The 55,837-nt window shown below is 44.5% G+C and carries 61 protein-coding genes and 1 riboswitch (1 of these 62 running past the window's edge); of the genes, 38 read left to right on the forward strand and 23 right to left on the reverse strand.

Annotation, left to right across the window (positions count from 1 at the left end):
* Both AYW75_RS13405 and AYW75_RS13410 read right to left on the reverse strand, forming a co-directional pair.
* Positions 1–1,065: the 5' portion of a L,D-transpeptidase family protein gene (locus AYW75_RS13405; protein ID WP_067100282.1), read on the reverse strand. The gene continues 621 nt to the left of window position 1, outside the view; the window shows 1,065 of its 1,686 coding nt (coding positions 1–1,065); its start codon is at positions 1,063–1,065; the stop codon falls past the left edge of the window.
* Positions 1,062–1,340, reverse strand: coding sequence for a YkgJ family cysteine cluster protein (locus AYW75_RS13410; RefSeq protein ID WP_067037493.1), 279 nt, complete (start codon positions 1,338–1,340; stop codon positions 1,062–1,064). The genes AYW75_RS13405 and AYW75_RS13410 overlap by 4 nt, the downstream gene beginning before the upstream one ends.
* 102 nt (positions 1,341–1,442) lie before the next feature.
* Between AYW75_RS13410 and AYW75_RS13415 the strand changes: the two genes are divergently transcribed.
* A complete protein-coding gene (locus AYW75_RS13415) occupies positions 1,443–2,687 on the forward strand; it encodes a diguanylate cyclase (RefSeq protein WP_067100284.1) in 1,245 nt (414 codons plus the stop codon).
* 83 nt (positions 2,688–2,770) lie between these two features.
* Here AYW75_RS13415 and gatB read toward each other — a convergent pair whose 3' ends face one another.
* Genes gatB through gatC form a run of 3 tightly spaced genes read right to left on the reverse strand, consistent with a single transcriptional unit; the run spans position 2,771 to position 5,979 of the window.
* Positions 2,771–4,216: an Asp-tRNA(Asn)/Glu-tRNA(Gln) amidotransferase subunit GatB gene (gene gatB, locus AYW75_RS13420; protein WP_067100285.1), complete on the reverse strand. Its 1,446-nt coding sequence runs from the start codon at positions 4,214–4,216 to the stop codon at positions 2,771–2,773.
* A 2-nt stretch (positions 4,217–4,218) separates the two neighbouring features.
* Positions 4,219–5,679 (reverse strand): Asp-tRNA(Asn)/Glu-tRNA(Gln) amidotransferase subunit GatA, encoded by a 1,461-nt coding sequence (gene gatA / locus AYW75_RS13425; RefSeq protein WP_067100287.1) that lies wholly within the window; start codon positions 5,677–5,679, stop codon positions 4,219–4,221.
* 12 nt (positions 5,680–5,691) lie between these two features.
* The gene (gene gatC / locus AYW75_RS13430; protein ID WP_067100290.1) at positions 5,692–5,979 is read right to left on the reverse strand and encodes an Asp-tRNA(Asn)/Glu-tRNA(Gln) amidotransferase subunit GatC; all 288 of its coding nucleotides are present in this window, start codon (positions 5,977–5,979) and stop codon (positions 5,692–5,694) included.
* 239 nt (positions 5,980–6,218) lie between these two features.
* Between gatC and AYW75_RS13435 the strand changes: the two genes are divergently transcribed.
* The 7 genes from AYW75_RS13435 to AYW75_RS13465 all read left to right on the forward strand — a co-directional run bounded on the left by AYW75_RS13435 (position 6,219) and on the right by AYW75_RS13465 (position 15,338).
* Positions 6,219–7,262 (forward strand): rod shape-determining protein, encoded by a 1,044-nt coding sequence (locus AYW75_RS13435; protein WP_067100292.1) that lies wholly within the window; start codon positions 6,219–6,221, stop codon positions 7,260–7,262.
* A gap of 69 nt (positions 7,263–7,331) precedes the next feature.
* Positions 7,332–8,117 carry a rod shape-determining protein MreC gene (mreC, locus tag AYW75_RS13440; protein WP_231886215.1) on the forward strand — a complete coding sequence of 262 codons (786 nt, stop codon included), beginning with the start codon at positions 7,332–7,334 and terminating at the stop codon, positions 8,115–8,117.
* Complete coding sequence (gene mreD / locus AYW75_RS13445; protein WP_067100297.1) at positions 8,114–8,587, forward strand: rod shape-determining protein MreD; 474 nt, start codon at positions 8,114–8,116, stop codon at positions 8,585–8,587. Before mreC ends, mreD begins: the two co-directional genes overlap by 4 nt.
* Before the next feature lie 11 nt (positions 8,588–8,598).
* Positions 8,599–9,195, forward strand: coding sequence for a Maf family protein (locus AYW75_RS13450; protein WP_067100300.1), 597 nt, complete (start codon positions 8,599–8,601; stop codon positions 9,193–9,195).
* On the forward strand, positions 9,188–10,642 hold the full coding sequence (rng, locus tag AYW75_RS13455) for a ribonuclease G (protein ID WP_067100303.1): 1,455 nt from the start codon (positions 9,188–9,190) through the stop codon (positions 10,640–10,642). The genes AYW75_RS13450 and rng overlap by 8 nt, the downstream gene beginning before the upstream one ends.
* A gap of 14 nt (positions 10,643–10,656) precedes the next feature.
* Positions 10,657–14,490, forward strand: coding sequence for a YhdP family phospholipid transporter (locus tag AYW75_RS13460; RefSeq protein ID WP_067100306.1), 3,834 nt, complete (start codon positions 10,657–10,659; stop codon positions 14,488–14,490).
* A 17-nt stretch (positions 14,491–14,507) separates the two neighbouring features.
* Positions 14,508–15,338, forward strand: a complete 831-nt coding sequence (locus AYW75_RS13465; protein WP_067100309.1) for a carbon-nitrogen hydrolase family protein — start codon at positions 14,508–14,510, stop codon at positions 15,336–15,338.
* A 3-nt stretch (positions 15,339–15,341) separates the two neighbouring features.
* Here the strand turns inward: AYW75_RS13465 and yjgA are convergent, their stop codons facing one another.
* The 9 genes from yjgA to AYW75_RS13510 all read right to left on the reverse strand — a co-directional run bounded on the left by yjgA (position 15,342) and on the right by AYW75_RS13510 (position 22,320).
* Positions 15,342–15,872: a ribosome biogenesis factor YjgA gene (yjgA, locus tag AYW75_RS13470; RefSeq protein ID WP_067100312.1), complete on the reverse strand. Its 531-nt coding sequence runs from the start codon at positions 15,870–15,872 to the stop codon at positions 15,342–15,344.
* Positions 15,873–15,884: 12 nt separating this feature from the next.
* Positions 15,885–17,237 (reverse strand): magnesium transporter, encoded by a 1,353-nt coding sequence (gene mgtE / locus AYW75_RS13475; protein ID WP_067100315.1) that lies wholly within the window; start codon positions 17,235–17,237, stop codon positions 15,885–15,887.
* 5 nt (positions 17,238–17,242) lie between these two features.
* Positions 17,243–17,512: an HPr family phosphocarrier protein gene (locus tag AYW75_RS13480; RefSeq protein ID WP_067100317.1), complete on the reverse strand. Its 270-nt coding sequence runs from the start codon at positions 17,510–17,512 to the stop codon at positions 17,243–17,245.
* 10 nt (positions 17,513–17,522) lie between these two features.
* The gene (locus AYW75_RS13485) at positions 17,523–17,972 is read right to left on the reverse strand and encodes a PTS sugar transporter subunit IIA (protein WP_067100320.1); all 450 of its coding nucleotides are present in this window, start codon (positions 17,970–17,972) and stop codon (positions 17,523–17,525) included.
* 11 nt (positions 17,973–17,983) lie between these two features.
* Entirely contained in the window at positions 17,984–19,474 is a 1,491-nt protein-coding gene (locus AYW75_RS13490; RefSeq protein ID WP_067100322.1) for an RNA polymerase factor sigma-54, read from the reverse strand.
* Between the two features lie 77 nt (positions 19,475–19,551).
* A complete protein-coding gene (gene lptB / locus AYW75_RS13495; protein ID WP_067100325.1) occupies positions 19,552–20,277 on the reverse strand; it encodes an LPS export ABC transporter ATP-binding protein in 726 nt (241 codons plus the stop codon).
* A 5-nt stretch (positions 20,278–20,282) separates the two neighbouring features.
* Positions 20,283–20,798, reverse strand: a complete 516-nt coding sequence (lptA, locus tag AYW75_RS13500; protein WP_067100328.1) for a lipopolysaccharide transport periplasmic protein LptA — start codon at positions 20,796–20,798, stop codon at positions 20,283–20,285.
* Positions 20,779–21,360 carry an LPS export ABC transporter periplasmic protein LptC gene (gene lptC, locus AYW75_RS13505; RefSeq protein ID WP_067100331.1) on the reverse strand — a complete coding sequence of 194 codons (582 nt, stop codon included), beginning with the start codon at positions 21,358–21,360 and terminating at the stop codon, positions 20,779–20,781. Before lptC ends, lptA begins: the two co-directional genes overlap by 20 nt.
* A gap of 3 nt (positions 21,361–21,363) precedes the next feature.
* Positions 21,364–22,320: a calcium/sodium antiporter gene (locus tag AYW75_RS13510; protein WP_067100334.1), complete on the reverse strand. Its 957-nt coding sequence runs from the start codon at positions 22,318–22,320 to the stop codon at positions 21,364–21,366.
* Between the two features lie 163 nt (positions 22,321–22,483).
* Here AYW75_RS13510 and AYW75_RS13515 point away from each other — a divergent pair, with 163 nt between their 5' ends.
* From AYW75_RS13515 to AYW75_RS13560, 10 genes are all read left to right on the forward strand, one after another.
* A complete protein-coding gene (locus AYW75_RS13515) occupies positions 22,484–23,281 on the forward strand; it encodes an ABC transporter ATP-binding protein (RefSeq protein WP_231886216.1) in 798 nt (265 codons plus the stop codon).
* Positions 23,281–24,063 (forward strand): lipid asymmetry maintenance ABC transporter permease subunit MlaE, encoded by a 783-nt coding sequence (mlaE, locus tag AYW75_RS13520; protein ID WP_067100336.1) that lies wholly within the window; start codon positions 23,281–23,283, stop codon positions 24,061–24,063. The genes AYW75_RS13515 and mlaE overlap by 1 nt, the downstream gene beginning before the upstream one ends.
* A gap of 2 nt (positions 24,064–24,065) precedes the next feature.
* Positions 24,066–24,527 (forward strand): outer membrane lipid asymmetry maintenance protein MlaD, encoded by a 462-nt coding sequence (gene mlaD / locus AYW75_RS13525; RefSeq protein WP_067100337.1) that lies wholly within the window; start codon positions 24,066–24,068, stop codon positions 24,525–24,527.
* Entirely contained in the window at positions 24,527–25,153 is a 627-nt protein-coding gene (locus AYW75_RS13530; RefSeq protein ID WP_067100340.1) for an MlaC/ttg2D family ABC transporter substrate-binding protein, read from the forward strand. The genes mlaD and AYW75_RS13530 overlap by 1 nt, the downstream gene beginning before the upstream one ends.
* Before the next feature lies 1 nt (position 25,154).
* The gene (locus tag AYW75_RS13535; protein ID WP_067100342.1) at positions 25,155–25,427 is read left to right on the forward strand and encodes an STAS domain-containing protein; all 273 of its coding nucleotides are present in this window, start codon (positions 25,155–25,157) and stop codon (positions 25,425–25,427) included.
* A gap of 109 nt (positions 25,428–25,536) precedes the next feature.
* Complete coding sequence (locus AYW75_RS13540) at positions 25,537–25,773, forward strand: BolA family protein (protein WP_067100345.1); 237 nt, start codon at positions 25,537–25,539, stop codon at positions 25,771–25,773.
* Positions 25,774–25,791: 18 nt separating this feature from the next.
* Positions 25,792–27,054 (forward strand): UDP-N-acetylglucosamine 1-carboxyvinyltransferase, encoded by a 1,263-nt coding sequence (murA, locus tag AYW75_RS13545; RefSeq protein ID WP_067100348.1) that lies wholly within the window; start codon positions 25,792–25,794, stop codon positions 27,052–27,054.
* A gap of 1 nt (position 27,055) precedes the next feature.
* The gene (gene hisG / locus AYW75_RS13550) at positions 27,056–27,694 is read left to right on the forward strand and encodes an ATP phosphoribosyltransferase (RefSeq protein WP_067037548.1); all 639 of its coding nucleotides are present in this window, start codon (positions 27,056–27,058) and stop codon (positions 27,692–27,694) included.
* Between the two features lie 3 nt (positions 27,695–27,697).
* A complete protein-coding gene (gene hisD, locus AYW75_RS13555) occupies positions 27,698–29,008 on the forward strand; it encodes a histidinol dehydrogenase (RefSeq protein ID WP_067100352.1) in 1,311 nt (436 codons plus the stop codon).
* Between the two features lie 12 nt (positions 29,009–29,020).
* Complete coding sequence (locus AYW75_RS13560; protein WP_067100354.1) at positions 29,021–29,557, forward strand: SRPBCC family protein; 537 nt, start codon at positions 29,021–29,023, stop codon at positions 29,555–29,557.
* 4 nt (positions 29,558–29,561) lie between these two features.
* On the opposite strand, the gene AYW75_RS13565 is transcribed toward AYW75_RS13560, so the two are convergent.
* Positions 29,562–30,623 carry a S1C family serine protease gene (locus AYW75_RS13565; RefSeq protein ID WP_067100357.1) on the reverse strand — a complete coding sequence of 354 codons (1,062 nt, stop codon included), beginning with the start codon at positions 30,621–30,623 and terminating at the stop codon, positions 29,562–29,564.
* Here AYW75_RS13565 and AYW75_RS13570 point away from each other — a divergent pair.
* Entirely contained in the window at positions 30,622–31,383 is a 762-nt protein-coding gene (locus AYW75_RS13570) for a Nif3-like dinuclear metal center hexameric protein (protein ID WP_067100359.1), read from the forward strand. The genes AYW75_RS13565 and AYW75_RS13570 overlap by 2 nt on opposite strands.
* Before the next feature lie 69 nt (positions 31,384–31,452).
* On the opposite strand, the gene AYW75_RS13575 is transcribed toward AYW75_RS13570, so the two are convergent.
* Positions 31,453–31,896 (reverse strand): DUF1043 family protein, encoded by a 444-nt coding sequence (locus AYW75_RS13575; RefSeq protein WP_067037559.1) that lies wholly within the window; start codon positions 31,894–31,896, stop codon positions 31,453–31,455.
* A 130-nt stretch (positions 31,897–32,026) separates the two neighbouring features.
* Here AYW75_RS13575 and zapE point away from each other — a divergent pair, with 130 nt between their 5' ends.
* From zapE to AYW75_RS13615, 8 genes are all read left to right on the forward strand, one after another.
* Entirely contained in the window at positions 32,027–33,136 is a 1,110-nt protein-coding gene (gene zapE, locus AYW75_RS13580; RefSeq protein WP_067100362.1) for a cell division protein ZapE, read from the forward strand.
* A gap of 160 nt (positions 33,137–33,296) precedes the next feature.
* Complete coding sequence (gene rplM, locus AYW75_RS13585) at positions 33,297–33,725, forward strand: 50S ribosomal protein L13 (protein WP_067037564.1); 429 nt, start codon at positions 33,297–33,299, stop codon at positions 33,723–33,725.
* A gap of 15 nt (positions 33,726–33,740) precedes the next feature.
* Positions 33,741–34,133 carry a 30S ribosomal protein S9 gene (gene rpsI / locus AYW75_RS13590; RefSeq protein WP_067037566.1) on the forward strand — a complete coding sequence of 131 codons (393 nt, stop codon included), beginning with the start codon at positions 33,741–33,743 and terminating at the stop codon, positions 34,131–34,133.
* 198 nt (positions 34,134–34,331) lie between these two features.
* The gene (gene petA / locus AYW75_RS13595; protein WP_067100364.1) at positions 34,332–34,928 is read left to right on the forward strand and encodes a ubiquinol-cytochrome c reductase iron-sulfur subunit; all 597 of its coding nucleotides are present in this window, start codon (positions 34,332–34,334) and stop codon (positions 34,926–34,928) included.
* A complete protein-coding gene (locus AYW75_RS13600; protein ID WP_231886217.1) occupies positions 34,928–36,163 on the forward strand; it encodes a cytochrome b in 1,236 nt (411 codons plus the stop codon). The genes petA and AYW75_RS13600 overlap by 1 nt, the downstream gene beginning before the upstream one ends.
* Positions 36,164–36,165: 2 nt before the next feature.
* A complete protein-coding gene (locus tag AYW75_RS13605; RefSeq protein WP_067100367.1) occupies positions 36,166–36,948 on the forward strand; it encodes a cytochrome c1 in 783 nt (260 codons plus the stop codon).
* A gap of 113 nt (positions 36,949–37,061) precedes the next feature.
* Positions 37,062–37,694 carry a glutathione S-transferase N-terminal domain-containing protein gene (locus AYW75_RS13610; protein WP_067100370.1) on the forward strand — a complete coding sequence of 211 codons (633 nt, stop codon included), beginning with the start codon at positions 37,062–37,064 and terminating at the stop codon, positions 37,692–37,694.
* Positions 37,695–37,755: 61 nt separating this feature from the next.
* On the forward strand, positions 37,756–38,145 hold the full coding sequence (locus AYW75_RS13615; RefSeq protein WP_067100373.1) for a ClpXP protease specificity-enhancing factor: 390 nt from the start codon (positions 37,756–37,758) through the stop codon (positions 38,143–38,145).
* A 4-nt stretch (positions 38,146–38,149) separates the two neighbouring features.
* On the opposite strand, the gene AYW75_RS13620 is transcribed toward AYW75_RS13615, so the two are convergent.
* The 3 genes from AYW75_RS13620 to AYW75_RS13630 are packed head-to-tail and all read right to left on the reverse strand — an operon-like array spanning position 38,150 to position 40,819.
* Positions 38,150–38,743 carry an SIS domain-containing protein gene (locus AYW75_RS13620; RefSeq protein WP_067100375.1) on the reverse strand — a complete coding sequence of 198 codons (594 nt, stop codon included), beginning with the start codon at positions 38,741–38,743 and terminating at the stop codon, positions 38,150–38,152.
* A 14-nt stretch (positions 38,744–38,757) separates the two neighbouring features.
* Positions 38,758–39,129, reverse strand: coding sequence for a YraN family protein (locus AYW75_RS13625; protein ID WP_067100377.1), 372 nt, complete (start codon positions 39,127–39,129; stop codon positions 38,758–38,760).
* On the reverse strand, positions 39,089–40,819 hold the full coding sequence (locus AYW75_RS13630) for a penicillin-binding protein activator (RefSeq protein ID WP_197478957.1): 1,731 nt from the start codon (positions 40,817–40,819) through the stop codon (positions 39,089–39,091). Before AYW75_RS13630 ends, AYW75_RS13625 begins: the two co-directional genes overlap by 41 nt.
* A gap of 134 nt (positions 40,820–40,953) precedes the next feature.
* Between AYW75_RS13630 and rsmI the strand changes: the two genes are divergently transcribed.
* From rsmI to thiH, 6 genes are all read left to right on the forward strand, one after another.
* Positions 40,954–41,808 carry a 16S rRNA (cytidine(1402)-2'-O)-methyltransferase gene (gene rsmI, locus AYW75_RS13635; protein WP_067100383.1) on the forward strand — a complete coding sequence of 285 codons (855 nt, stop codon included), beginning with the start codon at positions 40,954–40,956 and terminating at the stop codon, positions 41,806–41,808.
* Between the two features lie 62 nt (positions 41,809–41,870).
* Positions 41,871–41,975, forward strand: a riboswitch (TPP riboswitch).
* Between the two features lie 130 nt (positions 41,976–42,105).
* On the forward strand, positions 42,106–44,067 hold the full coding sequence (gene thiC, locus AYW75_RS13640) for a phosphomethylpyrimidine synthase ThiC (protein ID WP_067100385.1): 1,962 nt from the start codon (positions 42,106–42,108) through the stop codon (positions 44,065–44,067).
* Positions 44,068–45,204 carry a thiamine phosphate synthase gene (gene thiE / locus AYW75_RS13645; RefSeq protein WP_067100388.1) on the forward strand — a complete coding sequence of 379 codons (1,137 nt, stop codon included), beginning with the start codon at positions 44,068–44,070 and terminating at the stop codon, positions 45,202–45,204. It abuts the gene before it with no gap.
* Positions 45,185–45,382: a sulfur carrier protein ThiS gene (gene thiS / locus AYW75_RS13650; RefSeq protein WP_067100390.1), complete on the forward strand. Its 198-nt coding sequence runs from the start codon at positions 45,185–45,187 to the stop codon at positions 45,380–45,382. Before thiE ends, thiS begins: the two co-directional genes overlap by 20 nt.
* Positions 45,300–46,157, forward strand: a complete 858-nt coding sequence (locus tag AYW75_RS13655; RefSeq protein WP_269447789.1) for a thiazole synthase — start codon at positions 45,300–45,302, stop codon at positions 46,155–46,157. Before thiS ends, AYW75_RS13655 begins: the two co-directional genes overlap by 83 nt.
* Positions 46,154–47,314: a 2-iminoacetate synthase ThiH gene (gene thiH, locus AYW75_RS13660; RefSeq protein ID WP_067100395.1), complete on the forward strand. Its 1,161-nt coding sequence runs from the start codon at positions 46,154–46,156 to the stop codon at positions 47,312–47,314. The genes AYW75_RS13655 and thiH overlap by 4 nt, the downstream gene beginning before the upstream one ends.
* A gap of 238 nt (positions 47,315–47,552) precedes the next feature.
* Here the strand turns inward: thiH and AYW75_RS13665 are convergent, their stop codons facing one another.
* On the reverse strand, positions 47,553–48,428 hold the full coding sequence (locus tag AYW75_RS13665) for an MYG1 family protein (protein ID WP_067100397.1): 876 nt from the start codon (positions 48,426–48,428) through the stop codon (positions 47,553–47,555).
* Between the two features lie 359 nt (positions 48,429–48,787).
* Here AYW75_RS13665 and AYW75_RS18910 point away from each other — a divergent pair, with 359 nt between their 5' ends.
* Positions 48,788–48,940, forward strand: a complete 153-nt coding sequence (locus AYW75_RS18910) for a hypothetical protein (RefSeq protein WP_170756318.1) — start codon at positions 48,788–48,790, stop codon at positions 48,938–48,940.
* 43 nt (positions 48,941–48,983) lie between these two features.
* On the opposite strand, the gene AYW75_RS13670 is transcribed toward AYW75_RS18910, so the two are convergent.
* Both AYW75_RS13670 and AYW75_RS13675 read right to left on the reverse strand, forming a co-directional pair.
* Positions 48,984–49,535, reverse strand: a complete 552-nt coding sequence (locus tag AYW75_RS13670) for a uracil-DNA glycosylase family protein (protein WP_331709531.1) — start codon at positions 49,533–49,535, stop codon at positions 48,984–48,986.
* Positions 49,536–49,631: 96 nt separating this feature from the next.
* Complete coding sequence (locus AYW75_RS13675; RefSeq protein ID WP_231886219.1) at positions 49,632–50,993, reverse strand: cation:proton antiporter; 1,362 nt, start codon at positions 50,991–50,993, stop codon at positions 49,632–49,634.
* 144 nt (positions 50,994–51,137) lie between these two features.
* Between AYW75_RS13675 and AYW75_RS13680 the strand changes: the two genes are divergently transcribed.
* Positions 51,138–53,318 (forward strand): OsmC domain/YcaO domain-containing protein, encoded by a 2,181-nt coding sequence (locus AYW75_RS13680; RefSeq protein WP_067100405.1) that lies wholly within the window; start codon positions 51,138–51,140, stop codon positions 53,316–53,318.
* 199 nt (positions 53,319–53,517) lie between these two features.
* Here AYW75_RS13680 and AYW75_RS13685 read toward each other — a convergent pair whose 3' ends face one another.
* Positions 53,518–53,913 (reverse strand): hypothetical protein, encoded by a 396-nt coding sequence (locus tag AYW75_RS13685; protein WP_067100407.1) that lies wholly within the window; start codon positions 53,911–53,913, stop codon positions 53,518–53,520.
* Between the two features lie 460 nt (positions 53,914–54,373).
* Here AYW75_RS13685 and AYW75_RS13690 point away from each other — a divergent pair, with 460 nt between their 5' ends.
* From AYW75_RS13690 to AYW75_RS13700, 3 genes are all read left to right on the forward strand, one after another.
* On the forward strand, positions 54,374–54,754 hold the full coding sequence (locus AYW75_RS13690) for a Gfo/Idh/MocA family oxidoreductase (protein ID WP_082856536.1): 381 nt from the start codon (positions 54,374–54,376) through the stop codon (positions 54,752–54,754).
* Positions 54,755–54,923: 169 nt separating this feature from the next.
* Positions 54,924–55,253: a hypothetical protein gene (locus tag AYW75_RS13695; RefSeq protein ID WP_067100412.1), complete on the forward strand. Its 330-nt coding sequence runs from the start codon at positions 54,924–54,926 to the stop codon at positions 55,251–55,253.
* A 109-nt stretch (positions 55,254–55,362) separates the two neighbouring features.
* Positions 55,363–55,779, forward strand: coding sequence for a universal stress protein (locus tag AYW75_RS13700; RefSeq protein WP_067100415.1), 417 nt, complete (start codon positions 55,363–55,365; stop codon positions 55,777–55,779).
* Positions 55,780–55,837: the final 58 nt, after the last annotated feature.

Below are 55,837 nucleotides of genomic sequence, written 5' to 3' on the forward strand. Positions count from 1 at the left end.
ATTAGTTTTTCGCTCTGGTTTACCGATTACCACCTTCATGCTTTCATTTTGGCCGTTCAAGAAAATATGAGCTGTATAGTCAGTTAAATCAACCCAAACGCGATTGTCTTCAAGTTGTGAAGGTAGCCAGCGCCAGCGCTCTAGATTATAAGCAATTTGTTTGGCACGCTCTTCCAAAGGAACATTGAGCATTTGTATTGTTCGAGTGCCGGCGGCACCATCAGATGCTAAATGGTGGCGCTTTTGAAAGCGTTTTAACGCCTCACGAATGTCATTATCAAAATAGTCTTCATTCACTTTGCGACTAGAGAATCTGATGTCTCCTAATTGAACCAATCGCGCACGCAGCTGAGCCACTCGCGGTCCTTCATCGCCAAATCGTAAAGGTACGCCTACCTCAATACGGATATCGCCTTCTTTTTGAGCGGTTTCCTGATAAAAAACCAGCCAATTTTGAAGTACTTGATAATCAGGTTGCCGAGGTGCAAGGGTCGGTAGGTAATTCACCATATTGGTTGGCGAGTCTAAGAACAATAGGTTTTGCCAGTCTTTACTGGGTGCATCAAGGCGCCAATTGGGGTCAATTAACTGCGGCTCATAACGGCCATTAGAAAGATCGTGAGCATAGCTTGAAAGGGCAATGGTTGCGATCACGTCGAGCTCAGCAAGCTGTTGTGAACTTGGCTTCTTGATTGCTAGGTATTCTTTAAGTGTTTCAAGATGGTAATGGACAGGGTTAAGGCCATGGCTTCGCGCGCTTTCGAGTGTATTAACGAGCTTATAGACGGCCATGTCTAATTGTGTTTCTTTGATCCAGATAGGATCAAAATCCCGGAACTCATAGGCCTCTAAGACGTTCTTGTTTGGTAGCGCTTGACCCGCGATGGGTGTAAATGCTTCCAGCATCCAAGACACTTGTTGTCGAACGCTACTTTCAATTTGAGTGTCGGAAGGGGATGTTTCAATGAAGTTTTTAGTCTGAGTACTGGGTGTATTGGAGGAGCAGCCGGCTAACATGGCGCAGGTGACAAGCGCTGTACCGAAATGACGTGTAAACGATTTCATGTAAGATCCTTTAGGCGGATGTTCGGTTGTGTTGTGGACTCCATATCGTCAAGGATTGCTAGCGCCTGGTCTCGGTGTTTACCACAAACATATTCCACTGCTTTAAAATTTGCGCAGACAGCAGGGCGTTCGGGTTGTCCAAATATTTTACAGCCAAATTGCTCGTCAAGCTGAATACAGGGTACACCCGCAGGTTTGCCCTTCGGCATGCCGGGAATGGGGCTGGAAATAGAGGGGGCAATGCAGCACGCGCCGCAGTGAGATCGACAATTCATGGGACTCTTTTTACAAATATTCACTGATTTACTACTAAGAACCAGACGTTAAATTTTCAAATCGCTGTTACATTCAATTAGAGTAATCTTAAAGGTAGCAGAATGTATAACATATTAGTGGTTGAAGATACCGCTGTTGTTAGAAAAATCCTCGCGAAGTTAATAGGTGCAAATCCTTTCTTTCGTTGTGTGATGTGTAAGGATCTAGCGACAGCTAGGGAAGCTATGAAGCAAGATGTGGTATTTCTTGCAGCAGTGGTGGACCTTAATCTGCCTGATGCCCCAAATGGAGAGGTGGTCAATGAGGTACTGGAGCAAGGTATACCAACGGTTGTATTAACAGGCAATTTTAGTGAAACCCTGCGTGGGCGTTTGTTGGCAGAAGGTGTTCTAGATTACATTACGAAAGACTGTCGTTTTGCCTACAATCAAGTGGTTAAAGTGCTCGATCGTTTGCGTAAAAACATGCATACAAAGGTATTGGTTGTGGATGACAGTTCCGTTAGTAGGAATATCATTTGCAGCTTATTAACTAAAGCCAAATTTGAAGTGGAAAGCGTCTGCGATGGTCTTGAAGCATTGCAAAAATTAAAAGAAAAACCTGATATTAAGCTGGTTATTTCAGATCATCATATGCCGAATATGGATGGCTGTGAATTAGTGAAAGCTTTGCGTGAGCAGCCTCGCTATCAGAATTTGGTGTTCATTGGGGTGTCTTCCGAGGGGGATGGCTTGATGTCGGCAAAGTTTATAAAAGGTGGAGCAAATGACTTTCTAAAGAAGCCATTTCACCATGAAGAATTTTATTGGCGAGTTTTTAGTAGCTTGGATTCTATGGAAATGCTGGAGAAAATTCAGTTGTCGGCGAAGTTAGACTCTTTAACTGGACTATTCAATCGAGGTTGTTTGTTCGAGCAGGGAGAGACGCTTTTTGCAAGCCGAGAGAGTTTGGATTGTCTAAGTGTTTGTATGTTTGATTTAGATGAATTTAAACAGGTAAATGATTCACTGGGGCATCGTGTCGGTGACGAGCTGATCGTACAATTCGCTAAATTACTACAAGAGAGCTTTCCGAATGATGTAGTAGGGCGCTATGGCGGTGAGGAGTTTGCCGTGATTTCAGTTAGGCCGGAGAGAGAAATGCGATTAAGCATACAACGGTTTATGAAATCGGTTCGCTGTATGTTATTCACCGAGAAGCGATTGGCAGTGACATGCAGTATTGGAATTTGCATAAGTCCTGAGGATAGCTTGATGGCTGCGTTCGAGTCTGCAGATTTTCAACTGTATCGTGCTAAAAATGCCGGACGAAATCGTATCGAGCCATTTGATAGCGAAGTAGCATAAAGGGTGGTGCTTACTGGGTTTTGCTATATGTGTCTTATAAAAAAAGCCCGCAGCGTGCGGGCTTTTCTGCTACTGAAAGACGATTAGCCTTTTAATAGTTTGTTTAGAATGGGTGTCACCATGCCTGGATTGGCTTTACCTTGAGAGGCTTTCATGACTTGCCCCATAAAGAAGCCAATCATTTTTTTCTGTTTGTCTTCATCAGACGCACGGAACTGCTCAACTTGAGCTGGATTGGCATCAATAACACTTTGAATTACGGCTTCGATGGCGCCAGTGTCTGTTACTTGCTTGAGGCCTTTCGCTTCAATGATGTCATCGGCTGAGCCTTCACCATCCCACATGGCTTGAAGAACGCTTTTAGCTGTTTTGCCATTGATAGTGTTGTCTTCAATGCGAACCAGTAGGCCGCCTAAATGTCCGGCAGATACCGGTGATTCAGAGATGTCTTTCGACTCTGAGTTAAGGTATTTGCTTAACTCACCCATGACCCAGTTTGCGGCAAGCTTGGCATTGCCTGCTACGTTTGCAGTTTCTTCAAAATAGTCAGCCATAGCGCGTGTAGCAGATAAAACGCCCGCGTCGTACTCACTTAGCTTGTACTCAGACATAAAGCGATCTGCTTTTTGCTTGGGTAACTCAGGGAGGTTGGCTGCGATTTGGTCTACGTATTCTTGCGTTAACTCGATAGGCAGTAAGTCTGGGCAAGGGAAGTAACGGTAATCGTTGGCTTCTTCTTTGGAGCGCATGCTGCGAGTTTCATCTTTGTCTGGATCGTATAAGCGAGTTTCTTGAGTGATCTTACCGCCATCTTCAAGGATGTCTGCTTGACGTTCTATCTCAGTGTAAATGGCACGCTCAATAAAGCGAAACGAGTTTACGTTTTTGATTTCCGTACGAGTACCATAGGCCTCTTGACCGTTAGGGCGTAGAGAAATGTTGACGTCACAGCGCATGTTGCCTTCGGCCATATTGCCATCACAAATGCCTAGGTAAGTGACAATTGAGTGGATCATTTTTACGTAGGCAACCGCTTCTTTTGCTGATCGGATATCTGGTTCAGAGACGATTTCAAGAAGAGGTGTGCTAGAGCGATTAAGGTCAATGCCCGTCATACCGTGGAAATCTTCATGTAAAGATTTGCCTGCATCTTCTTCTAGATGGGCGCGCGTGATTCCTACGCGTTTCATAGTGCCATCATCTAATGTGATATCTAGATGTCCCTTGCCTACAATAGGGTCGTCCATCTGACTGGTTTGGTAGCCCTTGGGTAGGTCTGGGTAAAAGTAATTCTTGCGCGCAAAAATCGATGTCATGCCAATTTCAGCATTAACAGCGTGGCCGAACATGACGGCCATTCGTAGGGCTTCTTTGTTGAACACAGGCAAAGCGCCAGGCATGCCAAGATCAACAAGTGTTGTGTTTGTATTAGGCTCTGCACCAAAGCTCGTGGCGGCACCAGAGAATAATTTAGAGTTGGTTGATAGTTGGGCGTGGATTTCCAGGCCGATGACAACTTCCCAATTCATATTTAAGCTCCTTCTGCCAAGCTAGGGTTTTTAGTGTGCCAATCCGTTGCTTGTTGGAACTTATGTGCAACATTTAAAAGCTTGGCCTCAGAAAAGTAGTTGCCCATGATTTGCAGGCCGACTGGCATACCATCGGCGAACCCAGCTGGAATGGACATTGCAGGAACACCTGCTAAGTTAACCGATAGGGTATATATGTCTTCTAGGTACATGGCAATTGGGTCGTCAGTTTTGGCGCCGATACCGAATGCAGTGGTCGGTGCAACAGGGCCCATAATGACATCTACTTGCTCGAACGCCTTGACAAAATCCTCTTTAATCAGGCGGCGAATGCGTTGCGCTTTCAAATAATAAGCGTCGTAGTAGCCTTCCGATAAAGCGTATGTGCCAACCATGATGCGCTTCTGAACTTCTTTGCCGAAGCCTTCGCCACGTGAACGCTTGTACATGTCCATTAAATCTTTTGGATCTTCACAGCGGTAGCCGTAACGAACGCCGTCAAAGCGAGATAGGTTAGAAGATGCTTCGGAAGGTGCGATGACGTAATAAGATGGAATGCTTAGGTTTAGGTTCGGTAAAGAGATCTCTTTTACCGTTGCGCCCAACTTTTCAAATTCTTTGACTGCATCTTGGATTGCTTTGGCAACGTCATTATTCAGTCCATCACCAAAATACTCTTTTGGAAGGCCGATGCTTAAACCATTTAGTGGTGCATCCAGGTTTGCAGTATAGTCTTCTGTCGCTATTTCAGAGCAGGTTGAATCGTTTGTGTCAAAGCCTGCAATCGATTGCAGGATGAACGCACAGTCTTCTGCAGAACGAGCCATAGGGCCGGCTTGGTCAAGGCTAGAAGCGTAAGCGATCATGCCGAAACGGGAAACACGACCGTAGGTAGGTTTTAGGCCTGTAATACCGCAAAAAGAAGCGGGCTGACGAATCGAGCCGCCTGTGTCAGTGCCTGTCGCAGCGACGCATAGGCCTGCTGCTACCGCGGCAGCAGAGCCACCGGAAGAGCCGCCAGGTACTTTGTCTATGTTCCAAGGGTTTTTGACGGCGCCGTAATGACTGTTCTCATTTGAAGAACCCATGGCGAATTCGTCCATATTGGTTTTGCCCAATGTGACGGCACCAGAAGCTTGCATGCGGCCTGTTACGGTTGATTCGTATGGTGGTATGAAGTTATGCAGCATTTTTGATGCGCATGTCGTTAAAATGCCGTCTGTACAAAATAAATCTTTGTGGGCAATCGGGATTCCAGCTAGTGCACTTGTTGAGCCACTGGCGATCAACTTGTCAGCGGCTTCTGCTTGGGCAAGGGCGATTTCATCGCTCACGGTAATGTAGCTGTTCAATTGTCCGTCTAGGTGCTTGATGCGTGCTAGATAGTCTTGCGTCAGCTCAACGCTGGAAATGTCTTTTGCTCGCAATTTTTTGGCGAGCGAAGTAATGCTTTGATCAACCATTTAATTAAGCTCTTATTCAATAACTTGAGGAACCAAGAAAAGGCCCGCTTCGGTTTGAGGTGCGTTTGCAAGGAAGGCATTACGACGATTGCCTTCCGTCACGACATCATCACGTAAACGCTGTTTTGCTTCGAGCGGATTAGATAGCGGCTCAACTCCATTAGTATCGACGGATTGCATTTGTTCAACCAAGTCAAGAATACTTGTTAAGGAATTTTGGTATTGCTCGGCATCGTTATCATCTAACGATAAACGAGCAAGGTGCGCGATTTTGAGCACGTCTTGCTTTTCTAGAGACATGTTTCACCTAATTTTATCGGTTTTCAAAAAATAGGTTCATTGTAGCGCCATTAAGAAAAGGTAGAAAGGTCATGGCGTAAAAAGATCGTTTATTCCTATGCCAAGTGAAAAACCACCAATAAACAAAGATATATGCGTAAAGAAATTACATATTTATGCCCTTACGGCTTGCCCAAAGAACCTCGGGTTGTTACATTTTCTGACTATTCGTAATGGATCTTTTCAGGGTGTAGAAATTCATGTTTAAAAAAATTAGGGGAATGTTCTCAAGCGACCTATCCATTGACTTGGGAACAGCCAATACCCTTATTTACGTGCGCGATCGTGGAATCGTTTTGGATGAACCGTCTGTTGTAGCAATTCGCCACAATGGTAATCAAAAAACTGTAGCGTCTGTTGGAGTTGACGCGAAGCGCATGTTAGGACGTACGCCTGGAAACATTACGGCTATCCGCCCGATGAAGGACGGTGTAATAGCTGACTTCCATGTAACCGAAAAAATGCTTCAATACTTTATTTCTAAGGTACATGAAAACAGCATGCTAAAACCGAGTCCCAGAGTCTTGGTGTGTGTGCCTTGTAAGTCAACACAAGTTGAGCGTCGTGCAATTAAAGAATCTGCATTGGGAGCGGGCGCTCGAGAAGTTTTCATTATCGAAGAGCCAATGGCTGCAGCCATTGGTGCAGGCCTTCCGGTCGCTGAAGCATCTGGATCAATGGTAATTGATATCGGTGGTGGTACCACTGAAATCGCGATCATTTCCTTGAATGGCATCGTAACATCCGAATCTATTCGTATTGGTGGCGACCGCTTTGATGAAGCGATTACTACATATGTGCGTCGTCAGTACGGTAGCTTAATTGGTGATGCAACAGCAGAGCGTATTAAAACAGAGATTGGTATGGCATATCATACTGGCGAAGAGCTACAAATTGATGTGCGTGGCCGTAATTTAGCTGAGGGCGTGCCACGTGCATTTACGCTTAAGAGTTCTGAAATCTTAGAAGCTCTACAGGAACCCTTGGCGCAAATAGTGCACGCTATTAAAGGCGTTCTTGAACAGTCGCCTCCTGAGCTTGCTGCTGATATTGCTGAGTCTGGCCTTGTGTTAACGGGCGGTGGCGCGTTGTTGCGTGAAATTGATCGATTAATCAGCGATGAGACAGGGTTACCAGTAATCGTTGCCGATGATCCGCTTACGTGTGTTGCGCGTGGTGGTGGAATGGCATTAGAAATGATGGATAAACACGCTTCTGAACTTTTCTCTCCTGAGAGTGACTAATTAATAGGAGTTTTTCCCATTAGTAGTTCTGCGTTTTTATCAGGTAAAGTATCCAGCGCACGTTTTGTTGTGCTGGTATTGCTTTCACTCGCTATGATTGTGGGTGAATTACAATATAAAATTTTTAGTCCTATCCGACCATACCTTACTTGGCTAGTCACGCCGATACAGATTGTGGTCAGTGCACCTCAAAAAATGATCAGTTGGTCGGAAATGCACCTTGATAGTCGTGAGGATCTCGTCGCCCATAACCAATCTCTTAATCAAGAATTGCTTATGTTGCGTGGTCAGTTGCAGCGATTAGATTCGTTAAAAGCTGAAAATGTGCGCTTACGTGAGCTACTTGACGCATCTCAAAGAGTTGAAGAAAAAGTAGTGATGGGTGAGGTGATTGGCTTTGATCAAAATGCATATAGCCATAAGGTTTTAATTGATAAAGGCTTTTCTAACGGCGCCTATGTTGGTCAGCCAGTATTAGATGCCACAGGAGTGCTTGGTCAAGTTGTTGAAACGTCAGCCTATACTAGTCGAGTTTTGTTGATTGCAGATGCGAGTCACTTTGTGCCTGTCCAATTAGCAAGAACAGGTCTTAGAAGTGTTTTACGTGGTACAGGTGACATGCGTCGACTAGAGCTGATGAGTGTTCCTCATACCGCTGATATAAAGAAAGGTGATATTTTGACCACAAATGGTCTAGCAAATCGATTTCCTATTGGTTATCCGGTTGGGGTCGTGCGAAATGTTAGGCACGTATCTGGTAAACCTTATGCTGACGTGGATGTGGTTCCACTTGCTCAATTAGGTCGAAGTCGACATGTTATGCTAATTGAACGAGCTGAAGAGGTAGGACAATGAAATCTACCATTATCTTCGTGCTGACTTTTATTGCCGCTTTGATGTTAGAGGGGTTGGTTTTTCCCTCAGATTTAGTCTGGTATAAACCAGAATGGACTCTACTTGTTATTCTTTATTGGGTGATTGCATTGCCTTTTAAAGTCGGGGTGGGTATTGCTTGGTTTTTAGGATTGTTGGTCGATTTGTTGCAAGGAGGTGTCATTGGTCAGCATTCTTTAACTTATGTGATTGTTACAGCAGCCTGTGCAAGTCTATATAAGCGACTTCGAATGTATCGTCGTTGGCAGCAAAGTATTTTTATCTTTTTACTTATTTCAATTAATCAGTTGGTCGGCTTTTGGGTTGATCACTATACCGGTGATGCCGACCCAACACTGATGATATTCATGCCTGCCTTGGTGTCTGCCATTTTATGGCCATGGTTATTTGTGTTGTTGCGCAGTATTCGCAGGCTATATTCGATTCAATAATAGGCAATTAAATGATTATCCTTGCTTCCTCGTCACCTAGAAGAAAAGAGTTGCTGTCCCATTTAGTGAATGACTTTCAAATCATTCCTGCAGACATTGATGAAACCCCTTATGCTTTAGAAAAGCCCGAAGAGTACGTGCTGCGAATGGCTAGAGAGAAAGCTGAGGCTGTTGCCAATCAATATGAATTGTCTCATCGTGCCATTGTGATTGCTTCGGATACCAGTGTGGTATTAGGAGGTACTATTTTAGGTAAGCCGGCAGATTTCGAGCATGCAAAAAGTATGTTGCGAGCTCTATCTGGACAAAAACATCAAGTAATGACTTCTCTGTGCGTTTGTAATAGTGGGTTAAACCGTGTTGCAACCTGTAATGTGATTTCTGATGTTGAGTTTCGTGAGATCTCTGATCTAGAAATTGAACATTACTGGAACACTGGAGAGCCTGCTGACAAAGCAGGGGCTTATGCTATTCAAGGGTTGGCTGGGATGTTTGTAAAGCATATTTCCGGTTCCTTTTCTGCTGTAGTTGGGCTACCTGTATATGAGGTGACACAACTTTTGGCTGAATTTGGTGTTAGCCCTTTAAAGGAGAAAACTCGTGAGTGAAGATGTATTAATTAATGTTACACCCATGGAGATTAGGGTAGCGCTTGTTGAAAATGGTGTGCTGCAAGAAGTCTATATCGAACGTTCCACTCGAAAAGGCATCGTAGGTAATATTTATTTAGGTAAGGTAGTTCGTGTTTTACCTGGTATGCAGGCAGCTTTTGTAGATATTGGCTTGGAGCGCGCCGCGTTTATTCATGTTTCAGAGGTCGCTGATCGAGACGCTATAAACCCAAGTGATCAAATAGGAGATTATTTGCGTGAAGGGCAGTCTTTAGTTGTCCAGGTTACAAAAGATCCTATTAGTACCAAAGGGGCACGTCTAACCACACATTTATCCATTCCTTCCCGTTATTTGGTGTACATGCCAGATCAGGCACACGTTGGCGTAAGTCAACGTATCGAGGATGAAGTGGAACGTGATCGATTGAAATCGCTGGTTTCCAAAGCACTGGAAGATCGTGACGAAACCAGTGGTTATATTCTTAGGACGGCAGCTGAGCGTGCTGGAGAAGAAGAGATCCTGTCCGACATTAATTTCTTAACTCGACTATGGCAATCCGTTAAAAAGCGAATTACCAATGTAAAAGCTCCTTCCGTAATTTATGAGGATTTACCTTTACATCTGCGCACAATGCGAGATCTAGTTAGCCTTTCAACTGAAAAAATTCGTATTGATTCTAAAGAAAATTACGCCAAGCTACGTGGTTTTGCTGAAGACTTTATTCCTGACTTACTAGGTCGTATTGAATACTACCCAGGTGAGCGCCCAATCTTCGATTTATACAGTGTAGAAGATGAAATTCAACGTGCACTTGACCGTAAAGTTCAGCTTAAATCAGGTGGCTACCTGCTAATTGAGCAGACCGAGTCAATGACGACCATCGATGTAAATACCGGTGCGTTTGTTGGAAGTCGGAATTTAGAGGAAACAATCTATAAAACTAACTTAGAAGCCGCAACAGCAATTGGTCGACAGCTTCGCCTTCGAAATCTCGGTGGTATCATCATTATCGATTTTATTGATATGGAAGATGAAGAGCATAAGCGTCAAGTGCTGCGTATGCTTGAAAAAGTCTTAGAGACTGACCATGCCAAAACCAAAATTACTGGTGTATCAGAGTTAGGCTTAGTTGAGATGACTCGCAAGCGTACCCGTGAAAGTTTAGGGCAGGTGTTATGTGAGCCATGTCGCTCATGTCGTGGAAGTGGCTTTGTTAAAACACCTGAAACAGTGTGTTACGAGGTTCTTCGTGAAATTATGCGTGCAGACCGTGCCTATAATTCTCAAACTTATACTGTGTTGGCAAGTAGTTCGGTAGTAGAGCGTTTTTTGGATGAAGACAGTACGGCTGTTGCCGAGTTAGAGGCTTTCATAGGTAAAACCATTCGTTTTCAAGTTGACCCCGTCTATACCCAAGATCAATATGATGTGGTGTTGCGCTAACAGAGGTCCAACTTATGCGGGTCATAAAGACAACGTTTAATTGCGCGTTTTGGGTGCTAGTCGCTACAAGTTTACTGCTGGCTGGCATTGTCTTGCTCGCAAAGGTTGGTTTGCCTTTAGTTAATGTTTATCAGCCTCAAATTGAGCGTAATTTGACGCAACTGACGGGTATGAAGGTACGCGTTGGTGAAGTGTTTGGTGAGTTAAATGGTGTCAATGTTGAGCTGAGAGGTTCAGGAATTCATGTTGACACAGCTCATCAAGCAAGTGCTATTAGCATTGAGCATCTCGCTCTTGAGTTAGACATCCCTCGTACGCTTTTAACTTTCTCTCCGCAATTTAAGAATTTATCAATATCAGGCGTGAGCTTATTGTTGCACGAAGATGGTACAGGTAATGTCGCCTTAAAGGGGTTGGCAGAATCCACTAAAACGTCAGGTGGCGATTCCGTTGCTATTTCACGGGTTCTTAATTACGCTGCGGATCAGCAGCAAATGTCTCTTATTGATGTAGATGTTAATATTTCTAGCCCTAGATTTGATGATTTAAACGTCTCCTTTCCAGCGACCTATCTAATCAAGCAGTTTTCTAAAACCCTTGTGCGCTCCGATATATTTGTTAACGACATGAACGAACCAGTTCAAGTGCGGGCTCAAATTAGCACAGATTTATCCAATTTCTTGCAGCAGCAAGTTGTAACTTATGTTGATGTGCCTCAGGTTACCTTGCCTCTTGATTGGGTGGGTATGGATGCGCTGAAGAGCTTGAGCTCTGTATCCTTAGCAGGCCAGTACTGGCTTACCTATCAGCCTGGAAAGGGCATTACAGCACAAGCTCGTAACAGTGCATTTGAATTGGCTTTTGAGGGCCAAGTGCCACTTAAGGGGCAAAGTGATTGGAAAATTAAATACACGCCTGATGGTGTCGATGCCTCCATTAATGGTTTGCGTTTAGATGATGGTGAGCATTCCTATCAAGATGTTCGTATTAATGCCGAGTGGGAGCGAAAGGGAAATCGTACTTTTGTTGTATTCAACAAAATGAATGCGCAAATTGCCACGCGTTTAGCATTGAACTTTGTGCCAAAAAGCTGGCGTCTAGCAAAAATTTTGACTGGGTTAGATCCTCACGGTGAAGCTCTTAATGCTTCGTTGCGTATTTGGGATGAAAGTGAAACTTTGAGATATCAGTATTTAAGTAACTTTATTGATGCGCAAGTTAATGGTTATAACGGTATTCCAGAGGTAAATAATGTAAGTGGTTTATTTTCACTTACGGATACCCAAGGTGGAATTGAATTTCATACTGACAGCAGCCAAATTGCGTTTCCAACTTTATATAACAGTGTGTGGGATATTGAAAGTGCAGCAGGTGAAATAAGTTGGGCCCGACAAGATAAAGCTTTTGTGGTGACAGGTCAGTCACTAAATATTCAGCGTAATGGAGCAACAATTCAGGGTGGCTTCCGTCTAGAGCAGCCTCTTGAAAATGGAGTAGGAGAAGACTCACTTGCACTAAATATTAATGCTCAGCATGTTAAAGAGGAAGACCGCTTTGTGTTTCTACCGCCCAACGTATTATCTGACTCTTTGGAGACATGGTTGAAGCAGTCTTTGGGCAGAGGTGAGGTTGAAAATCTTGATTTACTATTGCGAACAGGCTTAAAAAAAGGTGACCAGCCTCATGTGCGATTAGCTATCGATGCTAAGTTAGATCAAGTCACGTTTGATAAAAGCTGGCCCTCTGCTAAGGCAGTAGCGGGGCGCGTGGTGGTTGATTCAGATAAGGTCGATGTTGTCGTTAAGCGTGGTGTTTTTGCTGGATTACCGGTTAAAGATTTAAATATTGTAGTGCCACTAAAGGGAAGTCACTCTGGTTGGGTTGAGGTATCCGGACAGGTTTCGGACAAAGCCAATAATATATTGACTGCTTTGAATCAAACGCCATTAAAAGAGTCTGTTCTTGAACCCTTTGAGGCTTGGCAGATTGATGGCAGAGTTTCAGGTAATTTTGCTGTGGCTGTACCTATATCAAATCAACAAGATGAGCCTGAGGTATCTATTGATCTAGCTCTTTCAGATAATAATGTTCGAGTTTCTCAAGTTGAATTACCAGTGAAAGTTGTCTCTGGCGCGTTGCATTACAACGATCAAAAAGGTCTATACGATACTAATTTTAGCGTAGCAGCGCTGGGTGGTCATAGCAACATAGTATTGTCATCTGAACGGTTGCAATCAGGGGATCTTGCAGTTGATGGTCAGTTCGATGGGGTATTTGATAGTAAGCAACTAGCGAATTGGCGTGAGGCACCTAACCCTGTAGTGTCGCGTTTACAAGGCAAGGCGTCTTATCAAGCAACTCTTGCAATAGGGCGCTCTAAACCAGGGCAAGTGGATTTTAACGTCTCTTCCGACCTCAAAGGCGTATCGTTCGCTATGCCTTTACCTTTAGCAAAAAGATCTGATGAAATTAGACCAACAACGGTTTCCGTCACTGCGATGCAGGATGAGGTTTTTTTAGATGTATCTTCTGCGGATTGGCTATACGGAAAATTATTGATCGCAGAAGGTGTGTTGCAAGGTGGCAACATTTCGGCATTTAAACCAATTGCTAACGACACAGTAATTAAAAAAGGCATTGCACTTTTCGGTCAGTTTACTCAAGTTGACTGGTTGCTTTGGTCGCCTGTTATTGCTGAGTTTACTCGGCATGATACCGATATTGGGGCTGACTTAAGCGAAGAAGCTCAAGCCCTTAAAACTGAGTTGCCTGAATGGATACGCTCTGCTGATATAATTGTTGATAAGTTACCTATTAATGAAAGCAATGAGTTGAATAATGTTAAGATCGCTTATACTCGTGCCTCGGATGGCCATCCACTTGCAATAACATCCGATGAATTGAACGCAGTCTTACGACAAACAGATGTGGGGCCTGAGCTGTATGTCGCCTATCTAAATTGGCGAACTCAACAAGATGAAATCATTAATGTTCCTTCAGTTGATGAGGTGGCATTCCAACCCAGCATTATTCCGTCGCTCTCTCTTAAAGTTGATGAAGTATACGTTGACAATCGTCCATACGGCGATTGGCAGGGTAGAGTGGTGAATCTTGGTGATTCACTGCGTATAGATGATGTCTCAACTAGGCTGCCAAGCGGCCAATTTAATGGCCAAATTTATTGGCAAGGTGGATCCCAACAGTCTGTTAAGCTAACAATTAACGCAAAAGGTGAAAATGCTAGAGCGTTGACTAAAAAGTTCTCACCGACGCCATTTTTAACCTCAAAAAATTATGACATTGATGTGTCGCTCGAATGGGCTGATTCGTTGCTTTCATTTGATCGATCGTCATTAAATGGACAAATTAAATTCCAAGTGCGCGACGGTAACTTTAACCAAGTTGATCAATTACCTCCCTTCCTTCGTTTGTTGGGAATATTTAATGTAGATGCGCTGGCTAAGCGCTTAACATTTGATTTTTCAGATTTGTACGAGCCTGGTACACCTTTTGATCACTTTAGTAGCGTTTTAACTATTAATGATGGTATTTTGATTACCACAGAGCCAGTTAAGGTCATATCCCCTACGGCCGAAATTACCCTTGAAGGTTCCGCAAATCTAGTGACTGAAATTTTAAATGAGCGTCTGACTGCAACGGTTCCAATCAGCAGTGCTTTACCGGTTGCGGGTTTATTATTAGCGACGCCTCAGATAGCAGGCCTACTTTTTATTACTGATAAGCTCATAGGTGATCAGTTGTCTAAGGTGACAAGTATTCAATATAAGATCGAAGGTGATTTTAGTGAGCCAACAGTTACGGCTGTCCCTTATTCACCTATTAGGTAGTTTTAAGAGGGTTGACTATGTTTAACGTTTCTTTAATTCAGTTTACTAGCTCTGCCGACTGGCGTTGGAATTTAGAGCGAGCATTAGAGTTAATGTCTCAAGCGTTGGTTTTCAAGCCGAGCCTTATTGTTCTGCCAGAAAATATATTTCTATTTGATGCCAAAAAAATGCGTGAATTGGCTGAGGGGGAAGGAACAGAGATTATTCTGTCTGAAATTATGTCGTTTGCTCGTCAGCATCAGGTATACATAGTGATTGGCTCCCACCCAATGTCAAAGCAGCCTGATGGTAGTGATGTTAGGGGGGGCAGGGTAAGGCAGTCGTGTTTGATGATTTCACGCGAAGGTAAACTGGTTGCCCGTTACGACAAGGTGCATTTATTCGATGTCGTAGTCAATGACAAAGCGGCAGTATACCAAGAGTCGCGTTTTATTGAGCCGGGTGATGTTTCGACTGTGGTATATGATATCGAAGGCGTTAAAGTAGGTTTGAGTATTTGTTATGACTTGCGCTTTCCTGAGTTGTATCGCTGTTTGTTAGATCAGGATGCTGACTTGGTTATCGTACCTTCAGCGTTTACTCATAAAACAGGGGCCGCCCATTGGCATGCTTTGTTGCGAGCGCGAGCGATCGAGAATCAGTATTTTATGTTAGGTGTAAATCAAGCTGGTTGGCATAATGAGACTCGGCGCACTTTTGGAAATACGGTTGCCTACTCACCGTGGGGTGATATGTTAGGTTGTTTAGATGATCAAGAAGTTTCAGTGTTGAATGTGGCGCTCGACCTTGATGAGATTGTTAAGGTCAGACAGGCGATGCCTTGTAAAGGGCACCGCCGTATCTGCTAGGCTTTAAAGTAAGCCTAGCTTTGCGTCTTGAGCTTCGCGTAAGAACTTAAACAGTTTTTTACGGCTTGCTGTTGTCTTGTTTTGCTCAACTTCTTTTTTGGCCATGCGAACCAGAGAGCGCAGTTGTTGGATATCTACATGAGGGTTTGCATCAACATATTGGTCTAGTATTTCTTTGCCACCGTCACCAATTAAAGCATCGCGCGTCCCTTCCAGTTGATGGAAGCGCTTATTGTTGGCTGCTGATGTGCTATCGAATAACTCTAAGCGAGCAGCAATCGCGTCCGCATCTTCGGTCCGCATCACTTTACCAATATATTGTAAGTGGCGGCGTTGTGCGCTCCATTGTTTGATTCTGTCTGCTTCTACTAAAGCATCGCGCATAGTGTCAGACATCGGCACTTTTTTGCGCTGTGCTGGATTTAGCTTGATTAGCTTTGCGCCCAAATCTTGTAGTGCTTCCATTTCCCTCTTGATCTGGGTTTTGCTTTTGTATTCTTCTTCGTTTTCGTCGTAATATTCAAAATCAGTCATGGTTAATTCGTTCTATATTAAAAATAATGTCGCCAATCCAAGGAAAGACAAGAAGCCAACAACATCGGTAACGGTAGTTAAAATAACGCTACCAGCTAGGGCTGGGTCGATTCCTAATTTCTTCAGGGCAATTGGTAACAGAGTGCCCGTCAAGGCGGCAAAGAGTAAATTGATTACAATAGCGCCAGCGATAACATAGGCAATTCTTATGTCATCAAACCAAACGACAGTGAGCATCGCAATTACGGTAGCCCATACTATACCATTTATGAGGCCTACAATGACCTCACGATTTAGTAGCCATCGGGCATTTGATGAACCTATCTGGTTCAGTGCAATGCCACGAATCACAAGTGTTAATACCTGTGATCCAGCGATGCCTCCCATACTTGCTACAATAGGCATAAGGATAGCGAGTGCAACGACTTTGTCCAATGTATCTTGGAAAAGTCCAATAACGTATGACGCAATAAATGCCGTAACAAGGTTTATACCTAGCCATACCGCGCGGCGGCGTGTTGTTTGCATAATTGGCGCAAACGTATCTTCGTCATCGTCTAAGCCGGCCATCGATAACATAGAGTGCTCTGCTTCATCGCGTATGACATCTACCACATCATCGATCGTGATGCGGCCGAGCAGTTTTTTGCTGTCTGGATCGATGACTGGGGCAGAGACCAAGTCCATTTTTTCAAACAGTTCAGCTACTTCAGTGGCCGTTTGATGTGCGAAAATGACATCACAGTCTGTTTCCATAATGTCTCGAACAGTTGTGTCCGTGTCGGCAACCAATAGCTTACGCAGTGGTAGAATGCCTAAAAAACGATCTGAGCGGCTAACTACTAATAAGTTATCAGTCATTTCAGGAAGTTCATTATGTCGCCTTAAAAAGCGAAAGACGATATCGATGGTAATATTTGGACGAATAGTGATGGTGTCTGTATTCATCAGACCACCAGCCGAATCCTCTGAATAGCTCATCAAAGATTCCATACGTGCACGATTTTGTGCAGTCATGGAAGCTAAGACTTCTTTTACAAGCGTTTCAGGTAGCTGTTGAAGAATGTCGGCTAAATCATCGTTATCAAAGTGTTCAGAAACCGCGAGTAGACGCTCTCTGTTCATGGATTTCATGAACTGGACGCTGATTTCTTCTGAAACGTATTGTAAAACGTCGCCTTGATTGTCGTGGTTTATTAAATCCCACAACAGTTTACGTTCTCTTGGAGGGGAGGATTCTAAAAGACGAGCAACATCCTGCGCAGGCAAAGCACCATTCAGCAAATAACGAATTTGCATCGTCGTTCCGTTCTCAAGTGAATCGGCGACGGTTTGTAAGTGTTCAAGCGTAGTTTGGTCGCTCATATAGGCTATTCGCCCTCACCAAATCGATCATTGATTAATGCGATCACGGCTTCCATAGCAACGTCTTCATCTTCACCGTTAATTTTCACATTAATCGTAGTTCCCTTAGCTGCTGCCAGCATCATCATTGCCATGATGCTTTTACCATCGACATTACGACCTTCTTTTTCAATGGTCACATCGGAGTTGAAACGGGTTGTTGTTTCAACCAATTTTCCCGCAGCTCGGGCATGCAGTCCCAGTTTATTAATTATCTCTACTGATTGTTCCAGCATAGTGATGTCCTTATACCAATGATTCAAACGCTGCTAATAAATCGCCGTTGGTTTGTTTATCACGTAGTAGCGTCAGTTTATCTTCAGACTGAGCCAGCTCAGCAATCTGTGCTAATGTTGCTAAGTGTTCATCACACTGTTTTGGGGGTACTAACAGAGCAAAAATCAAGTCTACAGGGCGCCGATCAATGGCATCAAAATCAATCGGAGTTTCGAGTGACATTAAAACGATGGTAGCTCGATTCACTTGCTCTAGTCGGCAGTGAGGTATAGCAATGCCATTGCCGACACCAGTACTACCTAGTTTTTCTCGGCCCAAAAGTGCGTCGTAGACTTCATCAGCGTTGCAGTGCATTCGATCGCCAACGGATTCAGCCAACTGCTCTAGCAAACGTTTTTTGCTAGAGATTTGTTGTTTAGCAAATACTAACTCAGGCTTGACTAAGTTTTTAACAGACATTGTTACGGCCTTTAAATAAGTCGTTTCCGCTCGTTTGATGGCGGAATGTTCATAGCTTCGCGATATTTTGCAACGGTACGTCTAGCAACTTGTATGCCTTGCTCAGCAAGAATAATTGCCAGTTTGTTATCGCTTAAGGGTTTCTTAGCCGGTTCTTCTGCCACTAGCTTTTTGATCATTGCTCGAATCGCTGTAGATGAGCATTCGCCGCCAGAGGCAGTGTTCACATGGCTTGAGAAAAAATACTTGAGCTCAAAAATACCACGCGGAGTATGCATGTATTTTTGTGTGGTGACACGTGAAATTGTCGATTCATGCATGCCAACTTCTTCTGCAACATCGTGAAGCACCATAGGTTTCATGGCTTCCTCGCCAATTTCAAAGAAATCGACCTGTTTAGAAACAATGCAACTAGCAACTTTTAGCAGAGTTTCGTTACGACTTTGCAGGCTTTTTAAGAACCATTTTGCTTCTTGAAGAGAATTCTTGATGTAGGAAATATCTTCGCTCGAAGCTTTAGTGTTCACCATTGCGGAGTAGGTTTCGTTAATTTTTACTGGCGGCAGGGCGTCATTGTTTAATTCTACTTGCCAAACATCATTATGTTTTTTTACAGTCACGTCTGGAATGACATAGTCAGTGTCGCTAGTGTCTATGGCTGATCCAGGTCTCGGGCTTAGCTGTTGAATAAGGGTAATGACATCTTTTAAGGCATCTTCTTTTAGCTTAGTTTTTCGACTTAATTGGGCATAATCACGGTTGCCGAGTAATGCTAAGTGTTGGTCAATGATGTTAAAAGTAGAGCGATATAAGGGGTGCTCTTTAAAGCCCTCTAATTGTACCAACAAACACTCACGTAGATCTTGCGAACAAACACCAACGGGGTCAAATCGTTGTAAGCGGTGCTGAACGGCTTCAATTTCATCGAATTCTAGATCTTCTAATTCTTTACTTAGCGACGTAAAAATGTCATCTAAGGTTATAGATAGGTAACCATCGGTTTGGACGCTATCAATGATGGCGTAGGCAATTTCAATGTCTCGATTAGACATATGAGTTAAATTTAACTGCCAAATAAGATGATCTTGGATATTTTCAGCTAGGGCGTTACGGCTGTCAAAATCTTGCTCCCCGTCATAGGAAGGAACGTCTGCCGCAGCGGCTGAATTTTGATAAGTATCATCCCAGTTGCTATCAATAGATAGTTCATTAGGGATGCTTTCTGTCCATTCGGATTCTACTTGGGGTGGTTCTTCAGAAGCTGTTTCAATCGTTTCTTTTTGAGAAGTCTCATTAACACTGGATGAGTCGCCTTGTTTGATTTCTGCGTCAGACTGAAAGTTTTCGTCTTCGTCTAGTTCAAGCAATGGGTTAGACTCAAGAAATTCGTGAATTTCCTGCTGCAAATCGAGCGTAGACAACTGAAGCAGTTTGATCGCCTGCTGCAATTGCGGAGTCATGGTTAACTGTTGACCGATTTTAAGTTGCAAAGACTGCTTCATAGCGCAACTCTTATATTATGAGGTTTTTGGAATGACTTGTGCATAGTACTCCCTTTTTGCCCGAAAAATAAGGGGGCTTATAGTTTGAAGTTGTCGCCCAAGTAGATTTTTTTGACCTGTTCGTTATTGATAACTGATTCAGCGTCGCCTGAGGCAATGATGTGCCCGTTACCTACAATATACGCTTTGTCACAGATATCTAAGGTCTCGCGAACGTTATGGTCAGTGATCAGAACACCAATGCCGCTACGTTGTAAGTGTTTGATGATTTCTTTAATATCGCCAACTGAGATGGGGTCTACGCCTGCAAAAGGTTCATCAAGCAACACAAACTTCGGATTCATCGCTAGCGCTCGAGCTATCTCAACACGACGGCGCTCTCCGCCAGATAGGGCCATGCCCAAATTCTTTCGAATATGAGTGACGTGGAATTCTTCTAAAAGGCTTTCCATTTTTTCTAGTCGTTCTGACTTTGAGAGTTCTTTACGTGTTTCTAATATGGCTAGAATGTTGTCTTCAACTGACATTTTTCGAAAGATAGACGCTTCTTGCGGTAGATAGCCGATCCCTTTTTGCGCACGAGAGTGCATAGCGTCTTTAGTGACATCTTCGCCATCGATAAAGATTCCGCCAAGATCATTAGACACCATGCCAACGATCATATAAAAACAAGTAGTCTTGCCTGCGCCATTAGGGCCGAGTAAACCAACGGCTTCTCCTGAACTTACTTCGAGTGATACGTCTTTTACAACCTGTCTTTTCTTATAACTTTTAGCTAAGTTTTTCGCTTGAAGAATTGCCATGAAAATTATTCTGCTTGATCAATAAGGGTAGGCTGTAAGGTCATATTTACGCGACCGCTACCACGGTTTTCGGCCTTAAATGTACCGTCGTTCAAAAGATAATGAATATAGTCCGCTGAAATTTCATCTTCACCGCGCTGCAAATAGCCATTGCTGTGTATTTCAAGCTGTCCTTTGGTGACATCATAATCTAAAGAATTTCCATAGGCGTTCATGGTATTGCCCGCTTGGTCTAGCTGCTGCGAGAACTTTGAGGGTGAGCCTTTAGCATTTAAAGCTCTAAAGTCACCTGTTTCAGGATCCGTCATAATTGACAAGTCTTGAGCTTCAATTAATATGCTGCCTTGTTTTACGACAACGTTACCACTGTAATTAGCGGTGCCTTTATTTTGATCGAAAAAAGCTGAATCAGCTTCGATGCTGATGGGCTGTTGCCTGTCGTTCGGTAAAGCATAAGTCGCACTACACGATAAGATGAGAGCAACACTTAAAATTGCATTTTTAGTTGGTTGGAGTTTCATATTGTCCTGTTACGCCTCCGCTTAAAATGGCGGTTTCTTTGGCTAAGTCAAAGCTTATTGTATCGGATTTGGTTGTCCCTTGGGGTGTAATAAGCTGGCTTTGCTGAGTTCCTACGATGGTTTGGCTTTCGTCATTGTAAGTGATTGTGTTTGCTTTGATCTTTGCTGTCTCAGTTTCATTTTTGAAGCTTGTTATTTGCGCGTTTATGCTCAGCGTGAAGCTGTTTGAGGTGTCATTAATAAACCCTGTTTCAGCGCTTGCAATAGAGCTGCTATTACCGTCTATTCTAGTAATGACTGGATGGTCTAAGTCCGTTTGCTTCTGCGTATAATGATTCGCTATGTCTGCCGTAACGTTCTCTGTCAACTGTCCGTTAAGGCCAAAAGATTTCACTGTAACGCCTTCTAAAAAGAAGTCAGGTGCATTAGACAGCTTCTGCTCTTCTAAAATGTACAGGGTAGGGCGATTACCTAACAAAAACACCACTACAAAGATAATGACTAAAGCAGAAAGCCCTGCTATGCCTTTAGGGTTCAGTGTTTTTTTTAAAAAATCCAGCATGGGTTATCCTGAAACTGCCAGTAGGTAAAGGTATGCGCCATAGCCGCCCAACAAAGGGATGGCAAACCATCGCGGAATGCTAACGCTACGATGCTTGGAGTATACGATAACTGCTAAGGCAAACAGTAGTGTAAAGCCCAACATCCACCAATAGTCACGATTGATAACGGTTGCTTCAATCATTCCTGGAGCAATTAATGCCGGTAGTGGAAGCACGGTAGCAAGGTTGAAAATATTCGAGCCGAGCACGTTGCCGATCGCAATGTCGTGGTGGCCTTTACGTACACTTGTAATGGAGGCAGCCAGCTCAGGAAGGCTTGTGCCGATGGCTACAATGGTCAGGCCAATAACGAGATCAGAAACCCCTAGTGCTGAAGCGATGCCAACAGCGCCCCAAACCAATAATTTTGAGCTGCCAATTAATACTGCTAAACCTGCGATTGCAATCAGCACTGAGCGCGTGACACTGCCGCCATCGTCTTCAGGTAATTCTCCAGTTAACTCATCTTCAAGGTTTCCTGAATTGCGTAGCAATAAAAACAACACCACAAAAAAAGCAATTATTAATATAATGCCATCTGTCACACTTAAAGCTTGGTCGAGTAGGAGTACGCCAGCAAGAATTGTAACCCCTAATACCAGAGGGATTTCTTTTTTGACTAAGCTGCCGTTAATAGGAACGGCAGCAAGCACAAGGGTGGCACCGAAAACTAAACCGATATTGGCGATATTCGATCCGATCACATTACCTACTGCGATACCTGGTGCATTGTCGAGAGCTGCGATAGCGGAAACGACCATTTCTGGAGCAGACGTACCCAGTGCGACTAAAGTGATACCTATCACAATAGGGCTTACATTAAGTTTTTCGGCAACTAGTGCGGCGTGTTCGATAAACTTATCTGAGCTTAGTACGAGTAATATGAGACCAGCAATTAGGGCTGCGGAGAACAAGAGCATCTGCTTTATACCTGATGAAAAGTGAGAGTTTTGTAAAACGCCCCATTTAATGTGGTTTATTGAAGGATTTCAAGACTTGCATGAGCGTAACGAATTTAGTTGGCGTATCTTTTACTATTACGCGGTGCTAGTATCCATCCGATTTTGTTATAGGGAGTCGTCTGTGGAAGTATATATTGACGTTAAAAATTTATCCTTTAGTCGAGGTGGTCGTGCCATTTATGACGATGTTACCTTACAGATTCCCAAAGGAAAAATTACCGCTGTCATGGGGCCGAGTGGCGTAGGTAAAACGACACTGCTTAGATTGATTGGTGGGCAAGTTATGCCAAACAGTGGCACGGTTACTGTCGACGGTGTGAATATTGCTCAAGCCTCCCGAAAAGAATTATTTGAAGCGCGTCGTAGAATGGGGATGTTGTTTCAAAGTGGCGCATTATTTAGTGACATGAGTGTCTTTGAAAATGTGGCGCTTCCACTTCAAGAGTACACTGATTTCGATAAAACCATGATCCGCGATATTGTGCTGATGAAGCTGCAAAGTGTCGGGTTGCGTGGCGCTGCGCATTTAATGCCCTCTGAGTTGTCTGGTGGTATGGCTCGTCGAGCGGCCCTAGCTCGTGCTATCGCGTTAGATCCTGACCTCGTTATGTATGATGAACCCTTTGCTGGTCAAGATCCTATTTCAAAAGGTGTGCTAGTTGAGTTAATTCAGCGACTCAACCGCGCTGCGAACATTACCAGCGTATTGGTGTCTCATGATGTAGAGGAGTCACTCAGCATTGCAGATCATGTGTGTCTGCTTTCTGGCGGTAAGGTGATCTTATCAGGCACACCCGAAGAGGTGCGATCATCAACAGATGAGCGTGTAGTGCAGTTTTTACAAGGGCATGCTGATGGTCCGGTTGCTTTTCATTATCCTGCACCTGAATATCGCGAGCAGCTGTTGGAGCGTAATTAATGGGATTGGTTAAAAATTTGTTTGCTGGCGTCTATGGCTTTATTGAATCGTTAGGGCAGTCTGGCATATTTCTTTTTCAATCGTTGTTTCGTTTGCCTATTCGATGGGGAGAAGCAATTCGCTTGTATGTCCGTCAAGTTTATTCAGTTGGCGTTTTGTCACTGATTATCATCATTGTATCTGGTGCCTTTATAGGTATGGTTTTGGCGCTTCAAGGTTACAGTATTTTGACCAGCTATGGTTCAGAATCGGCAGTAGGTCAATTGTTGGCGCTAACGCTTCTTAGGGAGCTTGGGCCGGTAGTGACAGGGTTGTTGTTTGCGGGTCGAGCTGGTTCAGCGTTAACGGCTGAAATTGGCCTTATGAAAGCCACTGAGCAGTTATCAAGTTATGAAATGATGGGGATTGACCCACTGCGTCGAGTTATTGCTCCGCGTCTTTTGGCGGGTATTACCTGTATGCCTATTTTAGCGTTGATTTTCTCTGCTGTAGGTATTTGGGCAGGCATGATGGTGTCCGTGAATTGGCTGGGTGTGTATGAAGGCTCTTTTTGGGCAAGTATGCAGCAATCGGTCTTTTTTGATACAGACATAATGAACGGTATTATTAAGTCGTTTGTGTTTGCTATAGCCGTTGTCTGGATCGCGGTGTATCAAGGATATGTGTGTCAGCCAACATCTGAAGGTATTGGGCGCGCAACCACTAGAACGGTTGTTATGGGCTCATTGGCAATTTTAGGTTTAGATTTTCTGTTAACGGCAGCGATGTTTGGAGACTTTTAGTGATGAAGGATAAGAAAGCCGGTTTATTGGTTGGCATCTTTATGCTTTTAGGTGTAGCGGCCTTTATTTATCTTGCAATGCAGGTAAGTGGGCTCGCGTTTAATGATAAAACCCAAGGTTACACGATTCAGGCTAGATTTGATGATATTGGTGGTTTGACTGATCGCGCTAAAGTGACTATCGCGGGTGTGACAGTAGGTCAAGTAGAGAGTATTGAGTACGACAAAGAGTACTATATGGCCAAGGTAGTTATGACCATTTTCTCTGAGGTTGATAATATTCCGACGGATAGCTCGGTGGCTATCTTAACTAGTGGATTGATTGGTGAAAAATATCTGGGTATTTCAATTGGAGCAGAAGAAGAGGTTCTACATAACGGTGACGAGCTTTATGATACTCAATCTGCCTTGGTGCTTGAAAACTTAATTGGCCAATTTTTAATGAATGCGGGGAGTGACAACTAATGCGTAAACTTATTTTTGGTTTATTAAGTGTCTTGATGGTGTTTTCGTCAGCAGTCTTTGCGGCAGCAAACCCTGAAGGTGCTCGTTCAGAAGTGTTGCGTGTTGTGAGTGACTTTAAAACAAAGGTTGTTGATCAGCGTGAAGAGTTGTCGGCCGATCCTCAAAAGCTTCGTTCTACTATGCAGGAAATTATTTCTCCCGTGGTGGACTTTGATGATTTAGCTAAAAAAGTCATGGGCAAATATTATCGTCGTGCCACTGCGCAGCAAGTGTCCGATTTTGTTGAAGTGACCGAAGGTACGTTATTAAGAACTTACAGTGCGGCAGTCATCGACTTTGATCCAGAGCGACTAACAGTGTTGCCTTTAGCGCGTCAAAAACCAGGTAAAGAAGTTCGAGTCGATGCTAAGTTTCAGCTGAATGATGGCAGCCCTGTAGATATTGCGTTCTATATGGAGCCTAAGTCTGAAGATGGCTGGGTGCTTAGTAATGTTGTTATCAATAACATTAATTTTGGCCTAACGTTTCGCAAGCAGTTTGGCGTTATGATGCAGCAGAATGGTAATGATATTGATCAGGCGATTGCAGCTTGGCAGGCTTCATTGGCTTCGAGCGGAGAAGAATAGTATGGAAATGCACTCCTCAAATCAGGGGTGGCGTTTAGAGGGGCATTATACCGCTGACAGCTTATTAAAGATTAAGCAAAAGTTGATGCGACAAGAGACCCAGCAAGATGGTGTTCTTGATTTGTCTGAGTTGAAGTCAATTAATGCTCCCGTCATCGCGCTGATGATTGAGATAAGGCGTCACAGCGACTCCTTGACATTAAAAGGATGTCGAGAAGAATTTCGAGAAATGTTAAAACTCTATGGTGTCGAGTGCATCTTTCAGTTTGCATAGAAATCGTAAGCAGGAGGAAACTCCTGTTTTTGCGTTATAAAGCTGACAAAAAGATGATTGGGTAAGGTACAATAACTGTATAGAACATTGGATAAATATTGGAGTTTTTGTGAACGCCTCCGAAGTGAAAGCTTTATTAGAATCAAAAATTGAAGGTAGCCAAGTAACCTCTCAGGGTGAAGGCTGTAATTTCCAAATAATTGTGGTAGCTGCAGCCTTTGAAGGCCTAAATACCGTTAAAAGACAACAGCTTGTTTACTCTCATCTACAAGACGCTATTTCATCGGGTGCCATCCATGCGGTAACCATGAAAACTTACACGCCAGTTCAATTTGAAAGTCTTTAAAATCTAAGAGAGATGTAAATGGATAAATTGCTGATTACTGGCGGTAACACTCTTAATGGAGTTGTGCGTGCGTCAGGTGCAAAGAATGCTGCCCTACCAATCCTTGCTGCGACACTGTTAACCAAGGACCTTATTACAATCCGTAACTTGCCGCACCTTCATGACATCACAACTATGTTGGAGCTTTTAGGCTCAATGGGATGTGGTGTTGTTGTAGATGAGCGTATGAATGTTGAGCTTGATGTTTCTTCGCTGGATAACTGTGAAGCACCTTATGAGCTTGTGAAAACAATGCGAGCATCAATTTTGGTGTTAGGCCCTTTGGTGGCACATTTTGGTCGTGCGGTGGTGTCTCTGCCTGGTGGTTGTGCGATCGGTAGTCGTCCAGTGGACTTGCACCTTCGTGGCTTAGAGGCAATGGGTGCAGAGATCATAGTTGACAATGGTAATATTATTGCCCAAGTAGATGGCCGTTTAAAAGGAGCTCGTATCTTCTTTGATAAGGTGACGGTTACGGGGACAGAAAACCTATTGATGGCAGCAGCCTTAGCAGATGGAACGACTGTTCTTGAGAATGCTGCTCGTGAGCCTGAAGTTGTTGACTTGGCCGAATGCCTAATCGCTATGGGTGCAAAAATTACGGGCCATGGTACCGATACCATTACTATTGAAGGTGTGGAACGTTTGTCTGGCACAACCTATTCAGTAATGCCTGATCGAATTGAAACAGGAACATTCTTGGTTGCTGGTGCGATCACGGGTGGTAGAGTTCGAGTGATCGATACTGATGTAGACAGCTTAGAGGCTGTGCTTGCAAAACTTGAAGAGGTTGGTGCTAAAATCACCTGTGGCGATGACTGGATTGAGTTAGATATGGAAGGTCATCGACCAAAAGCAGTCAATATTTCAACTGCGCCATATCCGGCTTTTCCTACAGATATGCAAGCGCAATTCATGGCGCTTAATGCTGTTGCAGACGGTGTAGGTAGTGTCATTGAAAATATTTTTGAAAATCGCTTCATGCATGTCAATGAAATGATGCGCATGGGAGCAGACATTGAAGTGAATGGCAATACGGCAATTGTTCGCGGCAAAGAAAAATTGCAAGGTGCGCCTGTGATGGCAACAGATTTGCGTGCGTCAGCTTCGTTGGTGTTGTCAGCGCTTGTTGCTGAAGGCGAAACAAAGATCGATCGAATTTATCACATCGACCGCGGTTATGAGTGCATCGAGGAAAAGCTAGGTGCATTGGGTGCGAAGATTTCAAGGGTTCTGAATTAATATGAGCGAAACCTTAACGATAGCGCTATCGAAAGGGCGCATTTTAAAAGAAACGCTTCCTCTGCTAGAGAAGGCGAATATTTTTCCTCTGGAAGATATTAGTAAAAGCCGTAAGCTTATTTTCGACACTAATCACGAGCACATTAAGCTTGTGATCCTGCGAGCGACAGATGTACCAACTTATGTAGAGCATGGTGTAGCGGACTTTGGTGTTGCGGGTAAAGATGTGTTGATGGAAGCGAATACAAGCAACCTATATGAACTTTTGGACTTGAAGATTTCCAAGTGTCGTTTGATGACGGCAGGTGTACAGGGGCAAGAATTGCCTAACCGCCGCTTGAAAGTCGCGTCTAAATTTACCAAAACGGCAAAAGCGTATTTTGCTGAGCAAGGTATTCAGGCTGATGTCATCAAACTTTATGGCGCAATGGAGTTGGCACCGATTATGGGGTTAGCTGATTTGATCGTTGATATCGTCGATACTGGTAATACATTGCGTGCAAATGGCCTTGAGGCTCGAGACTTGATTGCTGATATCAGTACGCGTCTTGTAGTGAACAAAGCGGCCTACAAAACCAAGTATGAGCACATTCAGCCTATTCTAGATATGTTGAATGGTGCAGTGTCTGCTGAGGTATAAGATATGCAATTAAATATAAGACAGTTTTCATCAAAGGATGCGAATTTTCGCAAAGACTTAGAGCAATTGCTGTCATGGGAAAGTGTCTCCGATACGCGTGTCCAGAAAAGCGTCGAAGAGATTGTCAGCCGTGTTCGCCTTGAGGGGGACGCGGCACTGATTGAGTTGACGAATAAGTTTGACCGCCGATCGGTCTCTTCTGCAGCGGAGCTTGTCATTGAAGCCGATGAGTTGGCGAAAGCGGCTGAGCGTGTTGATAGCAAAATTGTAGATGCGCTAAAGCAAGCTGCTGAGCGTGTTAAGAGCTACCACGAACGTCAAGTTCAGCCTTCTTGGCAATACGAAGAAGCAGATGGCACGATCTTAGGTCAGCAAATTACGCCGTTAGATCGTGTGGGAGTTTACGTACCGGGTGGTAAAGCTGCGTACCCGTCTTCCGTATTGATGAACGTTATGCCGGCAAAAGTTGCTGGAGTGGGTGAGATCGTTATGGTCGTACCAACACCGGACAGTGAAGTAAATGATATCGTGTTAACTGCTGCGCATGTGGCAGGGGTTGATCGTGTGATTACTGTGGGTGGTGCGCAAGCTGTTGCAGCATTGGCTTACGGCACGGAAACGGTACCAAAAGTTGATAAGATTGTAGGTCCTGGCAACATCTATGTGGCAACCGCTAAACGCATGGTTTTTGGTGCTGTTGGTATTGATATGATTGCTGGCCCATCTGAAATTCTTGTGGTAAGTGATGGTGAGTCCAACCCAGACTGGATTGCGATGGACTTGTTTTCGCAAGCTGAACATGATGAAGATGCGCAATCTATCCTGATTAGCACAGATGCTGCTTTTATTGAGAAAGTAAAAGCATCGATGGAGCGTCAGATTGATGATATGTCGCGCCAAGAGATCATTAAAACCTCTTTAGAGGGGCGTGGTGCATTGATTCATGTTGAATCGATGGAAGAAGCTGTGGAAGTAGCTAACATCGTTGCTGCAGAGCATTTGGAATTGTCTATTGCAAACCCAGAAGAATGGGTGGATAAAATTCGACATGCTGGTGCGATCTTTATGGGTCGTTATACGCCTGAAGCGTTAGGGGATTACTGTGCAGGTCCAAACCATGTTCTGCCAACATCTGGTACAGCACGGTTCTCTTCGCCATTAGGTGTTTATGACTTCCAAAAACGTAGCTCAATCATCTTCTGTTCGCATGAAGGTGCTAGTGAAATGGCAAAAATTGCCTCTCCGTTGGCTCGTGGCGAGTCACTTGAGGCGCATGCTCTTTCCGCTGAGTTCCGTATGATCGATAAAGCCTAAGGGGTAGAATCGATGCAGCCAACACAAGCGCTTGTGTCACTGCGATTTATAACCCGCATTGCGGCAGTCATTATATTAATGGCCGTTGCTGTGGGTTTTTTTCTGCCTGCTGACTATCGAATTGAACGTAACATTGCCGTTTCCAGCGCTAAATATGATCTGCTACAAGAACGTTTATATCATCCCGCTGCGTGGGTTGAATGGATGCATATTGAATCAGGAGATCTAGTGCTTGAAGAGGGTTCTAGAGCATTAGCCCCAGGCGATCGTTATTTGATTGTTTATGATGCTGAGGCAACCAAACAGGGTTCAATTGTAATTGATTCAGTTTCCAGCAACTCAATTGAGTTTACTGTTCAGCCAAATCAGAAAACGCAGTCAATTCCTAATGTGTTAAATATTACCACTTCAAATACTGGTGAAACTCAGCTGCAATGGGTCATTGAAGGTGAATTGGATGCTGGCTTCTTAAGCCCGTACTTGGCTTTAGTGGCAAATCGTATTGCTGGGAGCAATATTGAAGCAAGTTTAGCGAATCTTAATCGGTAATCGATTATTCAACTGCCTGCATCGCAGGCAGTTTCTCTACCAAAGCTTTCGTTATAAAGCTTTGCGTACCTCGGATGCCTTTAATTGTAACGCGTTTGCCGGGTGATAAGCTTGAGACCAGCTGCTGCGCGTTGTGTGCACTAAGGTCAGTATGATCATCGATCGCTGTCAAGATATCTCTAGCGCGTAGTCCTGCTTTGTCTGCTGGGCCTTCTGGAATAGTGCTTGTGACAATGAGCCCTTCCGCAGTAGGTAAGTTTAACGCAATAGCGACTTGAGTATTGTTTTCTTGTACTTGTAAGCCAAGGTAGCCACGAACGACACTGCCATGCTTAATGATAGATTGCATAATGCTGATGGCATCATTAATGGGAGTGGCGAACCCTATGCCTTGAGAGCCGCCGGAGCTTGAATATATTGCTGAGCTAATGCCGACCAGTTTCCCCTTTAAGTCTACTAAAGCGCCACCTGAGTTGCCGGGGTTGATGGCTGCATCTGTCTGAATAAAGTTTTCATAGGTGTTAAGGCCAATGCTGTCCCGACCTTTTGCACTGATGATGCCTGCGGTGACCGTTTGACCTATGCCAAATGGATTACCGATGGCGAGTATCTGATCTCCGACACGAATATGATCACTGTCTCCCAAATGAATGGGGGTGAGATTACTTAGCTCAATTTTTAATACTGCAAGATCTGTCGCAGGATCACTTCCTATAAGTCGGGCTCTTGTCTGTCTTTGATCGTTTAGTGAGACAATTACAGTGCTGGCACCTTGGATAACATGGTGATTTGTTAAGACATAGCCATTATCGGTGATAATTACACCTGAGCCTAGGTTAGTGATTTTTTGGTTGTTGGTGTGATTGAAAGGTGAGTCTTGGTTAGAAAAAGTGTAAATGTTTACCACCGAACTGGCGGTTTGTGCTGCAGCGTTTGCAAAACTTTGCGAGCCTTCATTTTGAAAGTGCTGAATAAATAATAGAATAGTGCCAAGCCATAAGCCCAATAGTCCCCAGATGAGGCTATTGCGATTTGTTAAGATGTTTAATGCATTAGGAGTTTTCATGAATAGAACAGAACTTGAAAGAAAATTAACGGCACTCTATCGGCCGCGTGTCTTTAAGGATTATGCGCCTAATGGTTTACAAGTGGAAGGCAAACAAGAGATTAACAAGATTGTAACGGGTGTAACAGCTTCTATGGCGTTAATTGAGGCTGCAATTGAGAAGCATGCTGATGTAATTATTGTTCATCATGGTTACTTCTGGAAAGGTGAAAGTGAAGAAATTGTTGGTATGAAGTATCGCCGTATTTCTGCTCTGATAAAAAATGATATTAATTTATTTGGTTATCATTTACCAATGGATGCGAGCTTACTAGCAGGTAATAATGCCGGTTTGGCGCGTGCGCTTGGGTTAATGGAGTTGAGGGCGCTTGAAAAAGAAAAGCCCTTGGAAGAAAGTATTGGTGTTGTTGGTCGAATTCATGAAGGGGTCTCTCCAGCCGATTTTAAGGCAAGAATTGAAGCCGCTGTAGGGCGTGAGGTTTTGTTTGAGTCTGTCTCTGATGATCTCATTACTGAAGTTGCGTTATGTACTGGGGGGGCTCAGGGCTACATAGATAAGGCTGTGGCTGCTAATGCGGATGTTTTTATCACGGGAGAAGTGTCGGAGAAAACGATCCATACAGCCCGTGAAGAAGGTATTCACTTCTGTGCCGCAGGTCATCATGCAACAGAATGCTTCGGGCCAAGAGCACTGGCAGAATATATTCAAAAAGAGTGGGGCGTGGATTGCGAATTTATTGATATTCCAAATCCTGCTTAACATAAAAAAGCCTGCTTTAAGCAGGCTTTTTTATGTGTATAGATTTAGCTGTTAGCAACAAAACTTTAATTAAATAGCGCGGCTTGGTTCTTCAGAGGCGTTGCGGTGCAGGCCATAGCTTTCACTAAGTGTGCCCTCATCGCTAGATTCTTTGGCAGCGTAATCTCGCGGTGGCGCAGTGGTGAACTCTGAGTCCGAATCGGTCTCTTTAGTCTCTTCCGGTTTTTCTAGTTCAACGGTCGCCAATGATGAAGCGCCTTCTAGTACGGCTTTACGAGCGTCAGCTAACTTTTTCTCTGCAGCAGAGATGTGCGCATGCAGCTGTAAAAAATGATCATCAGCCAATACTTGGCGTCGTTCTAGTTCTTGCTGCAAAGCTTCAATGGTTGCGCCGGCAGAGCGGTGTTTATCGCTCGAGCCTTTTTTGCTAAGTGAGCGGAAAATCAATGCGCCAGCAAAACCAATAATGATGCCTGTAACAAAGACGATAATATCGAATACTTCTAGTTCCATGGTTTACTCCCAAAAACAGCTTCGATAATTATAACGGAAATACACCATAGGAAATATAGGGAATAGTGAGGTTTCTGTATCAATTTGGTAAGATGTCGCAATCTAACATGCAATGGTGTATTCCCAGACAATGACCCCGTTATCGAAATATCAGGAAGACTTAGAGCGTCCAGACTTTAATTATGATCCAGCGCAAGAGGAGGCTGTGCAGGCCCTACAGGATTTGTATGAGCGTATTGTCGCAAATGGATCAAGTGTCGTTAAACCACAGAAATCTCTGTTTGGGTTTTTTAAGAAAAAGCAACCAGAGATTAAAGTTGAGCAAGGTTTGTACTTTTGGGGTGGTGTTGGTCGAGGTAAAACTTATTTGATGGACACTTTTTATGAGTGTCTACCGATAGAGCGCAAAATGCGCTTACATTTCCATCGTTTTATGCAAATGGTGCATCAAGAGTTGCGTAAGCTTAACGACACGAAGAACCCATTGGAAATAGTTGGCAAACAAATATCCGAAAAAGCCCAAGTATTATGTTTTGATGAGTTTTTTGTAACGGATATTACCGACGCGATGATTCTGGCTGGTCTTTTAGAGCAGTTATTCATCAACGGCACAGTGTTGATTGCGACCTCAAACATTGAGCCTGATGGTCTTTATAAAAATGGTTTACAGAGAGCGCGCTTTTTGCCAGCAATTGATCTTGTCAACAAGCACACTAAGGTGATGAATGTTGATGGCGGTGTGGACTACCGCTTACGCACATTGAAACAAGCAAAGTTGTATCATTTTCCATTGTCAGAAGAATCACAAGGTGCGTTATCTGAGCGTTTTCTGAGTTTGGTAGTGAATCGAAATAATGTCGATGAAGGCGGCGGTGTTGAAATTGAAGGCCGTACAATACCTCTATTGCGCAGCTATGATGACGTTGCTTGGTTTGATATCAAGGCTCTTTGTGATGGCCCGCGTAGTCAAGTAGATTACATTGAAATTGCGAAGCTTTACTCAACGATCATTATTTCAGATTTGCCACAGTTTGATTCTTCTCGTGACGATATGGCGCGTCGATTCATTAATTTGATTGATGAGTTCTATGACCGCCATGTAAAAGTCATTATTTCTTCTGAAGTCGGCATTGCTGATATCTACACAGGTACGCGCTTGGCATTTGAATACGATCGAACAGTGAGTCGATTGCTTGAAATGCAGTCAGAAGAATATCTGTCATTAGAACACCGCCCTTAATTAACTTATTAAAACGCTTTAGTTTTATAGTGTATTTGGTTATAATTCGCGCGCTCTGAAATTGAGTATGTGTACGTTATGAAATCACCTTGTGATCGCATAACCAATAATAATAGGTATTGACATGCGCACTCGCATGTAAATGATAAAGGGTTTTTTAATGAAAACTTTTACTGCAAAACCTGCTGAAGTTCGCCGCGACTGGTTCGTGGTTGATGCCGAAGGCAAAACTCTTGGTCGTTTGGCTACAGAAATTGCTCGTCGCCTGCGCGGTAAGCATAAAGCAGAATACACTCCTCACGTTGATACTGGCGACTACATTGTTGTAATCAACGCTGAGAAAGTACGTGTAACTGGTAACAAAGCTGCTGATAAGAACTACTACCGTCATACTGGTTATCCAGGTGGCCTACGTTCTATGAGCTTTGAGAAGTTGATTGATCACGCTCCAGAACGCGTTCTTGAAATCGCTGTTAAAGGTATGTTGCCTAAAGGTCCTCTAGGCCGTGCAATGCACAAGAAAATGAAAGTGTATGCAGGTACAGATCACCCGCACACAGCTCAACAGCCACAAGAACTTAACATCTAATACGGGAAGGTCAATATGTCAGCTACTCAATACTACGGAACAGGTCGTCGTAAAACGTCTACTGCTCGTGTATTTCTTAAAGCGGGTTCTGGTAACCTAGTTATCAATAACCGTTCTCTAGAGCAATACTTCGGTCGCGAAACTTCTTGCATGGTTGTTCGTCAGCCACTAGAACTAGTTGATGCAACTGAAAAATTCGACGTATACGTTACTGTAAGCGGTGGTGGTATTTCTGGTCAAGCAGGTGCTATCCGTCACGGTATTACTCGTGCGCTAATGCAATACGATGAGACACTACGTCGCAGCCTTCGTGCCGCTGGTTTCGTTACGCGTGACTCTCGTAAAGTTGAGCGTAAGAAAGTCGGTCTACGTAAAGCACGTCGTCGTCCTCAGTTCTCTAAGCGTTAATTTTTACTACGCTTCGTATTTTCAAAACGCCTGCATTGCAGGCGTTTTTTTATGTCTCAAATCAGTGTTTTGTGAATGTGCAAAAATGTTGCCTTGTCTACAAAATGCCTTTCCCATACCATCCTTTAAAGCATTCAAATCCTTATTGTTTTTATGGGTTTGAACTCGTTGACAGTAAATTGGTGGGAGAGAACCATAATGAGTCAAAGCGGCGTGAATGAAGGCCGTCGTCGATTTCTACTGGGTGCAACCAGCGCAATAGGCGCAGTGGGTGCAGTAGGGATTGCAACGCCTTTTGTTGCCTCATGGAATCCAAGTGCTAAAGCGAAAGCGGCTGGGGCACCGGTGAAGGCCGATATTAGTAAATTAGAAGTGGGTCAGCAAATGATCGTGGAGTGGCGTGGTCAGCCTGTATGGGTTGTTCGTCGTTCTAAGGAAGCAGTTGCAGATTTGTCCAAATTAAATGATCAATTAGCGGATCCAGAATCTGCTGTTGAGCAGCAGCCAGAGTACACGCAAAACGAATACCGCTCAATTAATCCTGAGTTCGCTGTTTTGTTAGGGATTTGTACACACCTTGGTTGTTCTCCTACCTATCGACCAGAAGTTGCCCCGGAAGATCTTGGTGATAACTGGTTGGGTGGTTTTTTATGCCCATGTCATGGTTCGCGTTTTGATCTCGCAGGCCGAGTTTACAAGGGGGTCCCTGCGCCAACTAACCTTGTTGTGCCGCCGCACCGTTTCCTTAGTGATGCGGTCATTGAAGTTGGTGTCGATACTGGAGGTAACGCGTAATGGCTGTTATGAAAAACTTCATGGCGTGGGTGGATGCTCGTCTTCCAGTGACTCAGGCCTTCGAAAAACACATGAGCAAGTATTACGCACCTAAGAACCTAAACGTTCTTTATTTGTTTGGTGTGTTGTCTTTATTGGTATTGGTTAATCAACTACTAACAGGTGTTTGGTTGACGATGAGTTATAACCCATCGGCTGAAGGCGCATTTGCTTCAGTAGAATACATCATGCGTGATGTAGAATATGGTTGGTTGATTCGTTACATGCATTCAACAGGCGCGTCAGCGTTCTTCGTGGTTGTATATCTGCATATGTTTCGTGGCCTTTTGTATGGCTCTTATCAAAAACCGCGAGAATTGGTGTGGTTGTTTGGTATGGCGATTTACTTGGCGTTAATGGCTGAGGCATTCATGGGTTATTTGTTACCATGGGGGCAGATGTCTTACTGGGGTGCTCAGGTAATCATTTCTTTGTTCAGTGCTATTCCAATGATCGGTCCAGACTTGGCACAATGGGTTCGCGGCGACTACTTGATCTCAGGTATCACACTGAACCGTTTCTTCTCATTGCATGTCATAGCATTACCTTTGGTGTTGGTTGCTTTGGTTGTTCTGCACTTGTTAGCACTTCATCATGTGGGTTCAAACAACCCTAAAGGTGTTGATATTAAGAAACATAAAGATGAAAACGGCATTCCTCTAGATGGTATTCCCTTCCATCCATTTTATACAGTGCATGACATTGTGGGTGTGGCGGTGTTCTTATTTGTCTTCTGTAGTGTGGTTTTCTTCTTCCCTGAAATGGGTGGTTATTTTCTTGAAAAGCCTAATTTTGAAGCGGCTAACGCCTTAAAGACACCTGCGCATATTGCACCTGTTTGGTACTTCACGCCGTTCTATGCCATTTTGCGTGCGGTAACGTATCCGCTATTTGGTCTTGATGCTAAGTTCTGGGGTGTGGTTGCAATGGGCGGCGCAATTGCCATTCTGTTTGTGTTGCCTTGGTTGGATCGTAGTCCGGTTAAGTCAATGCTTTATAAAGGATGGATGAGTAAAATCGCATTGCTTTTATTCTGCATCAGCTTCGTGATGTTGGGTGTGTTGGGTGTGTTGCCATCAACTGAAAGTCGCACAACGATGGCACAGTTAGCATCCGTCGTTTACTTCGCGTACTTTATTTTGATGCCGTTTTATACCAAGTGGGAAAGCACTAAACCGGTTCCAGAGAGGGTTTAACCATGAAAAAGATTTTCGCAACTGTGACGCTAATGTTTGCGTCGGCGTTGGCTCTCGCTTCAGGTGGATCAAGTGTACACCTTGAGCATATGGCTCCGGATTTGCATGACAAAGCGTCTCTACAGCGTGGTATGCAGGTTTTCACTAATTACTGTGCCGGTTGTCACGAAATGGGTTATGCCCGTTATGAGCGAGCCGCAACAGATTTAGGTATTCCGGCAGATATCTTTGAACAAAACCTTCTGCCTTCTGGTAAGAAGATTGGCGAATTGATGACGAATTCAATGGATGCTGACGATGCTAAGAACTGGTTTGGTGCGACGCCACCAGATCTGACGCTTGAGGCGCGCCTGCGTGGTCATGATTGGGTATACACTTACTTAAAGTCTTTCTATGAAGATGAGACGCGTCCATGGGGAGTGAATAATGCAATCTTCCCGAGTGTCGGGATGCCAAACGTGCTTGAGCATCTACAAGGTGTGCGTCACATGACGTGTGCACAAGCTCCATCTTTGGATGAGCACGGCAAGCCAAAATTTGATACACTTACAGGTGATATCTTAACTGAAGAGCAATGTAACGTTGTGGTTCAAAAGACTGAAGGGCAATTGTCCGAAGAGGAATTTGACCAAGTTGCTTACGATGTTACAAATTTCTTAGTATATATGGGTGAGCCAAGCCGTCTACAGGCTGAATCATTAGGTATAAAAGTGTTACTATTCATTGTTCTATTTGGTATCTTCGCATATCTATTGAACAAAGAATACTGGCGCGAAATTCACTAATGAACAGCTGAGTTTTGCTCGAAATGTCCCTCCCGTGGAGGGACATTTACACAATAGTTTGTTAAGTTAACCCCTTTATGGGGTTTTCGTTGTTTATTGAATAGGGGTTATACATGGGTGTTATTGCAAAGCGCTCCTCAATGACGTTCTTCTCTGATGGAGAAGATCACTACAGCCATCGCGTACGTATTGTTTTGGCTGAAAAAGCGGTAACCGTAGATATTATTGATGTTGATCCTTTCAACAAGCCAGAGGAATTGGCTGATATTAACCCTTACAACGAGTTGCCGGCACTGGTTGACCGTGAACTTGTTTTGTATGAACCAAACGTAATGATGGAATATTTGGATGAGCGTTTTCCGCATCCACCATTGCTACCAGTTTATCCGGTTGCACGTGCTGAAAGTCGTCTTTACATGTACCGCATTCAGCGTGACTGGGCGGTATTGGTTGATATTATATTGACAAGTAAAGACCGTGAGACAGTTGAAGCAGCTCAGAAAGAATTGCGTGAGAGCTTGGTAAGCGTATCGCCAATTTTTGAAGAAAAGCCTTACTTCATGAGTGAAGAATTCACGATTGTTGATTGCTGCCTTGCTCCAGTATTATGGCGTCTGCCAATACTAGGTGTTGATATTGAAAAATCTCAAGCGCCTGGTTTGTATAAATATATGGATCTGGTTTTTGAGCGTGAATCTTTCAAAGAAAGTCTTTCTGAGGCTGAACAAGAAATGCGCCTTGATTAAGGTGAATTACGAATAACAAAAGGGGCATATTGCCCCTTTTATTTTATCTGGAGTGCAAGTAATGATTCCAAAGCGTTCTTATTTATTGAATGCAACCTATGAGTGGATTGCAGACAACGAGATGACGCCTTACCTATTGGTAAATGCTGAATATGAAGGTGCGGTTGTACCGCTTGAGTTTGTGAAAGACGGACAAATCGTCTTAAACATCAGTATGAGTGCTGTGCGTCATTTGCATATTGATAAAGCAGGTGTTTCTTTTGAAGCACGTTTCAGTGGAAAGCCAATGCAGGTGTTTGTGCCGATGGCCGCCGCTGAAGCAATTTATGCGAAAGAGAATGGTGACGGGTTGGCGTTTCCGCCAGAAGATTTTGATGACGTGGCTCCGGAGCCAGAGCCTACGCCTCCAGCTCCACCTAAAAAAGGCTTCACACTAAAAGTTGTGAAATAACGCCTTAGTCATCGTAACCAAATAGCTGTCGTTCCAAAAGATCTACCAATGCGTGAACGACAGTTGTTTGTACCTCTTGAACGCGCGCTGTCCCTGTTAGGTTTATTTTTATTTCTGTATCATCTCGTGAAGTAAGTGACGATACGTTTTTAGCATCAGGTGTTGTCAACGCAACAATGCTCATTTTGCGTTCATGTGCTGCCTGAATCGCCTGAATAATTGGTGACGTATTACCTTTATTTGCTACCACAAACAACACGTCACCAGGGTTACCCAGTGCTGTAATCTGCTTTGAAAACACGTCGTGGTAACTGTCGTTATGAGTGATTGCGAGTAGAGCGTTGCCATTGCTGGTTAGAGAAATCGCAGGTAGGCCAGGGCGCTCACGATCCATACGGTCTAATAAGAGCGTGCTGAAATATTGCGAAATAAATGAGCCTGTACCATTTCCTATGGCAACGACCTTACCGCCATTTGCTATGCTGTTAAATAATACAATGCCTGCATGCTCTATGTGAGCGGGTAAGGTTTCTAAAGCATACTGTTGAGACTCAAAGCTTTGTGCGAATTGGGTATAAATGGCTTCTTGATAATCCATAACAACTACTGTGTCTACACTGCTTGTAACCACTCAATATGATGTAAGTCTAAATAGCCATCTATGGCAATTACATCAATTTGGTATTGGCTATGCTGCAGATTGTTTTTCATTAACCAATATTCTGCTGTTTTCAGAATTCGGCGATATTTTGTGGCTGTGATGCTTTCGCTAGCACTGCCTCGTGTGGCGTTGGCTCTGTAACGAACTTCAACAAATACGTAGTTAGATCGATGTTGCATAATCAAATCGACCTCACCAACACGTGAATGAAAATTTCGAGCGATAGCAACATAACCTTGAGAAACCAAGAACTGTTCGGCTAAACGCTCTGCTTTCTCTCCATCAGAGTTCTTTTTTCTGGGCGAAATAACTTTCTTTAGCATCGATAAGCTCTCCTTGCTTATACGTCACTATATTCGGGCGTCGATTAAAAATTCCATCATCATCTAACGTAATAATCCCAGTTCTTGCAGAAACTCGCGCTGACTTAACATTAGTAAACAAAGCTAATCGCTTAGCAAGTAAATAGCTGTCATTTCCCAGTGCCGTTAATCTTTGCAGGACAAATGGAATGTTATTTGCTTTCTTAGATGAATCAATAACCGCAGGTAACTCAGTAAAAATGATGCGTTCGATGTCTTCATTTTTAGTGGTCTGGCTTGGTGATTTATCATGTATCGTCTGAGAAGCTAATAAAGGAATATCTTCTGCAAAATAGAAATTTAACAGAGGGCGTATCTGTTTCGCGTCGTCCAGCTTACCAATAAAGTATACATAATCTAAATCTTGGCGTGCCCGAGGTGTGGACTCAATATCTTGTTTTGTCCATTGACGAATTCGACGGATACGTGCCTCACTTTCATCCACTTGAAGCAATTTCTTAACCGCTGAAGCCCGACCCGTAGGCGTGTCCTCATAAGAGATTGCGTTTAGCACAGGTAAGTTAAGCTCACTGGCAATTTCACGGAACTGATCACTTTGGCGTAAGGCCCAAGTAGGCTGCATGGATAGAACAGCAGAGTTTTGAGCACCTTCTTTTTTTGCAAAGGCCATAAGTGCACGTATATCGTCTCTTACGTTCAATGAAAAATGATACAGATTTTTTACGATCGTATTACTTTCAAGTTGGTTCAGCGCAATGGTTGGCACATCCGTAACAAGGTTAGAAAGTTGAGCGACGTTCTGCTTTCGCAAAGGGCCTAAAATCGTTTCTGCACCACTAGCTAAGGCTACTTGATACGCTTCAGTAAAGGTATTAAAGGAATCCGTATCGATTATGTGTAGATCCGGTTGTACTGCTTTATTGGAGTAATATTGCTGTAAAATACCATCTAAAATCGCATCTGATGCGGCTTTTAATTCTTTGCTCATCGGTAGCATGATGGCAACAGAGGTTGGCATGTGTTGCTCAAGTGACGCCATGATTTGGTAATCTATTGGCGGGTGCATTGAAGCAGGATGACCAGGGTTCTGTGCTTGCCAGAGGTTAAAATCTTGTACCTGCTGATCAACTGTTCGCACTTGATTGCGTAAAATATTTGACACTTGAAGCCAGCCATCAAGTAATGGGAAAGGGCTGCTTTCTAAGTAAGAAACTTCATTGTCTGTCAGATTTTGTATGGCCAGCCAAAGTTGTTGGCGGTTGGCTTCTTGCTGCTCAACAGGCAGCATCAAAGTAAGCTGCATATAATCTCTTACAGCACTTGGCCAACTGTCTAACGAAGACATGATCGCGGCATGGTGCTGTAACAATTTAATATTGTTCTCAGGTCGCTGCGCTATGGGCATTTGTCCTGCTTGACTCAGTACTTGTACTGCAAGCATAGGTACTTCAAGTGCAATAGCGACTTTGCTTAATTCAAGCAAGCCGCCAAACTTGGATGGTGTATTGAGGTTAATAACATGCGCTTCGAGAATCATACGAGCTTGAAGGTATTGCTCATCTTTAACTAAGGCCTGTGCAGCAGCAAGATAGTACGGAGCAGACTTTTCAGGACTAGACTGTTGTTTAGCCTGAGTTAGAGCAAACTCGTAATCAGATAGGTCACCTTGCTGCATTTGTTGTGCAATCACAGGACTCACATTTGATGAGGAAGTTTCTATGGCACTACAGCCAATTAGAGACAATGTGACTAAGGATAATGGTATGATACGGGATCTAAACAAACTCATAAGCACGCAATACTTAAGCCGATAAAAGAGGAAACATGGTAACACAGTCTGATAATGATGTTAGAGGAACCTTCTACATTGTAGCGACCCCAATTGGTAATCTAGATGATTTTTCCGATCGTGCAAAACGAGTTTTACAAGAAGTTGACTTTATCGCTGCCGAAGACACGCGTCACAGTAAGCGTTTGATGAATCATTTTGGTATTGAGACCCGACTATTTGCTTTGCACGACCACAACGAGCGTGACAAAGCCGCTTATATTTCTTCTTTACTAAAAGAAGGAAAAAGTGTCGCTTTAATCTCTGACGCTGGTACACCATTAATTTCCGACCCTGGCTACCACGTGGTTCATTTTTTACGTCAAGAAGGCCATAAAGTGACGCCTGTGCCTGGTGCGTCAGCGTTGATTACCGCTTTGTGTGCATCGGGCTTACCCACGGACCGCTTCAGTTTTGTCGGTTTTCTGCCAGCCAAAAGTAAATCACGTCGAGATGAAATGTCGTCTTGGCTACCCAGTCTCGGTACCGTCGTATTTTACGAATCGACACACCGTATTTTAGATTGTTTAGAAGATCTAAATACGGTGTGGGGAAACACAGTACAGGTTGCCTTGGCACGTGAATTAACGAAAACATTTGAGACGTTTTTATCCGGTTCTATTTCAGAAATTCAACGCATTTTACAAGAAGATAGCAACCAAACTCGTGGCGAATTTGTGATGATGGTTTCGCTTCCTGCTCAGCAAGAAGACAATTCTGAAGCTCTTAAAATACTAACAATATTGCTTAAAGAATTGCCAGTGAAACAAGCCGCAGCCTTGGCAGCAGAAATTACCGGTGAGAAGAAAAATGCTTTGTACAAACAAGCGCTGGTAATGAACGAATCCTAATCTGCTAAATTAACGAACACCGTTTGGGAGTTTACAGCAACGTCTAAACGCGTATACTGATGCACAACTTGTCGGAGTGCCTTAATTGGCTGAGATCGCATTATAGTGCGGGATCCGCAGAACCTGATCAGGCTAATACCTGCGAAGGGAACAAGAAATCATCTTTTCTTTTCTGCTGAAATTAGTGTTGTTTGCCTCACCTAATCAAGGGAAGGCCAAAAAACAACCTCATGTGCTGCAAGCACATGATCTCCTGACAAGCATTTTTTCCTAACCAATGTTAATGGGAACTTGCTTATGTCAACTGCAACACCAAAACCAACAAAACAATCTCGTGAAAACGCCCGTTTAGACGCCAAAGCGTTTATTGAATCTTTACAGGCGACACCGTTTCCATCTTCTGATCGTATCTACGTGCAAGGCTCTGACGCGTCAATCCAAGTACCGATGCGCCAGATTAACCTAAGCGACACACCCATTGGCTCAGACCCAGACAATCTGACGTTTGAACCCAACGAGCCGATCTATGTATACGACACCTCGGGTCCATACGGTGATCAAGCAGAAAGCATTGATGTACACGCGGGTCTAAAGGCTCTGCGTCGGTCGTGGATTGACGCTCGCCATGACACGAAAATCCTAGAAAGTGTCAGTTCAAACTTCGCTCAAGCACGTTTAGCGAACGATGAATTGGACACGCTACGTTTCAAACACCTGCCACGTGTTCGTAAAGCCCAAGCAGGCCAATGCGTCACTCAAATGCATTACGCACGTCAGGGCATCATCACCCCCGAGATGGAATACATCGCCATCCGTGAAAACCAAAATCTGCAAGCGATCAAATCCGAACTGTTGCTAAAACAACACCCGGGCCATAGCTTCGGAGCCAATATTCAGACGGAGATTACGCCAGAGTTCGTACGCAAAGAAGTCGCTGAAGGTCGCGCGATCATTCCTAACAACGTGAACCACCCAGAAACCGAACCCATGATCATTGGCCGTAACTTCTTGGTGAAGGTCAACGCCAACATCGGTAACTCGGCGCTCACGTCTTCCATCGAAGAAGAAGTAGAAAAACTGGTTTGGTCGACGCGCTGGGGCGCCGACACCGTGATGGACTTATCGACCGGTAAAAACATCCACGAAACGCGTGAATGGATTCTGCGTAACTCGCCAGTGCCAATCGGTACGGTACCGATTTACCAAGCTCTAGAAAAAGTCGACGGCGTGGCCGAAGACCTTAACTGGGATGTGTTCCGCGATACGCTGATCGAGCAAGCGGAGCAGGGCGTGGATTACTTCACGATTCACTGTGGTGTGTTGCTACGTTATGTACCCATGACCGCCAAACGCCTAACCGGCATTGTCTCCCGTGGTGGTTCCATCATGGCGAAATGGTGTCTGGCACACCACGAAGAAAACTTTTTGTACACCCGCTTCAAAGAGATCTGTGACATTTGTGCCGCGTATGACGTGTCGCTGTCATTAGGGGATGGCCTTCGTCCTGGTTCGATCATGGATGCCAATGACGAAGCGCAACTGTCTGAGCTGCGTACTTTAGGCGAGCTTACCAAGATTGCATGGGACTATGATGTGCAGGTGATGATCGAAGGCCCAGGGCACGTGCCGATGCAATTGATCAAAGAGAACATGGATCTTCAACTCGAGCAGTGCCATGAAGCTCCGTTTTATACGTTAGGGCCCTTGACCCAAGACATCGCGCCCGGCTATGACCACATCACCTCGGGTATTGGTGCTGCGCAAATCGGTTGGTACGGCTGCGCCATGTTGTGTTATGTGACGCCAAAAGAGCACCTAGGCTTACCCAACAAAGAAGACGTCAAACAAGGTCTCATCACTTACAAAATTGCCGCCCACGCCGCGGATCTTGCCAAAGGCCATCCGGGTACGCAAGTGCGCGACAACGCCTTGTCCAAAGCCCGCTTTGAGTTTCGCTGGGAAGATCAGTTTAACTTGTCTCTTGACCCAGAAACCGCACGCGCTTATCACGATGAAACCTTGCCACAAGCATCGGGTAAAGTGGCGCATTTTTGCTCCATGTGTGGCCCAAAATTCTGTTCGATGAAGATTACTCAAGAAGTACGTGATTACGCCGCGGGCCTTGAAAAAATAGAGGCGCTCGATGTGACCGCTAACGCTGGCATGCAAAAAATGTCGGCCCAATTCAAAGAGCTGGGCAGCGATGTCTATCTCACCACTGACAAGCTCGCTGACACTGAAACGGAGACGCAACCTTAAATGACCGCTACCGACATGATGACGATTGCCTATACTGATGCAGGCTTTGGGTCTTCTGTGCTTAAGAGCACCCACCACCTAGAGTGTTGGGTGTGTCACTCAAAAACAGAAGCCATTCGAATTGAGTCAAGTGACGCGGGCGTAACACTGGCCACGCCCACGGAAACTTGGCAATTCGTCAACGAACTCGATACCGCCAATGTCGTGTACCAAGCGCGCTGTGAAGGCCACGATGTGTGGGTGAAATGGTTGCAAGACGATCGCATTGCGCATTTTTCGGCCCCCGCATTGGGAACGATTCACGTCAACGATGTGGCCGTAGCATTGGCGTGTTTTATTGCGCGAGGCTACGAGCATTTGGATGCGATGACCTTAGCGTTGGCGTGGTTAACTCAGCAGGCACAAGGGGCAGGTAGTGCGTGGCCAACCGACAAACGTTGGTTTCCCAATACGTCATTTGAAAACGATCACCAACTACCTGAGACAGGGCAGTTTGCGTCAATAGAGACGGTACTGTTTACTTTGTATCCAGTCGTTGACAGTGTTGAGTGGTTAGCGCTGGTGTTAGAGCAAGGCGTCACCACGGCACAGTTACGCATCAAAGATCCAGAAGACCCTGAACTCACCGTCAAAATTCAACAGGCTATTGCGTTAGGCCAACAGTATGGTACTCAAGTCTTCATCAACGACTATTGGCAATTAGCGATTGAACTCGGCGCTTACGGGGTACATTTGGGTCAAGAAGACATCGAAGTGGCCAACTTAACCGCGATCCAGCAAGCGGGCGTACGCTTGGGCATCAGTACCCATGGCTACTTTGAAATCCTACGCGCCTTTAACCTTCAACCCAGCTACATTGCCTTGGGGCATATTTATCCAACCGTCACCAAAGACATGCCATCACAGCCTCAAGGGCTCACTCGACTGGGGCAATATGTGACGCTGATCGATGGTGCCTACCCAACAGTCGCCATCGGAGGCATCAACGCCGAGCGCTTACCCAAAGTCAAAGCGACGGGCGTGGATTCGGTGGCACTGGTCACCGCGATCACCCGTGCGGACGATCCTCAAGCCGCCACCCGCACCTTACTCAATCAAGTCGTGCAAGGAGAACATTATGCAGCTCTATGTGAATGACGAACCCGTACAGTTAGAACAGACGTTACTGGGTGACGTCATTGAAACCGTTGTGCCGAGCGAGCAGCGTGTCGCCGTCGCAGTGAATCAACAAATTGTACCGCGCAGTCAGTGGTCTGAGTGTCTACTCAAAGACAACGATCGCATTGATATCTTTGAATCCATCGCAGGGGGGTAACATGGCACTTACGATAGCAGGCCACGAGTTTACATCGCGCTTATTCACGGGCACGGGCAAATATGCAAGCCAAGAGCAAATGATAGCCTCAATACTAGCCAGCGGGAGCGACATGACCACCTTGTCACTGCGCCGCATGGATCTGAAAAGCGGGTCAGACAATATCTTGAAGCCTCTGCAACAACTGGGCGTTAAATTACTGCCCAATACGTCAGGCGCACGAGACGCTAAAGAAGCCATTTATGCCGCTCAATTGGCACAGGAAGCGCTCGAAACGAATTGGGTTAAAGTGGAGATTCATCCCGACCCTCGTTACCTCATGCCGGACCCGATCGAGACGTTAAAAGCGGTCGAAGCATTAGTGCGCCTTGGTTTTGTCGTCATGCCCTACATTCATGCCGATCCTGTGCTATGCAAGCGTTTGGAAGAAGTCGGCGCGCAATGCGTGATGCCATTAGGCTCGCCGATTGGCTCGAATCAAGGTCTCGCCTCTAAGCCCTTTTTGGACATTATCATCGAGCAAAGCAATGTGCCGGTGATTGTCGATGCTGGTATAGGGGCGCCGTCTCATGCCGCCGCCGCGTTAGAAGCGGGCGCCGATGCGGTATTGGTGAACACAGCCATGGCGGTGGCCAGCGAGCCTGAAACCATGGGCAAAGCCTTCAAGTTCGCGGTCGAAGCTGGGCGCATGGCCTACGAATCGGGCACAGGGCAAATGCAGCAAACTGCTCACGCGTCAAGCCCATTGACCGAGTTCCTCAAGGAGCTGTCATGAGCGGTACCGTACGCATTTTGCACCAAAGCCCTGACATAGCAGGGCAATTTAGTGCGGAGTTAGCGTCATTAGACTGGGAAGCGACGACCACGCAACACCAACAGGCAACGGAAGCCGATGTGCGCCGCGCACTGGCCAAATCCAAACGTGATATCAATGACTTTGCAGCGTTGATATCACCCGCGGCCAAACCCTTTTTAAATGACATGGTGGCACAAAGCGAGCGCTTAACTCAGCAACGCTTTGGCAATACCGTCAGCTTATTTGCGCCACTGTATTTGTCGAATACCTGTGCCAACGAGTGTACCTATTGCGGTTTCTCCATGAGTAACGCGATCAAACGCCTTACATTGGATGAATCTCAAGTTGAGCGTGAGATCGACGCGATCAAACGTAAAGGCTTTGATCATATCTTGCTGGTGACAGGGGAAACTCAAAAAGTCTCCATGCCATACTTTGAGCGTATGTTGCCACTGTTTAAACCGGCCTTTAGTCAACTCTCCATGGAAGTGCAGCCACTAGAGCGAGACGAATACGCACGGCTCAAAGAGCTGGGTCTTGATGGTGTCTTGGTCTACCAAGAAACCTACCGTCGTAGCACCTATCTTGAACATCATCTGCGGGGCAATAAGTCAGACTTTAACCATCGTCTTGATGCCCCTGATCGACTAGGCCAAGCCAAAGTTCATAAGATTGGCTTAGGTGTCTTGCTTGGGTTAGACGATTGGCGTACCGACTCCATCATGATGGCGCATCATCTACGACACCTGCAAAAACGCTACTGGCGCTCACGCTTCAGCGTTGCCTTTCCGCGAATACGTCCCTGTGCAGGCGGCATCGAGCCTAAATCCGTGATATCCGACTTAGAGCTGGTGCAACTGATCGCCGCATGGCGCTTGTTTGATGCAGACTTAGAAATGAGCCTTTCCACCCGTGAATCGGCCGACTTTCGAAATCACGCCGCGCGTATGGGCTTCACCACCATGAGCGCCGAATCCAAAACCCAGCCGGGTGGCTACGCCGACGACGCGCAACCCGCATTAGAGCAATTTGAAATAAGCGACGAACGCAGCGTCACCGACGTCGCCAACGCCATTCGTGCCCAAGGCCGCGAAGTCGTCTGGAAAGACTGGGACATTTCCCTAAACCACACCTAATCCAAAGCGCTCCCAGCGAGCGCTGATTGCCCTTGTACGAGGTGGGCATCCGCGATCAAAGCAATACTTTGTAGTCTCGAAGTCTTCTTAGTTCAATATGGGCCGAGCTAGAATAGGCATACTGTCGGATGACATTATATCGATGGTTTCTTTTACGCTTCTAAATTTTAGAAAGTCCAGCATAACGGATGCTAAAAATCGGAGCTTTTAAACAGCACCGATTGTTAGCATTGTTGGGCTAGTATTCCAACGCCATCTCGGCCATTTTCAGGGTGTTCTCAAACGACTTACAGCCTGCGATAAATAAGCCGTTGTGACAGAACATGGCGTCGTCAAGTCCGGTTATGCCTTGCAGTTCTTTGCCTGATAGCCCTGCCCACGGAGCAGGAAGCTTTTTACGGTCTTCAAACGAGCCGAGTTCGACGGGTACGGTTTGGATGCGCCACTCTCCGGTTTGCGCAGGGTAGAGCATAAATAGCGCATCTTGGGATAACTTCAGTACCGTGGTTTTCCAAGGAGTGAATTGCTCTAGCACGATAACTCTTGGGTCACCAGCTTTTTCTATCGCCTCGGCAACAATGCTTTTGGCGTTGACACCACCTTGGGCTGCGGCGATAAACCGTGTTAAAACGCGCGATGCAAAGGTAACGGCTTCTTCAAAACAGGCATCAAAATTGTTGTCTTCTTCCCAGGTTGGGTTAAACAAGGAGATGGTTTGACTCAGGCTGACGCCAGTGAGTGGGCCATCGACGTGCCCGCAGTCGATAGCGTCGATAGCAGAGACCAAGTTCTTATCCACTGAGTCTGCAACTTCTTGATCGCCAGAGCACAATTTTAGGCCGTATTTTTGCCACATCAAGCCAAAGGATGAAAAGGGAATGCCGTTTTCTCGTGCGCCAGCACCGCCTCGTTGATGATGATCGAAGCGGCCTGTGTCTGCATCGTATACACCGCCAACATCTAAGACGAGATCGGCTTGGGCGATCACGTCTAGGTCTCGTGTCCGTATGATTTTTGCCGAAGTGAAAAGTTGTTTAAGGGCTGCTACAGCAAATACGTCGTCGGCGTGAAAGTTTCCGTTGTGTGTCGCTATCACTTGAATTTTATCGGTCATTTTATCATCTCTTTTATTGATCTCATTTCACTTCACAGCACGGTTGTACTAAACATCCTAATTTTACGGGGTTTTGTGGGGAGGTGACACCGTTCATTTTGTTGAATCAAAGCGTAGCTTAGGTAAAACCCAGTGAAAGTGCTGATTTGAACTATTGGCGTAGGAGTCTTGTTAGGGTACGATGCGCCGAATGTTATGCACTTAGCTAAAAGGTATAGCTAAAGTTGCCTGCAAGTTGTGTTTTGCTATTGATTCGCGGCAAAACGCAAAATCAGTCGCTGTTTAGGGACGTTATGTTCTATACACTTGCTGAACTAAAATACCGACCCTATTTGAACTTTACGACATGAGATTTATAAATGACCGCATTTGATACAAGAGTGGAAGAACTGATTGCTAAGCATCCACATTTAACCAAAGATGAAGCCATCAAAATCGTAACCGAGAAAAATAAGCGCAAAAAACAGAAGAGAAACGAAAGATCAAATAAAGGCAATGTTAACAAGGACTAAAACGAGCAATACGCTCTGGTCTTTGACAAAGGTGTCTGCCCCGTTAGCGAAGTAAGTGTTTTACTTTGTCCCTCAGTATTGGCAACACCTCTTCTTCAAACCATGGGTTTTGTTTTAGCCAACGGTTATTCCTTGGGCTTGGGTGAGGTAGAGCGATCTTGCCTTGCTCCAGCCAGTAGGCCCAGCGCTTCACATGTTCGGTGACCTTATCTGATTGAGTCAGATAGTATGCTTGGGCATGACTCCCAAGAACAATCGTCAACTCTATTTTATTCAATTCACCTAGGAGTATTTCGTGCCATTTGGCAGCGCATTCTGGTCTGGGGGGTAAGTCACCCGATTTGCGACCTTTGGACGGGCCACTTTTAAAAAAGGTGTTGCCGGGGAAGCAAAATCCCATCGGGACGATGGCGAGTTTAGTGGCATCGTAAAAGCTGCTTTTGCTCAGCCCTAGCCATTGGCGCAGGCGATCGCCACTGGCGTCATCAAACGGGCGACCCGCATCGTGGGCTTTTTGTCCCGGCGCTTGTCCCGCAATTAACACTCTGGCGTCGGGGTGTATCTGAAGAATGGGTTTGGGTTCCAAGGGGAGCACGTTGGCACATTGCCGACAATTCAGAATGTTTTGATGTAATTGAGAAAAAGATTCCTTACCCATAGCCTTACTCCATCTTTCATCTTACTCAAAGAATTAGTTATCTTTATTTATTGGCAAGGTTTTAGCGACTTTGCCAATGCTTAAACCCTGCACCAAAATAGAGAACACTACTACGGCGTAGGTAAGCGTAAGCAAAATATCTCTCTCATTTCCTGCTGGAAGTTGCAGCACTAACGCAACGGAGATGCCACCACGTAGGCCTCCCCAAGTTAAGACGTTCCATGCGCCATTGGGCAGATTTAGCTGTTTTTTAAACGTTGTTGTCGTAAGACTTACGACTGTTAGTCTTGCGGCCAGTGCTACGCAGATGGTTAAACCCGCAGCGAGAGATAAGTTGCCTGAGTACGTTATCATGACGATCTCTAGGCCAATAAGAACAAACAGCGCAGCGTTCAAAATTTCATCGACCAGTTCCCAAAATAAATCGACGTAATGACGAGTGGTATCGCTCATCGCCCATGTGCGTCCATGATTTCCGACCATTAATCCTACCATCACCATAGCTAGTGGGCCTGAAAGGTGCCAATGGCTTGCTAGGGTGTACCCCCCGATGACACCAGCGAGTGTCAGCAATACTTCCTCTTGATAGCTGTCCATGCTCTTCAGTAGGAAGTTTAAAATAGCGCCCAAGGTCAGTCCAAATAAGATCCCGCCGCCTGCCTCAACACTAAGGGTATGAAGAACATATTCAGCGGTAGGGATATCACCACTCGTTAAGATCCCTAAAAGCAGAACAAACACCACAACGCCAATGCCATCATTAAAGAGTGATTCGCCAGCAATGACGGTTTCAATGCTTTTAGGTGCTCCAGCAGATTCTAATATTCCCATAACGGCAATAGGGTCTGTTGGAGATATCAGTGCGCCAAATAATAAGCACCAAATAAAAGGTAGCTTAAGGTCTAAAATAGGTAGCAAGTAATACAGAGCCGCGGCGATCATCGCGGTTGACAATAAAGTACCGATACAAGCTAGAATGCCAATCGGAAGTTTATAGCGCCTCAAGTCCTTTACGTTAACATGCAGGGCGCCAGCAAAAAGAAGCATCGAAAGCATCCCATCGAGCAAGATTTCGGTAAAGTCCAGTTCGTCCAGCAAACTGACCTCGTAGTTGATCAACTGATCAAACCCTAAAAAGCCCATGAAAATCGCCGCGATGGACACTACGATTGAGATCACCATGACCCCTATCGTTGTTGGCAACCCGATAAAGCGATGATTAACATACGCCAACAGAGCGGTGATGGATAAAAAGATCGCGCTGACTTCCAGCACGCTTAAGCTAGACGCTGATTCCATGTCTGATTTCTCGTTGTGTAGGTTTAAGGAGTGACTGTACACGTCGTCAAACCCATAGGATGCGCTTAGAGTTTGATTGTTGCGTAGAATACCCACATGTTACCTATTTAATGATTATTTAGCATCGTGAATTGATGAACATCGTTACCACAAAAAATCCATGATCTAGCACAGTGAACACGCGAAGTAAGTGGGCAATTAATGCTAGACTGCGCGGCATATTGACGCTGGGGCCCCATCATGGAAATCAAAGTAAATTTTTTAGACAATCTTCGTCTAGAAGCCAAGTTCGACGACTTTACTGTCGTGGCCGATCAACCTATTCGCTACAAAGGGGATGGCTCCGCGCCTAGCCCGTTTGATTACTTCTTGGCATCTTCTGCGCTGTGCGCCGCGTATTTCGTTAAGGTTTACTGTAAGGCACGTGATATTCCAACGGAAGATATTCGCTTATCGCAAAATAATATTGTCGATCCTGAAGATCGCTACAACCAGATTTTTCAGATTCAGGTTGAGTTGCCGGAACACATTAGTGATAAAGATCGCCAAGGTATTCTGCGCTCGATTGACCGTTGTACGGTAAAGAAAGTCGTTCAAACTGGCCCTGAGTTTAAGATTGAAACCGTTGAAGACCTTGATGCCGGGGCTTCTCTGATGTCGATGGCGCAACCGGAAGTGGGGCATAAAACGGCGATCTTAGGGAAAGACTTGCCGCTAGAAGATACCATCGCGAATATGTCCAACGTATTGTCTCAGCTGGGTATGAAGATTGAGGTCGCCTCTTGGCGTAATATCGTACCAGGCGTTTGGTCGTTACATTTGCGCGAGGCGGCGTCGCATATGTGTTTTACCAATGGTAAAGGGGCCTGCAAAGAAAGCGCGTTATGCTCTGCATTGGGTGAGTTCATTGAGCGTGCCAGCTGTAACTTTTTTTATAACGATCAATATTTCGGCGAAGACATTGCGAATGCCGAGTTTGTGCATTATCCCTCGGAAAAATGGTTCCCATTGACAGAAGACGATTCATTACCCCAAGGGCTGATGGATGACTACTGTCTGGACATATTTGACCCTGAACAAGAGTTGCAAGGCTCCCATTTGATTGATACCAACTCTGGTAATATCGAGCGCGGTATTTGTGCGATTCCGTATGTGCGTCAATCTGACCAAGAGACAGTTTACTTCCCATCAAATCTCATTGAGAACTTGTTCTTAAGTAACGGAATGAGTGCAGGCAACACCTTGCCTGAGGCAATGGTGCAATGTTTGTCTGAGATCTTCGAACGCGCGGTGAAGAAAGACATCATCGAGCAGGAGATTGTGTTACCGGATGTGCCCATGTCAGTGTTGCAGCACTATCCGAACATCTTGGCAGGCATTCAGAGCCTTGAAGAAAATGGTTTCCCAATCGTGGTGAAAGACGCATCGCTTGGTGGAAAGTTTCCTGTTGCTTGTGTCACATTGATGAACCCGCGCACGGGTGGCGTGTTTGCCTCGTTTGGTGCGCATCCTAGCTTCGAAGTGGCGCTTGAGCGTAGCTTAACAGAGTTACTGCAAGGCCGAAGTTTTGAAGGATTGAATGATGTGCCTGCGCCGACGTTCAATTCCTTTGCGGTCTCTGAACCGAATAATTTTGTTGAGCATTTTATCGATTCGACGGGTGTTATCTCGTGGAAGTTCTTCAGCGCCAAAGCTGATTACGAATTCTGTGAATGGGATTTCTCAGGAACCACTGAACAAGAATGCGACCGTTTGATGGCCATTTTGAAAGATCTTGGCAAAGAAGTGTACATGGCCGTATTCGATGATTTAGGGGCCAACGTTGTGCGTATTTTGGTGCCCGATTACTCGGAAGTGTACCCAGCCGATGATCTGATTTGGGATAATACGAATAAGGCACTGTTGTTCCGTGAGGACATTCTTAATATCCACTCACTTGATTATGAGGCTCTGGGTGAGTTGCTGGAGCGCCTTGAAGAAAGCGAGATAGATCATTACACCGATATTCGTACCTTGATTGGTGTTGAGTTTGATGAAAACACACCGTGGGGGCAATTGGATGTTGGGGAGCTTAAGCTGTTGCTGTTTTTGTCGCTACAAATGCATGAGCAAGCCAAAGATCAAGTGCAGGAGTTCTTAAGTTACAACACGAATACTGTGGAGCGGGGCTTATTTTACCAGGCCATTAACACTGTGCTTGAGATCATCCTTGATGACGAGCTTGAGCTTGACGACTATCTACTGAATTTATCGCGTATGTTTGGCAAAGAGGTCATGGCGAACGTGGTCGGCTCTGTTGAGGGTACAGTGAAATTCTACGGTCTTACACCTACTAATTTGAAGCTTGAAGGCCTTGATCGTCACTTGAAGTTGATCGACAACTATAAAAAGTTGCATGCCTATCGTGCTCGAAAAATATAGGAGGCTACTTAGAGTAGCGGTCTTAATCAGTATGTTGGAGTTAAATATTTATTCTTGATTTAGCTCCAACGCCTCAATCGTTCAGTAGTTTTAAAAGCCTTGTAGCAAACATAAAAGCTTTCTATTAGGCGTACTTATTAGTTAAGAGCATTACATACTAGATCAACACCCATTCAAGGGGAGTTTGATTTGGTGAAATTTAACGATAATCAACGGGAATATGGAAAAAAAGTACTGATTCGAAAGGTGTAAAACTATTAAATGAATTTATCTTGGTCGGATTTTGGTAACCCTCGCTAACTACATGGTTGTTTTTCACTGTCTTGGCAACATGAAGTACTTTTCTTACTCGATGATTGTTCGCGTATTTACGAAAAATTCGTTGATATCTGGATTCCTCGTTTTTAATGAACTCTTTTTGCTTTAAAAAACGGATAAGCCCTCGATTATAGTGTAGAGCACCGAGATGAGGGTCAGTGCATTGGGCGCCATCAATCATCAAAAGAAATTCATTGTTGTTTGGCAGTGAGAATGAACCATCTTCTAACTGAACGTAATCTGCCGGTATAACAAGAGAGTGAGTTTTTGCCGTCATAAATAGGCCTCCTTACCTTACAATTATTGAGCAATCTAAGTAACGAAATTGAGATAGACGTACATTACGTATGAAAGGACCTAATGGATCATATCAAAATGAGATGAATTCTTTGAAGTGTGAACTTATCTCTCTAGGTAAATGTTTGAAAATTTAAATTTATATATAGTTTTACTCTTTTATGTACCGCAATTTCTATTTGTACAATCTATAACAGAACAGACATAGGTGAAAATTTGTCAAAGTTCTCATGACGTGTGTTTGAAATAAAGATTTCTTGATGTGTCGCATAGATATGTAAAATTAGATGAAGTAAGCGTTTTATGAGAGTGGTAAGAGCGTTTTCAAGGGCGTATTTTTAGTTTTCTGAGGTTGAAGTCTTCAGGTTTTAGAGAGCAAGCAATTTATGGTGTGCTTGCCTTGATAGAAACAATTACAAGAAATGGCACAAGGAAGAATAATGGAATCGGGTCAATTTAAAATTGCGGTAGTTGGTGCAGGAAATGCGGGCTTAGAACTGCTAGATCGTTTGTTTACAGCGGAGTTTGTTGAGATTTTAGGTGTGGCGGATACCAATATGCAGGCACCGGGTATGTTGTTGGCGAAGGAACATAATATTCCAGTGACTACGGATATGTATGACCTACTTATAGACAGTGCGCAGATCGATATTCTTATTGATGTAACAGGCATCAAATCGGTTCGTGATGCCTTGCGCACGCACATGCAAGAAAGTGGCAACCATCATACAGTGATCATGCATGAGCGAATTTCGGCATTATTAATATCGCTTTTCAATGGGCACCCTGTTGAAACGAAAGCCAGCGATGATTTTTATTGAGTTTTCACACTTTTCAATTGTATTGGGGTGAATTAGATTCCCCCATCATGCCTCCGCTTTAAGTTTTATACGGCACTGCTTAATCTGATGACAAAAATTTGCCTTTTTGTGTGCTTAATGGTGAAATTTTGAGTCATTAAAAATAGGCGTTATGGTGTAAGGAGGGTCCATGAACCATTCGCAATGGCTAGAACAAGAGTTTCCCGCGTTGATTTCTGAGTCCAATTTAGTTATCCAAGAGCTTATCGACCAAGCGAAGGAAAAAACTCGGAGGCCTAGATACTTTCTGAACGGAATTATCATATTGGCTTTAATCAATGCTTTATTTCTATGGATACTGCCTACTATTGTGGTGGCTCCTTATGAATCTTGGGGGGCATGGGGATTAGTAATCTTTGTTGTTATTGCTGCTAATATAATCAATCAGAAGTTAGAAAATCGCCTAATCAGATCTAAATTGAAAACACTTGTTAATGAACGTGGTCAACTGTTGTCATAATCTTTACGGTTAACGTGGTTTGTTGTTCTGTTAATCGTCTGCAATACTAAAGGTACACTCACCAACCAATTGGTTTAGAACGAAGGGTTCTGACCTAGGAGAGGTTGATATGTATACTAAAATAATGGTTCCGGTAGATTTAGGGCATGTAGACAGATTAGAGAAAGCACTTAGAACGGCTGCTGACATTGCTAAACTATATGATTTGCCTGTTTGCTATGTAGGGGTCTCCAGTTCTGTACCCAGTAACGTGGCCCATGGTTCTTCTGAATTTACATCTATGGTAACAACGTTTGGTCAAGATCAGGCTCAGCGACACAATTTGTCTAATGTGACCGCAGCAGCTTATATTTGTCCTGACCCATCTGTGGATTTAGATGATGTGTTATTAAAAGCTGCGGATGAAAACGATGCAGACCTAATTATAATGGCATCCCATGTTCCAGGCCTTGCTGATCATATATTTGCATCCAATGGAAGTTATGTTGCATCTCATTCAAAGGTTTCGGTGTTAGTCGTACGCTAGAGTTCAGATGATTTATTAGTATGCTTTCCTAAGCAATTCTGAAAATTGGAGTAAGACT

It is taken from the genome of Marinomonas atlantica (assembly GCF_001639725.1).
Taxonomy (GTDB): domain Bacteria; phylum Pseudomonadota; class Gammaproteobacteria; order Pseudomonadales; family Marinomonadaceae; genus Marinomonas; species Marinomonas atlantica.

What these genes read in the sequence shown, in the direction of transcription:
- AYW75_RS13465 (WP_067100309.1), top strand. Translation starts at nt 14,508, where the DNA reads ATGTTTAACGTTTCTTTAATTCAGTTTACTAGCTCTGCCGACTGGCGT.
- AYW75_RS13450 (WP_067100300.1), top strand. Translation starts at nt 8,599, where the DNA reads ATGATTATCCTTGCTTCCTCGTCACCTAGAAGAAAAGAGTTGCTGTCC.
- mgtE (WP_067100315.1), bottom strand. Translation starts at nt 17,237, where the DNA reads ATGAGCGACCAAACTACGCTTGAACACTTACAAACCGTCGCCGATTCA.
- AYW75_RS13510 (WP_067100334.1), bottom strand. Translation starts at nt 22,320, where the DNA reads ATGCTCTTGTTCTCCGCAGCCCTAATTGCTGGTCTCATATTACTCGTA.
- thiH (WP_067100395.1), top strand. Translation starts at nt 46,154, where the DNA reads ATGAGCGGTACCGTACGCATTTTGCACCAAAGCCCTGACATAGCAGGG.
- mlaD (WP_067100337.1), top strand. Translation starts at nt 24,066, where the DNA reads ATGAAGGATAAGAAAGCCGGTTTATTGGTTGGCATCTTTATGCTTTTA.
- AYW75_RS13560 (WP_067100354.1), top strand. Translation starts at nt 29,021, where the DNA reads ATGCAGCCAACACAAGCGCTTGTGTCACTGCGATTTATAACCCGCATT.
- AYW75_RS13625 (WP_067100377.1), bottom strand. Translation starts at nt 39,129, where the DNA reads ATGCTAAAGAAAGTTATTTCGCCCAGAAAAAAGAACTCTGATGGAGAG.
- lptB (WP_067100325.1), bottom strand. Translation starts at nt 20,277, where the DNA reads ATGGCAATTCTTCAAGCGAAAAACTTAGCTAAAAGTTATAAGAAAAGA.
- murA (WP_067100348.1), top strand. Translation starts at nt 25,792, where the DNA reads ATGGATAAATTGCTGATTACTGGCGGTAACACTCTTAATGGAGTTGTG.
- lptA (WP_067100328.1), bottom strand. Translation starts at nt 20,798, where the DNA reads ATGAAACTCCAACCAACTAAAAATGCAATTTTAAGTGTTGCTCTCATC.
- AYW75_RS13680 (WP_067100405.1), top strand. Translation starts at nt 51,138, where the DNA reads ATGGAAATCAAAGTAAATTTTTTAGACAATCTTCGTCTAGAAGCCAAG.
- lptC (WP_067100331.1), bottom strand. Translation starts at nt 21,360, where the DNA reads ATGCTGGATTTTTTAAAAAAAACACTGAACCCTAAAGGCATAGCAGGG.
- AYW75_RS13690 (WP_082856536.1), top strand. Translation starts at nt 54,374, where the DNA reads ATGGAATCGGGTCAATTTAAAATTGCGGTAGTTGGTGCAGGAAATGCG.
- AYW75_RS13565 (WP_067100357.1), bottom strand. Translation starts at nt 30,623, where the DNA reads ATGAAAACTCCTAATGCATTAAACATCTTAACAAATCGCAATAGCCTC.
- rsmI (WP_067100383.1), top strand. Translation starts at nt 40,954, where the DNA reads ATGGTAACACAGTCTGATAATGATGTTAGAGGAACCTTCTACATTGTA.
- AYW75_RS13700 (WP_067100415.1), top strand. Translation starts at nt 55,363, where the DNA reads ATGTATACTAAAATAATGGTTCCGGTAGATTTAGGGCATGTAGACAGA.
- AYW75_RS13485 (WP_067100320.1), bottom strand. Translation starts at nt 17,972, where the DNA reads ATGTCTGTTAAAAACTTAGTCAAGCCTGAGTTAGTATTTGCTAAACAA.
- AYW75_RS13620 (WP_067100375.1), bottom strand. Translation starts at nt 38,743, where the DNA reads ATGGATTATCAAGAAGCCATTTATACCCAATTCGCACAAAGCTTTGAG.
- thiE (WP_067100388.1), top strand. Translation starts at nt 44,068, where the DNA reads ATGACCGCTACCGACATGATGACGATTGCCTATACTGATGCAGGCTTT.
- rpsI (WP_067037566.1), top strand. Translation starts at nt 33,741, where the DNA reads ATGTCAGCTACTCAATACTACGGAACAGGTCGTCGTAAAACGTCTACT.
- AYW75_RS13570 (WP_067100359.1), top strand. Translation starts at nt 30,622, where the DNA reads ATGAATAGAACAGAACTTGAAAGAAAATTAACGGCACTCTATCGGCCG.
- AYW75_RS13615 (WP_067100373.1), top strand. Translation starts at nt 37,756, where the DNA reads ATGATTCCAAAGCGTTCTTATTTATTGAATGCAACCTATGAGTGGATT.
- thiS (WP_067100390.1), top strand. Translation starts at nt 45,185, where the DNA reads ATGCAGCTCTATGTGAATGACGAACCCGTACAGTTAGAACAGACGTTA.
- gatA (WP_067100287.1), bottom strand. Translation starts at nt 5,679, where the DNA reads ATGGTTGATCAAAGCATTACTTCGCTCGCCAAAAAATTGCGAGCAAAA.
- AYW75_RS13480 (WP_067100317.1), bottom strand. Translation starts at nt 17,512, where the DNA reads ATGCTGGAACAATCAGTAGAGATAATTAATAAACTGGGACTGCATGCC.
- mreD (WP_067100297.1), top strand. Translation starts at nt 8,114, where the DNA reads ATGAAATCTACCATTATCTTCGTGCTGACTTTTATTGCCGCTTTGATG.
- hisD (WP_067100352.1), top strand. Translation starts at nt 27,698, where the DNA reads ATGCAATTAAATATAAGACAGTTTTCATCAAAGGATGCGAATTTTCGC.
- gatB (WP_067100285.1), bottom strand. Translation starts at nt 4,216, where the DNA reads ATGAATTGGGAAGTTGTCATCGGCCTGGAAATCCACGCCCAACTATCA.
- AYW75_RS13685 (WP_067100407.1), bottom strand. Translation starts at nt 53,913, where the DNA reads ATGACGGCAAAAACTCACTCTCTTGTTATACCGGCAGATTACGTTCAG.
- AYW75_RS13460 (WP_067100306.1), top strand. Translation starts at nt 10,657, where the DNA reads ATGCGGGTCATAAAGACAACGTTTAATTGCGCGTTTTGGGTGCTAGTC.
- zapE (WP_067100362.1), top strand. Translation starts at nt 32,027, where the DNA reads ATGACCCCGTTATCGAAATATCAGGAAGACTTAGAGCGTCCAGACTTT.
- AYW75_RS13490 (WP_067100322.1), bottom strand. Translation starts at nt 19,474, where the DNA reads ATGAAGCAGTCTTTGCAACTTAAAATCGGTCAACAGTTAACCATGACT.
- thiC (WP_067100385.1), top strand. Translation starts at nt 42,106, where the DNA reads ATGTCAACTGCAACACCAAAACCAACAAAACAATCTCGTGAAAACGCC.
- AYW75_RS13410 (WP_067037493.1), bottom strand. Translation starts at nt 1,340, where the DNA reads ATGAATTGTCGATCTCACTGCGGCGCGTGCTGCATTGCCCCCTCTATT.
- AYW75_RS13575 (WP_067037559.1), bottom strand. Translation starts at nt 31,896, where the DNA reads ATGGAACTAGAAGTATTCGATATTATCGTCTTTGTTACAGGCATCATT.
- AYW75_RS13695 (WP_067100412.1), top strand. Translation starts at nt 54,924, where the DNA reads ATGAACCATTCGCAATGGCTAGAACAAGAGTTTCCCGCGTTGATTTCT.
- AYW75_RS13530 (WP_067100340.1), top strand. Translation starts at nt 24,527, where the DNA reads ATGCGTAAACTTATTTTTGGTTTATTAAGTGTCTTGATGGTGTTTTCG.
- mlaE (WP_067100336.1), top strand. Translation starts at nt 23,281, where the DNA reads ATGGGATTGGTTAAAAATTTGTTTGCTGGCGTCTATGGCTTTATTGAA.
- AYW75_RS13610 (WP_067100370.1), top strand. Translation starts at nt 37,062, where the DNA reads ATGGGTGTTATTGCAAAGCGCTCCTCAATGACGTTCTTCTCTGATGGA.
- AYW75_RS13435 (WP_067100292.1), top strand. Translation starts at nt 6,219, where the DNA reads ATGTTTAAAAAAATTAGGGGAATGTTCTCAAGCGACCTATCCATTGAC.
- gatC (WP_067100290.1), bottom strand. Translation starts at nt 5,979, where the DNA reads ATGTCTCTAGAAAAGCAAGACGTGCTCAAAATCGCGCACCTTGCTCGT.
- AYW75_RS13605 (WP_067100367.1), top strand. Translation starts at nt 36,166, where the DNA reads ATGAAAAAGATTTTCGCAACTGTGACGCTAATGTTTGCGTCGGCGTTG.
- petA (WP_067100364.1), top strand. Translation starts at nt 34,332, where the DNA reads ATGAGTCAAAGCGGCGTGAATGAAGGCCGTCGTCGATTTCTACTGGGT.
- AYW75_RS13665 (WP_067100397.1), bottom strand. Translation starts at nt 48,428, where the DNA reads ATGACCGATAAAATTCAAGTGATAGCGACACACAACGGAAACTTTCAC.
- rplM (WP_067037564.1), top strand. Translation starts at nt 33,297, where the DNA reads ATGAAAACTTTTACTGCAAAACCTGCTGAAGTTCGCCGCGACTGGTTC.
- AYW75_RS18910 (WP_170756318.1), top strand. Translation starts at nt 48,788, where the DNA reads ATGACCGCATTTGATACAAGAGTGGAAGAACTGATTGCTAAGCATCCA.
- AYW75_RS13415 (WP_067100284.1), top strand. Translation starts at nt 1,443, where the DNA reads ATGTATAACATATTAGTGGTTGAAGATACCGCTGTTGTTAGAAAAATC.
- hisG (WP_067037548.1), top strand. Translation starts at nt 27,056, where the DNA reads ATGAGCGAAACCTTAACGATAGCGCTATCGAAAGGGCGCATTTTAAAA.
- AYW75_RS13600 (WP_231886217.1), top strand. Translation starts at nt 34,928, where the DNA reads ATGGCTGTTATGAAAAACTTCATGGCGTGGGTGGATGCTCGTCTTCCA.
- yjgA (WP_067100312.1), bottom strand. Translation starts at nt 15,872, where the DNA reads ATGACTGATTTTGAATATTACGACGAAAACGAAGAAGAATACAAAAGC.
- AYW75_RS13535 (WP_067100342.1), top strand. Translation starts at nt 25,155, where the DNA reads ATGGAAATGCACTCCTCAAATCAGGGGTGGCGTTTAGAGGGGCATTAT.